At 64.0% G+C, this 55,998-nt stretch carries 50 protein-coding genes (1 of these 50 cut by a window edge); 24 read left to right on the plus strand and 26 right to left on the minus strand.

The genetic code is table 11. The annotated features are described in order from the left end of the window. On the plus strand, positions 1-500 hold the end of the coding sequence (locus CGZ66_RS33520) for an FAD-dependent monooxygenase (RefSeq protein WP_206073831.1). It extends 652 nt beyond the left edge of the window; the window shows 500 of its 1,152 coding nt (coding positions 653-1,152); the start codon falls outside the window, past its left edge; the stop codon is at positions 498-500. A 143-nt stretch (positions 501-643) separates the two neighbouring features. Beyond that, positions 644-1,987 (plus strand): ISNCY family transposase, encoded by a 1,344-nt coding sequence (locus CGZ66_RS33525; RefSeq protein ID WP_095088125.1) that lies wholly within the window; start codon positions 644-646, stop codon positions 1,985-1,987. Positions 1,988-2,179: 192 nt separating this feature from the next. Here the strand turns inward: CGZ66_RS33525 and carB are convergent, their stop codons facing one another. The 4 genes from carB to CGZ66_RS33555 form a co-directional block, all read right to left on the minus strand. Then, entirely contained in the window at positions 2,180-5,683 is a 3,504-nt protein-coding gene (gene carB / locus CGZ66_RS33530; protein ID WP_095090948.1) for a carbamoyl-phosphate synthase large subunit, read from the minus strand. A 439-nt stretch (positions 5,684-6,122) separates the two neighbouring features. Beyond that, positions 6,123-7,028, minus strand: a complete 906-nt coding sequence (locus tag CGZ66_RS33540) for an SH3 domain-containing protein (protein WP_342586893.1) — start codon at positions 7,026-7,028, stop codon at positions 6,123-6,125. Between the two features lie 288 nt (positions 7,029-7,316). Further along, entirely contained in the window at positions 7,317-8,075 is a 759-nt protein-coding gene (locus tag CGZ66_RS33545; RefSeq protein WP_095090950.1) for a metallophosphoesterase family protein, read from the minus strand. A 245-nt stretch (positions 8,076-8,320) separates the two neighbouring features. Further along, complete coding sequence (locus tag CGZ66_RS33555) at positions 8,321-8,677, minus strand: ArsR/SmtB family transcription factor (RefSeq protein ID WP_095090952.1); 357 nt, start codon at positions 8,675-8,677, stop codon at positions 8,321-8,323. A gap of 205 nt (positions 8,678-8,882) precedes the next feature. Between CGZ66_RS33555 and CGZ66_RS33560 the strand changes: the two genes are divergently transcribed. Beyond that, the gene (locus CGZ66_RS33560; RefSeq protein ID WP_095090953.1) at positions 8,883-10,058 is read left to right on the plus strand and encodes an MFS transporter; all 1,176 of its coding nucleotides are present in this window, start codon (positions 8,883-8,885) and stop codon (positions 10,056-10,058) included. A gap of 14 nt (positions 10,059-10,072) precedes the next feature. Here the strand turns inward: CGZ66_RS33560 and CGZ66_RS33565 are convergent, their stop codons facing one another. Next, complete coding sequence (locus CGZ66_RS33565) at positions 10,073-10,528, minus strand: MarR family winged helix-turn-helix transcriptional regulator (RefSeq protein WP_095090954.1); 456 nt, start codon at positions 10,526-10,528, stop codon at positions 10,073-10,075. A gap of 232 nt (positions 10,529-10,760) precedes the next feature. On the opposite strand from CGZ66_RS33565, the gene CGZ66_RS33570 reads away from it, so the two are divergent. After that, entirely contained in the window at positions 10,761-11,555 is a 795-nt protein-coding gene (locus CGZ66_RS33570) for an SDR family NAD(P)-dependent oxidoreductase (protein ID WP_095091712.1), read from the plus strand. 21 nt (positions 11,556-11,576) lie between these two features. Here the strand turns inward: CGZ66_RS33570 and CGZ66_RS33575 are convergent, their stop codons facing one another. Beyond that, positions 11,577-12,176, minus strand: a complete 600-nt coding sequence (locus CGZ66_RS33575) for a LysE family translocator (protein WP_095091713.1) — start codon at positions 12,174-12,176, stop codon at positions 11,577-11,579. A gap of 178 nt (positions 12,177-12,354) precedes the next feature. On the opposite strand from CGZ66_RS33575, the gene CGZ66_RS33580 reads away from it, so the two are divergent. Beyond that, the gene (locus CGZ66_RS33580; RefSeq protein WP_095090955.1) at positions 12,355-13,224 is read left to right on the plus strand and encodes a LysR family transcriptional regulator; all 870 of its coding nucleotides are present in this window, start codon (positions 12,355-12,357) and stop codon (positions 13,222-13,224) included. Between the two features lie 12 nt (positions 13,225-13,236). Here the strand turns inward: CGZ66_RS33580 and CGZ66_RS33585 are convergent, their stop codons facing one another. The 3 genes from CGZ66_RS33585 to CGZ66_RS33595 all read right to left on the minus strand — a co-directional run bounded on the left by CGZ66_RS33585 (position 13,237) and on the right by CGZ66_RS33595 (position 16,290). Further along, positions 13,237-13,890, minus strand: coding sequence for a dihydrofolate reductase family protein (locus CGZ66_RS33585; RefSeq protein ID WP_095090956.1), 654 nt, complete (start codon positions 13,888-13,890; stop codon positions 13,237-13,239). A gap of 118 nt (positions 13,891-14,008) precedes the next feature. Continuing rightward, complete coding sequence (locus tag CGZ66_RS33590) at positions 14,009-14,851, minus strand: protein-L-isoaspartate O-methyltransferase family protein (protein WP_167392352.1); 843 nt, start codon at positions 14,849-14,851, stop codon at positions 14,009-14,011. A 74-nt stretch (positions 14,852-14,925) separates the two neighbouring features. Then, positions 14,926-16,290 (minus strand): Nramp family divalent metal transporter, encoded by a 1,365-nt coding sequence (locus tag CGZ66_RS33595; RefSeq protein ID WP_095090958.1) that lies wholly within the window; start codon positions 16,288-16,290, stop codon positions 14,926-14,928. Between the two features lie 231 nt (positions 16,291-16,521). On the opposite strand from CGZ66_RS33595, the gene mntR reads away from it, so the two are divergent. Then, positions 16,522-16,977 (plus strand): manganese-binding transcriptional regulator MntR, encoded by a 456-nt coding sequence (gene mntR / locus CGZ66_RS33600; RefSeq protein WP_167392353.1) that lies wholly within the window; start codon positions 16,522-16,524, stop codon positions 16,975-16,977. A 111-nt stretch (positions 16,978-17,088) separates the two neighbouring features. Continuing rightward, the gene (locus tag CGZ66_RS33605; RefSeq protein ID WP_095090960.1) at positions 17,089-17,277 is read left to right on the plus strand and encodes a hypothetical protein; all 189 of its coding nucleotides are present in this window, start codon (positions 17,089-17,091) and stop codon (positions 17,275-17,277) included. Positions 17,278-17,447: 170 nt separating this feature from the next. Here the strand turns inward: CGZ66_RS33605 and CGZ66_RS33610 are convergent, their stop codons facing one another. Further along, the gene (locus CGZ66_RS33610) at positions 17,448-19,517 is read right to left on the minus strand and encodes a hypothetical protein (protein ID WP_095090961.1); all 2,070 of its coding nucleotides are present in this window, start codon (positions 19,515-19,517) and stop codon (positions 17,448-17,450) included. 193 nt (positions 19,518-19,710) lie between these two features. Here CGZ66_RS33610 and ypfJ point away from each other — a divergent pair, with 193 nt between their 5' ends. Together ypfJ and CGZ66_RS33620 are read left to right on the plus strand one after the other, a co-directional pair. Beyond that, complete coding sequence (gene ypfJ, locus CGZ66_RS33615; protein ID WP_095090962.1) at positions 19,711-20,637, plus strand: KPN_02809 family neutral zinc metallopeptidase; 927 nt, start codon at positions 19,711-19,713, stop codon at positions 20,635-20,637. A gap of 156 nt (positions 20,638-20,793) precedes the next feature. Further along, a complete protein-coding gene (locus CGZ66_RS33620) occupies positions 20,794-22,059 on the plus strand; it encodes a TCR/Tet family MFS transporter (RefSeq protein ID WP_095090963.1) in 1,266 nt (421 codons plus the stop codon). A 36-nt stretch (positions 22,060-22,095) separates the two neighbouring features. Here CGZ66_RS33620 and carA read toward each other — a convergent pair whose 3' ends face one another. Then, complete coding sequence (gene carA, locus CGZ66_RS33625; protein WP_095090964.1) at positions 22,096-23,301, minus strand: glutamine-hydrolyzing carbamoyl-phosphate synthase small subunit; 1,206 nt, start codon at positions 23,299-23,301, stop codon at positions 22,096-22,098. Between the two features lie 277 nt (positions 23,302-23,578). Between carA and CGZ66_RS33630 the strand changes: the two genes are divergently transcribed. Beyond that, positions 23,579-24,028, plus strand: coding sequence for a GatB/YqeY domain-containing protein (locus CGZ66_RS33630; RefSeq protein WP_095091714.1), 450 nt, complete (start codon positions 23,579-23,581; stop codon positions 24,026-24,028). A gap of 182 nt (positions 24,029-24,210) precedes the next feature. On the opposite strand, the gene CGZ66_RS33635 is transcribed toward CGZ66_RS33630, so the two are convergent. Beyond that, a complete protein-coding gene (locus CGZ66_RS33635) occupies positions 24,211-25,194 on the minus strand; it encodes a hypothetical protein (RefSeq protein ID WP_095091715.1) in 984 nt (327 codons plus the stop codon). A 179-nt stretch (positions 25,195-25,373) separates the two neighbouring features. Next, positions 25,374-26,324, minus strand: coding sequence for a LysR substrate-binding domain-containing protein (locus tag CGZ66_RS33640; RefSeq protein ID WP_095090965.1), 951 nt, complete (start codon positions 26,322-26,324; stop codon positions 25,374-25,376). A gap of 264 nt (positions 26,325-26,588) precedes the next feature. Here CGZ66_RS33640 and katG point away from each other — a divergent pair, with 264 nt between their 5' ends. Both katG and CGZ66_RS33650 read left to right on the plus strand, forming a co-directional pair. Beyond that, on the plus strand, positions 26,589-28,784 hold the full coding sequence (katG, locus tag CGZ66_RS33645; protein ID WP_095090966.1) for a catalase/peroxidase HPI: 2,196 nt from the start codon (positions 26,589-26,591) through the stop codon (positions 28,782-28,784). Between the two features lie 190 nt (positions 28,785-28,974). Then, positions 28,975-29,532 carry a GNAT family N-acetyltransferase gene (locus CGZ66_RS33650; protein ID WP_095090967.1) on the plus strand — a complete coding sequence of 186 codons (558 nt, stop codon included), beginning with the start codon at positions 28,975-28,977 and terminating at the stop codon, positions 29,530-29,532. Positions 29,533-29,550: 18 nt separating this feature from the next. Here CGZ66_RS33650 and CGZ66_RS33655 read toward each other — a convergent pair whose 3' ends face one another. After that, complete coding sequence (locus CGZ66_RS33655) at positions 29,551-29,967, minus strand: MerR family transcriptional regulator (RefSeq protein WP_095090968.1); 417 nt, start codon at positions 29,965-29,967, stop codon at positions 29,551-29,553. A 108-nt stretch (positions 29,968-30,075) separates the two neighbouring features. On the opposite strand from CGZ66_RS33655, the gene CGZ66_RS33660 reads away from it, so the two are divergent. Then, complete coding sequence (locus CGZ66_RS33660; RefSeq protein ID WP_095090969.1) at positions 30,076-32,307, plus strand: heavy metal translocating P-type ATPase; 2,232 nt, start codon at positions 30,076-30,078, stop codon at positions 32,305-32,307. Between the two features lie 63 nt (positions 32,308-32,370). On the opposite strand, the gene CGZ66_RS33665 is transcribed toward CGZ66_RS33660, so the two are convergent. The 3 genes from CGZ66_RS33665 to CGZ66_RS33675 form a co-directional block, all read right to left on the minus strand. After that, positions 32,371-33,555 carry an MFS transporter gene (locus CGZ66_RS33665; RefSeq protein ID WP_095090970.1) on the minus strand — a complete coding sequence of 395 codons (1,185 nt, stop codon included), beginning with the start codon at positions 33,553-33,555 and terminating at the stop codon, positions 32,371-32,373. Positions 33,556-33,710: 155 nt separating this feature from the next. After that, entirely contained in the window at positions 33,711-33,920 is a 210-nt protein-coding gene (locus tag CGZ66_RS33670) for a DUF2061 domain-containing protein (RefSeq protein ID WP_095090971.1), read from the minus strand. A gap of 107 nt (positions 33,921-34,027) precedes the next feature. Continuing rightward, on the minus strand, positions 34,028-35,692 hold the full coding sequence (locus CGZ66_RS33675) for a Na/Pi cotransporter family protein (protein ID WP_095090972.1): 1,665 nt from the start codon (positions 35,690-35,692) through the stop codon (positions 34,028-34,030). Between the two features lie 376 nt (positions 35,693-36,068). Between CGZ66_RS33675 and CGZ66_RS33680 the strand changes: the two genes are divergently transcribed. From CGZ66_RS33680 to rpoD, 3 genes are all read left to right on the plus strand, one after another. Further along, positions 36,069-36,437 (plus strand): RcnB family protein, encoded by a 369-nt coding sequence (locus tag CGZ66_RS33680; protein ID WP_095090973.1) that lies wholly within the window; start codon positions 36,069-36,071, stop codon positions 36,435-36,437. A 149-nt stretch (positions 36,438-36,586) separates the two neighbouring features. Then, complete coding sequence (gene dnaG / locus CGZ66_RS33685) at positions 36,587-38,521, plus strand: DNA primase (protein WP_095090974.1); 1,935 nt, start codon at positions 36,587-36,589, stop codon at positions 38,519-38,521. 485 nt (positions 38,522-39,006) lie between these two features. Continuing rightward, positions 39,007-41,028, plus strand: a complete 2,022-nt coding sequence (gene rpoD, locus CGZ66_RS33690; protein ID WP_095090975.1) for an RNA polymerase sigma factor RpoD — start codon at positions 39,007-39,009, stop codon at positions 41,026-41,028. A gap of 123 nt (positions 41,029-41,151) precedes the next feature. Here rpoD and CGZ66_RS33695 read toward each other — a convergent pair whose 3' ends face one another. Next, complete coding sequence (locus tag CGZ66_RS33695) at positions 41,152-42,210, minus strand: TauD/TfdA family dioxygenase (RefSeq protein WP_095091716.1); 1,059 nt, start codon at positions 42,208-42,210, stop codon at positions 41,152-41,154. Between the two features lie 317 nt (positions 42,211-42,527). On the opposite strand from CGZ66_RS33695, the gene CGZ66_RS33700 reads away from it, so the two are divergent. The 3 genes from CGZ66_RS33700 (at position 42,528) to CGZ66_RS33710 (ending at position 44,418) form a co-directional block, all read left to right on the plus strand. Further along, on the plus strand, positions 42,528-42,821 hold the full coding sequence (locus CGZ66_RS33700; RefSeq protein WP_095091717.1) for a GYD domain-containing protein: 294 nt from the start codon (positions 42,528-42,530) through the stop codon (positions 42,819-42,821). 104 nt (positions 42,822-42,925) lie between these two features. Next, on the plus strand, positions 42,926-43,984 hold the full coding sequence (locus tag CGZ66_RS33705; protein ID WP_095090976.1) for a DMT family transporter: 1,059 nt from the start codon (positions 42,926-42,928) through the stop codon (positions 43,982-43,984). A 41-nt stretch (positions 43,985-44,025) separates the two neighbouring features. After that, positions 44,026-44,418: a thiol-disulfide oxidoreductase DCC family protein gene (locus CGZ66_RS33710; RefSeq protein WP_245331344.1), complete on the plus strand. Its 393-nt coding sequence runs from the start codon at positions 44,026-44,028 to the stop codon at positions 44,416-44,418. Positions 44,419-44,485: 67 nt separating this feature from the next. On the opposite strand, the gene CGZ66_RS33715 is transcribed toward CGZ66_RS33710, so the two are convergent. Further along, a complete protein-coding gene (locus CGZ66_RS33715; RefSeq protein WP_095090977.1) occupies positions 44,486-44,743 on the minus strand; it encodes a DUF2798 domain-containing protein in 258 nt (85 codons plus the stop codon). Positions 44,744-45,014: 271 nt separating this feature from the next. On the opposite strand from CGZ66_RS33715, the gene CGZ66_RS33720 reads away from it, so the two are divergent. Beyond that, a complete protein-coding gene (locus CGZ66_RS33720; RefSeq protein ID WP_095090978.1) occupies positions 45,015-45,692 on the plus strand; it encodes a PadR family transcriptional regulator in 678 nt (225 codons plus the stop codon). A gap of 232 nt (positions 45,693-45,924) precedes the next feature. Further along, positions 45,925-46,221 (plus strand): HlyU family transcriptional regulator, encoded by a 297-nt coding sequence (locus CGZ66_RS33725; RefSeq protein WP_095090979.1) that lies wholly within the window; start codon positions 45,925-45,927, stop codon positions 46,219-46,221. Between the two features lie 61 nt (positions 46,222-46,282). Here CGZ66_RS33725 and CGZ66_RS33730 read toward each other — a convergent pair whose 3' ends face one another. The 5 genes from CGZ66_RS33730 to CGZ66_RS33750 all read right to left on the minus strand — a co-directional run bounded on the left by CGZ66_RS33730 (position 46,283) and on the right by CGZ66_RS33750 (position 51,357). Beyond that, positions 46,283-47,077, minus strand: a complete 795-nt coding sequence (locus CGZ66_RS33730; RefSeq protein WP_095090980.1) for an ATP-binding cassette domain-containing protein — start codon at positions 47,075-47,077, stop codon at positions 46,283-46,285. After that, a complete protein-coding gene (locus CGZ66_RS33735) occupies positions 47,077-48,174 on the minus strand; it encodes an ABC transporter permease (RefSeq protein WP_095090981.1) in 1,098 nt (365 codons plus the stop codon). The genes CGZ66_RS33730 and CGZ66_RS33735 overlap by 1 nt, the downstream gene beginning before the upstream one ends. A 55-nt stretch (positions 48,175-48,229) precedes the next feature. Continuing rightward, positions 48,230-49,186 carry a rhizopine catabolism ABC transporter substrate-binding protein gene (locus CGZ66_RS33740; RefSeq protein ID WP_095090982.1) on the minus strand — a complete coding sequence of 319 codons (957 nt, stop codon included), beginning with the start codon at positions 49,184-49,186 and terminating at the stop codon, positions 48,230-48,232. Positions 49,187-49,342: 156 nt separating this feature from the next. Next, a complete protein-coding gene (iolE, locus tag CGZ66_RS33745; RefSeq protein ID WP_095090983.1) occupies positions 49,343-50,242 on the minus strand; it encodes a myo-inosose-2 dehydratase in 900 nt (299 codons plus the stop codon). Further along, positions 50,239-51,357 (minus strand): Gfo/Idh/MocA family protein, encoded by a 1,119-nt coding sequence (locus CGZ66_RS33750; RefSeq protein ID WP_095090984.1) that lies wholly within the window; start codon positions 51,355-51,357, stop codon positions 50,239-50,241. The genes iolE and CGZ66_RS33750 overlap by 4 nt, the downstream gene beginning before the upstream one ends. 98 nt (positions 51,358-51,455) lie before the next feature. Here CGZ66_RS33750 and mocR point away from each other — a divergent pair, with 98 nt between their 5' ends. Continuing rightward, a complete protein-coding gene (gene mocR, locus CGZ66_RS33755) occupies positions 51,456-52,907 on the plus strand; it encodes a rhizopine catabolism transcriptional regulator MocR (RefSeq protein WP_095090985.1) in 1,452 nt (483 codons plus the stop codon). A gap of 9 nt (positions 52,908-52,916) precedes the next feature. Here the strand turns inward: mocR and CGZ66_RS33760 are convergent, their stop codons facing one another. Beyond that, positions 52,917-54,119, minus strand: a complete 1,203-nt coding sequence (locus tag CGZ66_RS33760; RefSeq protein WP_095090986.1) for an MFS transporter — start codon at positions 54,117-54,119, stop codon at positions 52,917-52,919. A gap of 192 nt (positions 54,120-54,311) precedes the next feature. Further along, the gene (locus CGZ66_RS33765; protein ID WP_095090987.1) at positions 54,312-54,770 is read right to left on the minus strand and encodes an Lrp/AsnC family transcriptional regulator; all 459 of its coding nucleotides are present in this window, start codon (positions 54,768-54,770) and stop codon (positions 54,312-54,314) included. Positions 54,771-54,941: 171 nt separating this feature from the next. Between CGZ66_RS33765 and CGZ66_RS33770 the strand changes: the two genes are divergently transcribed. After that, entirely contained in the window at positions 54,942-55,676 is a 735-nt protein-coding gene (locus CGZ66_RS33770; protein WP_095091719.1) for an AzlC family ABC transporter permease, read from the plus strand. Beyond that, a complete protein-coding gene (locus CGZ66_RS33775) occupies positions 55,673-55,972 on the plus strand; it encodes an AzlD family protein (protein ID WP_095090988.1) in 300 nt (99 codons plus the stop codon). Before CGZ66_RS33770 ends, CGZ66_RS33775 begins: the two co-directional genes overlap by 4 nt. Positions 55,973-55,998: the final 26 nt, after the last annotated feature.

Raw genomic sequence — 55,998 nt, forward strand, 5'->3', positions numbered from 1 at the left:
CTGACGAGCCGATGAAGGAGTCATGGTCGGCACGGGGCGATCCCTCCGCCCTTGCCCGGGAGTTCGCCGGCTGGGACCCCATGGTTGAGACGGTCATTGCCCAACTGAAAACGACGTTTCGGTGGGGCCTGTTCGATCGTGAGCCGCTCGCAACCTGGACTCGCGGACGCCTGACCCTGCTGGGCGACGCCGCCCACCCAATGCTGCCGCATTTGGGACAAGGCGCAAATCAGGCCATCGAAGACGCGGTTGCCTTGGCGACCGTGCTGAGCCACGCAGACCGCAAGTCAGCCCCACGGGCGCTGCTGATTTACGAGCAGCTGCGGCGCGAGCGGACTGCCGGCGTCCAGCGCATGGCGCGCGTGAGTGGTGCTCGCTATGACGCCAGCGGCAATTTGCATGCCCGCGACCGCAAGCTTGATGCTCAGCCGCAGGAACGAGCCTGGGTCTGGAATTACGACGCCGATGCCGAAGCCGAGGCCGTCGCCGCTTCGCTCTAGACTAGTTTCCGTCCACAAACGCCAATATATTGATATTATTACGTGAATCGGAGCTTTGCGTAAGCAAGGCCCGGCGGTTTCAGGTACACTTTGGTTTCATGCCACTGATTCCAAAGCACAATCTGCCACCGCCGGAGCCGACAATGCGCCAAGAACGCACCGTCCAAGCGAGCATATTCGATCTTTTCGCCACACACGAGATCGGCCATGAACTGAAGGCGATGTCGCAATGGCTGGATGAGCATCGCGACCTACTCGGGCTGGTGGCGCGGGACCTGTGTCGAGATGGCGTCAAGGCCACTGGACGGCAAGGGTTGCCCGCCGAAGCAGTGTTGCGTTGTGCGCTGCTCAAGCAATACCGCCAGCTGAGCTATCAGGAGCTGGCGTTCCATCTTGAGGACTCCGCCTCGTTTCGTGCCTTTGCGCGGATGCCATGGTCGTGGAGTCCGCAGAAGTCGGTGCTGCAAAAGACGATCAGCGCGATCAGGCCCGAGACCTGGGAACAGGTCAATCGGACACTCCTGTCGGGCGCTCGGCAGGCGAAGCTCGAAGACGGCACGGTCGTGCGATTGGACAGCACCGTGACCTCGGCACTCATGCACGAGCCGAGCGACAGTAGCCTGCTTTGGGATGCCGTGCGGGTCATGGTGCGCCTTCTGAAGCGGGCCGATAGCTTGGTCGGCGGCGCTGGCGCATCATGGCGCGATCATTGCCGCGCAGCCAAGAAGCGCGCCCGCAAGATCCAGTTCACGCGCGGCCGACCCAATCGCGTCCAACTCTACCGCGAACTGATCGTAATCACTCGCGCGACCTTGGCCTATCTGAAGGAGGCGACCGAGCGATTGGCCGAGGCGAGCACTCCGCCGCCCATCGCACTGTGGCAGGCCCAGGTTCGTCACTATCGGCCGCTGATCGAACGCATCATCAGACAGAGCGAGCGGCGCGTGCTGGCCGGCGAGCCGGTGCCGGCCCGCGAGAAGTTGGTCAGCCTGTTCGAACCGCATGCCGATATCATCGTCAAAGGCAGCCGCGACACCGAATACGGCCACAAGCTCAACCTGACCTCCGGCAGGAGCGGCATGATCCTCGATCTGGTCATCGAAGCAGGCAACCCGGCCGACAGCGACCGCTTGCTGCCGATGCTGGAACGCCACATCGACATCTATGGTCAAGCGCCGCGGCAAGCCGCCGCCGATGGCGGCTTCGCCACGCGCGACAACCTGGTTAAAGCGAAGGCGTGGGGCGTCTCCGACATGGCATTCCACAAGAAAGCCGGCCTCAGGATCGAGGACATGGTCAGAAGCAAGTGGGTCTATCGCAAGCTACGCAACTTCCGCGCCGGCATCGAAGCTGGCATCTCTTGCCTCAAACGTGCTTACGGCCTGGCTTGCTGCACCTGGCGCGGCCTCGACCACTTCAAGACCTACGTCTGGTCCTCGGTCGTGGCCTACAACCTCGTCCTCTTCATTCGCCTCAAAGCGACCTGACGCCGACCAGGCATCGCAGTCGCACCCGCACCGGCCAATCCGGTCGCGGGGCGTGCGCCTAATCGCGCTCGTAGCACCGCTCTGACCAAACCAGCGCCGGTAGTTCCGTCGCATGCCTTCAAATGCTCTGCCAACCGAGGATAAGCGATTGTAAACGCTGTAAAAAACGCAGGTTTATGGACGGAAACTAGACTAGGCAAAATACTCCTGCAGCGGCCGTACCTCGAGGCTCCCCGCCTTCAGCGCGGCAATCGCCTCCGCCACCGCGGCAGCACCCGACAGCGTCGTATAATACGGCACCTTCTGCATCAGCGTCGCGCGGCGCAGCGACTTGGAGTCCGATACCGCCTTCTGGCCATCAGTCGTGTTGAAGACGATCTGCACCTGGCGGTTGCGGATGGCGTCCTCGATGTGCGGGCGTCCTTCCAGGACCTTGTTGATCTTCTCGGCGACGACGCCGTTTTCGGCGAGGAAGCGGGCCGTGCCGGATGTTGCCATCACCTTGAAGCCGAGGCCGGCGAGGCGCTTCACCGCCGGCAGGATGCCCTTCTTGTCCTCGTCGCGCACCGAGACGAACAGCGTGCCAGAGCGCGGCAGGTCGACGCCGGCGCCCAGCTGGCTCTTGGCGAAGGCCAGCGCAAAGTCGCGGTCGAGGCCCATGACCTCGCCGGTCGAGCGCATTTCCGGGCCGAGCAAGATGTCGACGCCGGGGAAGCGGGCGAAGGGGAACACCGCTTCCTTGACCGCGATGTGGCCGGGGTTCCTGGGGTCGGGCATGGCCCCGTAATGGGCGAAGGCATCTTCCAGCGTCTCGCCGGCCATGATGCGGGCGGCGATCTTGGCAATCGGCCGCCCGATGGTCTTGGCGACGAAGGGCACGGTGCGCGAGGCGCGCGGGTTGACCTCCAGCACATAGACCGTGCCGTCCTTGATCGCATACTGCACGTTCATCAGGCCGCCGACATTCAGCGCGCGGGCAAGGGCCGCCGTCTGGCGCTCCAGCTCATCCACGAGCTCCGAAGGCAGTGAGTGCACCGGCAGCGAGCAGGCGCTGTCGCCCGAATGAATGCCGGCCTCCTCGATGTGCTCCAATATGCCGGAGACGAAGGTCGCCTTGCCGTCGCAGAGGCAGTCGACATCGACCTCGATGGCACCTGAGAGATAGGTGTCGAACAGCAGTGGGTTCTTGCCCAGGAGCGTGTTGATCTGGCCGGTCTTGTCGTTGGGGTATTTCTGCTTGATGTCCTCCGGCACCAGGCCGGGCACGGTGTCGAGCAGGTAGGATTGCAGCATGCCCTCGTCATGGATGATCTGCATGGCGCGGCCGCCGAGCACATAGGACGGGCGCACGACCAGCGGGAAGCCGAGCTCGCCGGCGACGAGGCGTGCCTGCTCGACCGAATAGGCGATGCCGTTCTTCGGCTGGCTGAGGCCAAGCTTGTGCAGCAGCTTCTGGAAGCGGTCGCGGTCTTCGGCGAGATCGATCATGTCGGGCGAGGTGCCGAGGATCGGGATGCCGGCCTTCTCGAGCGCATCCGCCAGCTTCAGCGGCGTCTGGCCGCCGAACTGGACGATGACGCCGACCAGTTCGCCCGAGGCCTGTTCGGCGCGCAGGATCTCCAGCACGTCTTCCGCGGTCAGCGGCTCGAAATAGAGCCGGTCCGAGGTGTCGTAGTCGGTCGACACGGTCTCCGGGTTGCAGTTGATCATGATCGCTTCATAGCCGGCATCGCGCAGAGCAAAGGCGGCGTGGCAGCAGCAATAGTCGAACTCGATGCCCTGGCCGATGCGGTTCGGCCCGCCGCCGAGGATGACGACCTTGTTGCGCGACGAGACCTGCGCCTCGTTGGCGAGCGCGCCGGCGAACGGCACTTCATAGGTCGAATACATGTAGGCGGTGGGCGAGGCGAACTCGGCAGCGCAGGTGTCGATGCGCTTGTAGACCGGATGCACGTCGAGCTTTTCGCGGACCTTCGCGATCACGTCGATATCGGTCCTGGTCAGCGACGCCAGACGGGCGTCGGAAAAACCCATCGCCTTCAGCATGCGCAGATTGACGGCGTCGCCCGGGATGCCGTGCTCGCGGATGCGGGCTTCCATGGCGACGATGCCGGCGATCTGCTCGAGGAACCACGGGTCGATCTTGCACATGGCGTGCACGTCTTCCAGCGAGGTGCCCATGCGGATCGCCTGCGCCACCATGCGCAGCCGGTCGGGCGTCGGCGTGCCCAAGGCGGCGCGGATGGCGTTGCGGTCGTCGGCATGGTTGGCAATCGCGCTCCCGTGGCCGAGGCCGGGGATCTCGATCTCGTCGAGGCCGGTGAGACCGGTTTCGAGACCACGCAGCGCCTTCTGCAGCGATTCCTGGAAAGTGCGGCCGATGGCCATCACTTCGCCGACCGACTTCATGGCGGTGGTCAGCACCGGCTCGGCACCGGGGAATTTCTCGAAGGCAAAGCGCGGGATCTTGGTGACGACGTAATCGATCGACGGCTCGAACGAGGCCGGCGTGGCGCCGCCGGTGATGTCGTTCTCCAGTTCGTCCAGCGTGTAGCCGACGGCGAGCTTGGCCGCGATCTTGGCGATCGGGAAACCGGTCGCCTTGGAAGCCAAAGCGGAGCTGCGCGAGACGCGCGGGTTCATCTCGATGACGACCAGGCGACCATCGGCCGGGTTGACGGCGAACTGCACGTTGGAACCGCCGGTCTCGACGCCGATCTCGCGCAGCACCGCGATCGAGGCGTTGCGCATCATCTGGTATTCTTTGTCGGTGAGCGTGAGCGCTGGCGCGACGGTGATCGAATCGCCGGTGTGCACGCCCATCGGGTCGATGTTCTCGATCGAGCAGACGATGATGCAATTGTCCGCCTTGTCGCGGACGACCTCCATCTCATACTCCTTCCAGCCAAGCACGCTCTCCTCGATCAGCACTTCGGTGGTCGGCGAAGCGTCGAGGCCGGACTGGACGATCTCGTAGAATTCGGCGCGGTTGTAGGCGATGCCGCCGCCGGTGCCGCCCATGGTGAAGGACGGGCGGATGATGGCCGGCAGGCCGACATGGTCGAGCGCCTGGGCTGCAATCGCCATGCCGTGGCTGATGTAGCGCTGCTTGCGGTCGCCTTCGCCGAGGTTCCATCGGGTTTCCAGCGCGTCGAGCGCAGCGTCGAGATCGGCTGGGGCCTCGGCCTTGACGGCGGCGCGCTCGGCCTCGTGCGTCTTGCGGTCGGTGTTCTTGACGTCGGTGGCGTTGGCCAGCATCGACTTCGGCGTTTCCAGCCCGATCTTCTTCATCGCCTCACGAAACAGCGCGCGGTCCTCGGCCTTGTCGATGGCCGTGGCGTCGGCGCCGATCATCTCGACATTGTAGCGCTCGAGCACGCCCATGCGGCGAAGCGACAAAGCGGTGTTGAGCGCGGTCTGGCCGCCCATGGTCGGCAGCAGCGCGTCGGGCCGCTCCTTGGCGATGATCTTGGCGACGACTTCGGGCGTGATCGGCTCGATATAGGTGGCGTCGGCCAGTTCCGGGTCGGTCATGATGGTGGCCGGGTTGGAATTGACCAGGATGACGCGAAAACCCTCTTCCTTCAGCGCCTTGCAGGCCTGGGTGCCGGAATAATCGAACTCGCAGGCCTGGCCGATGACGATGGGGCCGGCCCCGATGATCAGGATCGACTTGATGTCAGTGCGTCTTGGCATGGGCGATAAGTTCCGTTCGGCGGGCGGCTTGCACAAAAAACCGGGACGGGAAGACCCGGCCGGTTGTGCTCGCGATTCTGGTATCAGGCTAAGAGGGCCTTATAGGGAAGAGTTTTGCCCGATGTAACCCCGAAAATGCGGCTTCGTGCGGGGCTTTACAGCCCGGGCAAACGGGCTGGGCTCGAAACTGCATCCTGCCAACCGTTTGCGCCGCCCCTCATTGCCCTACCGGGCATTTCTCCCCGTATAGTGACGGGGAGAAAGACGCAGCCACTTGCGGTTTCGCCAACCACGAACGTTGGAATAGGGGCGCCGGCGTTACGGGCATCTCCCCTTCTCCCCGTCACTATACGGGGAGAAGGTGCCGGCAGGCGGATGAGGGGCGGCGCCGAGGTCTACACTTGGGGCGCTCGCGGCCAAACAATATCGCCACAGAATGCTAATTCCCCAGCGCCAGCCGATCCGTTATCTCGAAGCGTTCGGAGACGCCGATGCGGATCATGTTGAGGGTGCCTTCGCGGGTGAAGCGGAAGTCGGTCTGCCTGTCGGAGCCGGCCGGCTTGCCGGCGACGAAGGAGATGACGCGGGTGCCGCCGTCGGGCCAGGTGACGGTGACGTCGGCCTTGTCCGTGCCGGCGCGCATGACGCTGACCGCGCAGCGGGTCATCGGCTCGCCGACATAGCGGGCGCAGGGAATTTCATTGGTGGCGTGGTCAGATGGGGTGGCATGCTCAGATGGCGGCTCCAGCCGCGCGACGGTTTGTGAGTCAGGCGGCGGGGCAATGGATGCCGCGGCCGGCGGCTCTTCGATCTCGCCGGTCGTCGGGTTTTCCTGCACCGCGAAGGCCAGGCCGTAGGCATCCCGCATGGCCGTTTGGCCGATTTCGACGGCTGATTTCTGCGTGCTTTCGGTGCCAGCCTCCGGACCCGCGCCACCCAGACGCGCCGCCAGGTCGGGCGGCGGTGCGATCGGCGGCTGTGGCTTGGCGGGGTCGCCGGTTTGTGGTTTGTCCGGCGCCGATGCCTGATCGGGCTCATTGCCAGTGGAGGCGACCATCGGTGCGTCGGCCGGTCTTGCCTGGCCTTCGACATAGGGTGCCGGATTGAGGGGGATGAGGTAGCGCGCCGGCGCCCATCCGCTCAGCTTGTCCTTGCCGGTGCTCTCGACCTTGCACCATTTGTTGCCGTTGATGTCGTTGCAGCCGAGATTGGTGACGCTGGCGCCTCCGGCCAGACGCGCTTCGACCTTGGCGACCGGCGACGCTGCGGTGCGGATATTGAGAAGGTCATCCGGCGCCAGGCCGGTGACGATGGAGATGACGAGATCCGGCGATTCTTCGGCCATGGCGGGGCCAACAGCGGGCCAGGCCGCCATCAGAAGCGGAGCGGCAATCAGCGCATGCAGGGTTGTTCGGAGCGTAACTGTGCGCCTCATCATTCGGCCGTGCGCTGATACTCAAAGACACCGTGCACGCTACGGATCAAGCCCGTCGCATGCCCGGCCGGTTTTATAAGCGACGGCGCGCCGCCATGTAAGCCCGAAAATTTGACCTTGGTGGCATGAACGCAAGGGCGTTCCAGCCTCGGCATGAACGCAAGCGCATTTAGCCTGGCGGCATAAACGCAGTTGCGTTTAGCCTGGCATGAACCCCGTCCTGAGCGCGTGGGCCCATTCCGGGCGTCCCGCCTGTTCGGCCTGTCTGGCCGCCGCCTCGTGGTCGTAGTCGACGGCGATGGCCTCGAAGCGGTCGAGCTTGCCGGCGCTGCCCAAGGTGACGATGCCGTAGCGCGCATGCGGCGAGCCCTGCTCCGAGACATGCGCCGGCGGCGTCGCATCGTCATAGGCGGGGCAGCCGATGCTGCCGGGATTGAAGACGACCGGACCATCGGGAATGCGGATCAGCTCGGCCCGATGGCTGTGGCCGCACAGCGCGATGCGGCAGGCCGGGTCAAGCGCCTTCAGCCGGCGCCGGATCGCCGCCAATGGCGCGCGCACCAGCTGGCCATCGGTGATCGCATCGAGCAGATATTTCTCGTCATGGTCGGGACGGGCGTGGAAGGCGATGATGCCAGGCGCGATCTCCAGCGCCAGCGGCTGCGCGAACAGCGCCTCGCGCTGCGCCTGCGTCAGCCGCTCCTGCGCAAAGGCGTCGGAAGGCCACATCTCGTCACTGGCCGGATCGGCGGCGACGCGGCGGTCGTGGTTTCCGCGCACCGTCGGCAGGTTGAGCGCCTCCAGCCGCGCAAATGTCTCGCGCGGCCATAGCGGGCCGGAAACGCTGTCGCCGAGATTAACGGTCAGGTCGGCGCCGCCGCGCTGCCTCAGATCGTCAAGCACGGCGTCCAGCGCCAGCACATTGCCATGAATATCGGCGAGGACAGCGATGCGCATCTTGGGTGGCTCCGATGGGTGGCGAATGACTGGCCGGCAAGGGCGGACCTGGCTGGACTTGGGTTCCTCGCCCCCACGGAAGTGGGGGAGAGGTGGCTCGGCGAAGCTGAGACGGAGAGGGGGCTCTTGGCGCTCCCCAATCGTTCAAAGAGGTGATTTTCCTTCAAACGTGCCGCCCACGAAAAGGCCCCCTCTCCGACCGCTTCGCGGCCACCTCTCCCCCGCTTTGGCGGGGGAGAGGAACCTCAGGCGGAAACTTCAAGATCGTGGCCGCCGACCGCGGGCAGTGCGGGATCGTCTCCGGCGGCGGCGATGACGCTGTCGAGCAGGCCGGGGAAACGGGCGTCGAGGTCGGCGCGGCGCAGCGTGATCATCCGGTTGGTGCCAACCACCTCGGCGCGGGTGACGCCGGCCTCGCGCAGTTTGGCGAGGTGATAGCTCAGATTGGTCTTGGAGCCGAGATCGAGGAACTGGCTGCAGTTCAGCGGCACGCCTTGCTTGCTGGCGAGATAGCGCACGATTGCGAGCCGCGTCGGGTCGCCGAGCACGCCGAGCACGATGGGCAGGCTGATCTGGTCGGTATTGGGGTGTGGCAAGGTCATGGCTGGAAACTAAGCACAGTTCGGGCCGATTTCAACGCATCCATCCTGCTCTGCGCATACACGCCGTTCTTCCGTTGCGATCCGTGCTGACCGACTGTGCTGACACAGGGCTGTCAGGAGGGTGCTGCTATTTTCCCTGGCTTCATTGACATCATGCCCTGCCATGTCCAATTGTTCAATAACTTTTGAACTAAGGACACGCCCCATGGACAAGCGCCTCTTCTGGCTTGCGCTCGGATCGTTCACGATCTCGACCGAAGGCTTCGTCATCTCCAGCCTTCTGCCCGACATCGCGGCGGACGCCGGCATCTCCATTCCGCTTGCCGGCACGCTGATCACCGCCTTCGCGCTCGCCTATGCGGTCGGCACACCGATCCTGGCGACGCTGACCGGCGAATGGGACCGGCGCCGTGTCATCCTGTGGACGCTGGTGTTCTTCGTCATCGGCAACATTGCCGCCGCGCTGAGCTCCTCCTTCGAACTTCTGCTGATCGCGCGCATCGTCATGGCGCTGTCGTCCGGCCTGTTCGCCGCGACCGCGCAGGGCACGGCGGTGGCGCTTGTCGACGACCATCACCGGGCCCGCGCCATTGCCGTCGTCGTCGGTGGTACCACGGTGGCCGTCGCGGTCGGCGCGCCGCTCGGTGCGCTGGTTGCGACGATCGCCGGCTGGCGCGGCACGTTCTATGCCATTGCCGGCCTAGGCGCGCTTGCCGGCGCGATCCTGTGGTACCGGCTGCCGCGCGGCATCGTCGGCACCAGGCTGCCCCTGAAGCGCAGGCTGGCGGCGGCCCTGCGTCCCGGCGTGATGCCGATCCTCCTGACGACGCTTCTGGCGCTGACCGGCGCCTTCACCGTCTTTGCCTATGTCGCGCCGCTCGCCATCGAGGGCGGCGGGCTCAGCCAGATCGCGCTGCCCGGCATGCTGCTCGCCTTCGGTGTCGGCGCCGTCATCGGCAACATCGCCGGCGGCCAGGCAGCCGACCGGTTCGGCGCGACGCGCACCGTCGGCTGGTCGCTGACGCTGAGTGCAGCCATGCTGGTCATGCTGTCGGTCATCCCGACCTTCCTGCCGTCCCATATTGCCGGGCCGGCGCTGATGGCGATGATGGTGCCGTGGGGCATCGTCGGCTGGGCTTTCCCGCCGGCGCAGGCCAGCCGCATCATCAAGCTGGCGCCGGACGCCGCGCCAATCGTGCTGTCGCTCAACGGCTCAGCACTCTATCTCGGCGTGGCGCTGGGCGCCGTGGTCGGTGGCGCCGTGCTGCGCTATGGCGCGCCGGCCGATCTCGGCCTGATCGCCGCGGCCTTCCCGCTGATCGGGCTCGGCATCGTACTGGCCGGTCGACTGGTGAAACCGGTGGCGGTCCCGGCAGAATAGAATCGCCCGCCAGCTTAGCTGGCCGGCGGCAGATCAAAGTCGTGCGCGGCGATGTCATCCAGCGCCGCGCGCAGCCTTTCCGCCTTGTCCCTGCCGACCACGTCCTCGAAACGCCGCTGGGCGACGTGCCACAGCTTCATCGCTTCATCGAGTTTGACCAGGCCCTGCGGCGTCAGCCGCACGCGCTTGATGCGGCGATCGTCCGGATCGGCGAAAGTCTCGACATAGCCGTCGCGGATCAGTGGCTTCAGCGTGTGGCCAAGCGCCGACAGGTCCATGATCATGGACGCGGCAATGGCGCCCATCGCCGGCTCGTTGCCGATATGGATCTGGTAAAGCAGGCCCTGCTGCGTGGCCTTGAGGCCCGAAGGCGCAAGCACATCATCATAATACTGGCCGAGCTTGCGTGCCGCGCGACGCAGCATGGCGTTGTTGCACAGCGTCAGGCCGGGCAGGGCATCTTTCGACATGTTTTTCTCTCGGCTCTTTCTCTCGGCGACGGCTGCATCACGCCCGACCGCTTACCCTTAAATAATCTCAGTCCCGATCATTGACAAGATAGTGGCATATGCCTATTTTCTGAATAGTGGTATATGCCACTAAATGAAATCAGATGGCTTTGGCGGCAAGGCAAGGGCAGTTGCCCACGGTGCCGGCGGCAAAAGCCGAAGCGAAGCAATCAGTCGAAGAAGGAACAGGACAATGAGTGGACAGAGCAACAAGGGCACGGCGGTGGTCACCGGAGCTTCGGCGGGCATCGGTGCGGTCTATGCGGACAGGCTGGCAGGGCAAGGCTATGACCTGCTGCTGGTGGCGCGGCGCGCCGACCGGCTCGAGGAACTGGCGGAGAAGCTGCGCTACGCCTACGGCCGCAAGGTCAGCGTGATCAGCGCCGATCTCGCCGACGACAATGATGTCCGCCGCGTCGAGCAGGCGATCGCCGCCGACGACAGCGTGACGCTGCTGGTCAACAATGCCGGCCTTGGCGGCCAGCAAGTGGTGGCTACCGCCGACGCCGACGCGGCCGAGCGCATGATCAAAGTCAATGTCATCGCCTTGACGCGGCTGACCCGTGCTGTGCTGCCAGGTCTGGTGGCGCGCAACCGTGGCGCCATCGTCAACATCGCCTCGGTGCTTGCCTTCGACACCTCGTTCGGCGGCATCTACAGCGGCACCAAGGCCTATGTCGTCAACTTCACCGAAGCCCTGCAGCGCGAAGTTGCGGGTACGCAGGTGAAGGCGCAGGTGGTGCTGCCAGGCGCGACCCGGACCGATTTCTGGGAGATCGCCGGCAGCGATATCGATACCCTTCCGCACGAAATCGTCATGACGGCCGATGATCTGGTCGATGCCGCACTTGTCGGCCTGGCCAAGGGCGAAACGGTTACGGTGCCGGGGCTTGCCGACGCCACCAAGGTGGACACTTTCCTCGGCGCGCGCCAAGCCTTCTACGGCAGCCTGCATGCCAACAAGCCGGCGGCACGCTACGCGGCTTGATCCCTGCGTGGCGGTTGGCGTTCAGGCCGACCGCCACATCGGAATGATCGAGGCGGCAAGCACCAGCGCCAGCACGATGTTGAGCGCGCGCCATTGCCATTCTGTCTTGAGCAGCCGGGCAAGCAGCATCCCGGCCACGCACCACAGCGACAGCGAGGCAGCCGCTGCCAGGCCGAAAGTGGCGCCGAGCAGCAGCGCAAGCTGGAGCGGGCCGCTGGCCAAAGCCGCGAACGAGGCCGCCGCGCCCAGCCCTATCGCCCAGCCCTTGGGGTTCATCCATTGAATGCCGGCGCCGCTGAGAAAGCTGTTCGGACTGGCCATGGTGACGTCCAGGTTGGGCGGTCCGCTGCGACCGATCTTGATCGCCAGCCAGACGAGATAGAGCGAGCCGACGACCTTCATCGCCAGTTGCAGCGAGGGTACCGCAAGCAGCAGGCCGGCGAGCCCGGCGGCCGCGGCGGCGGTCACCGTGGCGAGGCCGGCGGCACTTCCAACGAGCAAGGGAACGGAACGGCGAAAGCCGAACTGCACGCCGGACGCTGTCGACAGGGTCGTGGCGATGCCGGGCGTGGTGGTGGCGACGATCGCAAACAGGACGAGGGGGATGATCGGCTCGAGCATGCGGCTTCCTTTGAAGCGTGTCGACACGCTTCAAGTTTATGTTTCTGCATTTCGTTCTCCCAAAACCGCTGCGCACTTTTGGGCGACATGCATTGTCGGACATCGCAATCCTAGCCACGCATGAACTTCAGTAAATGCAATGTTTGCCATGCTTTCCATTAGCAGACATAATGCAAGTATGATCCGAAATCTCGACATGGCACTGATCCGCACCTTCGTCACCGTCGCCGACAAGGCCAGCATGACGGCGGCTGCCAATGCGCTGCACCTGACGCAAGGCGCCGTCAGCCAGCAGGTCAAGCGGCTGGAGGAGGCGCTCGGCGCCAGCCTGTTCGAGCGTGACCGGCGGGGTTTGCGGCTGACGCGCGCTGGTGAGCGGCTGTTCGGCAAGGGCAAGCGGCTGCTGGCCTTGAATGACGAGATATGGACCGACATGGCGGGTACCCCGGTGGCCGGCCAGGTGCGGCTCGGCGTGCCCTACGATCTTGTCGGCACCTTGCTGGCGCCGGTGCTGAAGCGCTATGCCGAGACCTATCCGCAGGTCGAGATATCGCTGATCTGTGCCTCGTCACCGGAGCTCGCCGCTGCCCTCGCGGCCGGCACCATCGACCTTGCGGTGATCGAGGAACGGGTCGGCCCGTCGGCCGGCGAGTGCCTGGCCATAGACCGGCTGGTCTGGGTCGGCGCCAAGGGCGGCGTTGCCCGTGCCAAGCGGCCGCTGCCGGTTTCGATCGTTGCCGACACCTGCGCCTTCCGGCCGGCGGTGCTGTCGGCGCTTGGTGAGCACGGGCTGGAATGGCGCACCGTGTTCGAGAACGGCAACATCGACGCGACGACAGCAACGGTGCGCTCGGATCTTGCGGTCACGACATGGCTGGCCTCCACCGTGCCGGCCGATCTCGACATATTGCCGTTCGATTCAGGCCTGCCGCCGCTGCCGAATTTTGCCATCAACCTGCATTTGCCGAGGCACGGTGTCGGACCCGCGGCACAGGAATTCGCGCGGCATATCCGCGAAGGGCTGGCGCGGCGGCTGGTGGCGGCTTGAAACCAGGTCCAGCTACTTCCAGTTCTTGCGCCGCTCGATCTCTGCCTCGGATGGCTTTTCCGGCGCGAACGATCCGGTCTTGATCTCGCCGCCACGCTCATACGTCGCCATGATGACGCCGGTGCTGGAGGCCTGCGAGCGGGTCAGCTTCAAGGCGGAAGGCATGGTGCCGTTGCCGAACAGCCGCTTGCCCTTGCCCAGCACCAGCGGGAAGATCAGCAGGCTGATCTCGTCGATCAGGTCATTGGCGAGCAAGGTCTGGACCAGGTCGCTCGAACCCTGGATGAGCAGGTCCGGGCCGTCTTGCTCCTTCAGCTTGCGCAGCGTTGCCACGACGTCCTCGCCCAGCGACTGGCTGTTGTTCCAAGTCAGTGTGTCGTGCCTGTGCGTCGCCACATATTTGGTGACGGCGTTGAAGCTTTCGGCGATCGGATCGTTGCCCTGGTACGGCCAGTGCGCGGCGAAGATGTCATAGGTCTTGCGGCCGAGCAGCAGGTCGAAGGGCTTGGTGAAGGTCTCGCCCATGAACGCGCCCATGGCGTCGTCCCAGTAATGGAACGTCCAGCCGCCGAATCTGAAACCGCCGGCCGGATCCTCTTCCGGACCGCCTGGAGCTTGCATGACGCCATCGAGGCTGACGAATGTCGCGGCGGTGATCTTTCTCATTCCGATGCTCCGGTTTCTTCAATCCACGCCGTCGCGGCTGGATTTCAGCCCAAGGACGGGTGACTCCCCGCCCGTCCGACACCGCTGGCAACATTTTGGCGGGCCCGCCGTCGATGCGTCACCTGCGAGGCCTGGCATCCAGGACGCGCGAGGAGAACCAGACCTCACCGAAGATCGCTGTGGCGGTGCGGTCCGGCAGCTTGTCCGACGTCAGCCAGATCGAGCGGCTGCGCGCGGCCTGGTCGCGCGTCGGGATCTTCGCCGCGGGGTCTGCAACCGAGGCGCCGACACATGGAATGAACCATGAGCGCATGAAGGGGTCGCAGGCGAAGCCTTTTTCTGTGCGGGTCACTATCACCGCCAACGGGACGCGCTCGGCCGGGCGCCAGGGAAAGATCATGCGGCCGCCTGGCCGCAGCGCCTTCAGCCATCCCGCCGGCGGCGCGGCGACGCCGGCATTTACATAGATGATGTCGGATGGCGGCAAGGGTGTCGTCACGGCATCGCCATGGACGACGGTCACATTGCCATAGGTTTCGAGATTTTGTCGTGCGAGCTCGGCCAGGTTGTTGTCGAGTTCGAAGGCAGTGACGGTGCCGCCGGGCGAAACCAGTTTGGCCAGCGCCGCGGTGTAATAACCGGTGCCGGCGCCGATGTGGCAAACGGCTTCGCCGGGTTTCGGCGCAAGCTTGCCGATCCACATGGCGTGCAGGAACGGCTCGCCATTGTTGATGCCCTTGTCGTTGTCGAGCGCCACCAGAACGTTCTGGTAGATGTGAGCCGGATCGGCGCTCGGCGTCGTGATCTTGCCGTTGCCGGCGATGATCGTCCACGGCCCAGGACCGAGGAAGGCTTCGCGCGGCACCTCGGCGAAGACCGCCTCCAGGCGCGGATCGGGCGAGCCGGCATTAGCGGCCATCAGCCTCGCGTAGAACTTCCTGACGTCTTCGATCCCGGTCATGACGCGGGAGAAGATAGCGCGGATTGCCGATTTGTCGCCGGACTATCTCTCAGCAGAGCAGCCGATTTCGGGTCTCAGCCGACCCCGAACATAGTGTCGTAGAGCAGCTTGAAGTTGAGCACCAGGATGATCGCGGCGACCACCCAGGCCAGTGCGGCGACGCCGCGCGGAATGGCGAGGTTGCCCATCTTCTTCCTGTCGGAGACGAACTGCACCAGCGGGACAACCGCGAAGGGCAGCTGCATCGACAGGATCACCTGGCTCAACACCAGCAACTGGCCGGTGCCTTTTTCGCCATAGAGCGCGGTGACGATCACCACCGGGATGATGGCGAGCCCGCGCGTCAGCAGGCGGCGTGCCCAGTTGGGGATGCGCAGGCGCAGGAAACCTTCCATGACGATCTGGCCGGCCAGCGTCGCCGTCACCGTCGAGTTCAGGCCGGAAGCCAGCAGCGCGACGGCGAACAGGATCGAGGCGATGCCGAGGCCCAGCAGCGGCGACAGCAGCTCGAAGGCCTGGCCGATCTCGGCGACATCCTGGTGGCCGGTGTCGTGGAAGGCGACCGCCGACACGATCAGGATCGAGGCATTGACGAACAAGGCAAGCATCAAGGCGATGGTCGAGTCCGTCGTTGCCCATTTGATGGCGTCGCGCTTGCCCTTGTCGGTGCGCTCATAGGCGCGGGTCTGCACGATCGAGGAGTGCAGATAGAGATTGTGCGGCATGACGGTGGCGCCGATGATGCCGATGGCGATGTAGAGCATTGCCGGATTGGTGACGATCTCGGACGACGGAATGAACATTGCATGCAGGATCGAGCCGGCCGGCGGGGCGGCGACAAAGATCTGGATGGCGAAGCAGCTGAAGATGATGATCAGGAGCGCGATGACGAAGGCTTCGAGATAGCGAAAACCCTTGTTCATCAACAGAAGCACGAGGAAGGCATCGAGTGCTGTCAGCATGGCGCCGCCGATCAGCGGGATGCCGAACAGAAGTTGCAGCGCGATCGCCGTGCCGATGACTTCGGCCAGGTCGCAAGCGATGATGGCCAGTTCGCAGGCGATCCACAGCATGAAGTTGACCGGTCGTGGATAGTAGGCGCGGCAGGCCTGAGCGAGGTCGCGCCCGGTGGCGATGCCGAGGCGGGCAGCCAGTGCCTGCAGCAGGATCGCCATCAGGTTGGAGAGCATAATGATGAACAGCAGCGTGTAGCCGAACTGCGCGCCACCGGCGAGGTCGGTCGCCCAGTTGCCCGGATCCATATAGCCGACCGAGACCATGTAGCCGGGGCCCATGAAGGCGAACAGCCGGCGGAACCAAACGCCCGAACTCGGAACCGCGATGGAAGAATTGACCTCGCGCAGGCTGGGCTGGTCGTCCTCCTCGGGTCTGGCGAACCGCCAAGTGGATTGGGAGGCTGTGGCTTCGACTTCAGACATGAGGGGCTTTCCGCGAGACGTGTCGATGTTATCCTAAGCTATGCCATGGCTCAACATTATGCAATATGCTATATTTCATTGTCGGTGCTTTTTGTTCGGGCCGTGACCTGGCGCGGGAACGGTCGCCGACAACGCAGGTTGCGCCTGTGGCGGAATGCAAATAAACGGCCTGAAGAATCAGAGCCCGTGCTATGAATGCATGGACGGCTAAACTCCCAGGAGGGGCGCGCATTGGCGCTGAAGAACAGACCGGTCCCGCGCGAAAAGCCGCTGCCTGACGCCGACGTCCATTCGGAGGGGTTCAGGCACACGCGCGAAGCGCGCCGCAGCGCGTTGGTCGAGGATTATGTCGAGCTGATCGCCGACCTGATCGAAGACGGTAACGAGGCGCGCCAGGTCGATATCGCCGCACGGCTCGGCGTCGCCCAGCCGACGGTGGCCAAGATGCTGACCAGGCTGTGCGCCGACGGCCTCGTGTCCAGAAAACCCTATCGCGGCGTGTTCTTGACCGATGCCGGCCGCAAGGTCGCGGTGGAGAGCCGCATCCGCCACCAGACGGTGGAAGCCTTCCTGCGCTCGCTCGGCGTCAGCGCCGAGACCGCGCGCATCGATGCCGAGGGCATCGAGCACCATGTCAGCGCCGAGACGCTCGAAGCGTTTCGCAAGGCGATGACGGCGGCGCGCTGAGCTGCGTCAGCACCGCGTTTCCCGAACGACGAAGCCGCGCGGGAACCACCTGATGTTACGCACGTTGCTCCTCACACCGCGCGATTGACGTGCGCGCCAAGGGAGGAAGCGATGGGCGTTGAACAGGCACCGACCGCAAAGGGCAAGCAGGCGGCCAAGGGACTGAAGCAGGCGGCGGCGAAGGACGAGCGCAAGACCGAGGCCGAGACCGGTCATCCCCTGAAGAAGGGTGCCGCGCGTTTCGAGGAGCGCTCGAAGAGCTCCGATGGCAAGAGCGCCGGCGCCAAGCAGAGGGATTAGGCGCCTGTCGGGCAGACATCGGCAATTGTCGGCGAAAGCCGTTTGCTGAGATGTAGCAACCGCACCCTTTGTTGTGGCAGCACCGCTTGTCCCTAGGCTATGGCCCGGGCGTTCGAGCCCTTTGAACGGACCACTGGGCCTATCAATTTGCCTGCGGCAAAACCGGTCTCTCACTCCCTGACATCTTGCACCCAGCTTCTGGGGTGGCCGTCGACGCGGAACTGGAAGATGAAATAGGGCGGGATGCAGGTGCCTTCACCAGGCTTGGCCTGAGGCAGGTCATCATAGCCGGCAGTGCAGATATAGTCCTCGCGGCAGGGATGCGCCTTGTCGCAGGCACGCAGGCCGGCGGTCTTGGTGAAATCCTTGGTGCAGAATTTGTGGTCCTTGCCGGACGCAATGCAGTCGTTGAAACCGGTTTTGGCCAACCGGCCGCACGTCGCCTCGTCGGGAAGCTTGTCACAGCTTGCCTTGCGCAGCATGCCGCCGGGAAAGCCGCCGGTCTTCTGCTGCGGATTGTCGTAGCGCTGGCGTGCGGCGCCATAGCCGGCGAGCTTGACCGGCGGCTTCTTGTCCCGCGCCGGATCGATGGCGCATGCCTTGGCGGTGGCCGGGGACAGCCGGCAATACTGGTCGTTGCCCCATGTCGACATTTTTATCTCGCCGAACTCGACGGGGTCACCGACCGCTGTGCCGGCCTCGCTGACGCAGGTGCCGAAGCCCGGATGGATGGCGCTCTCGTGGACGCCGGCGCAGCGCAAGCCTTCGCCGCAGCTCCAGTCCTTGAAGCTCAAATCCTCGCCCCGATAGCAGATCGAGCCCCAGCCATCGTAGAGGTCGGTGCCCTTCAGCGCCTCGGCGTATTTCTGGTCCGGACGGGCGGCGAAGCCACGCGTGAAATCCGGATGGCCGCCGGCGGCCAACTGCTCGACGATGGCGCGGCGGCGGGGCAGGTCGGCAAAGAACACGGCCGAGCCCGGCACGAAGACGGCATTACGGCGCGGTTCGCTGGCCGGGTCGGCGCCGGTGTAGTGGAAGCCGGCAATGCCATGCGTCTGGTGGCAGCCGGTGCAGGTCATCTCATTGAGCCGCAGTTCGAAGCCGGCCACCGACTTGACGGAGGAGAGCGTGTTGCCCCTGGCAACGTAGTCCTTCAGCGCCTTGTCGATATCGGCGTCGTCGACCAGCCCATAAGCGATGTTGTTCTGCGACCGGCTCAGGCCGCCGGGTGCTACGGAGACGGCGCTCTTGGCCAGGAACTTTTCGTCGATGACCAGCCGCCCATGATCGAGGTCGTAGATGTTGCGGTCGGTGAGCAGCCACTTGGCGAAGGACGGCTTGTCGGCCAGCACGATCGCCCGGTCGATCTGGTTCTCCATTTTCGATTCGTAGAAGCTCGATGTGGCCGGATCCCATTTGAAGATCTTCAGCAGATATTCGGCGTGGCCGCCGAAATCGCGACGCGTCGAGGCCGATAGCCTGAGCACCTGCATGTTGAGTTCAAGGCGCATGATCTGCGACGAATTCAGCATGGCGCCGGAGAGCGGCCCTTCGTCGGAGCGCAGCCAGGCCGCGAGCTGGTCGGGCGGCAGATCCTTCTGCCCGGCGGCAAGCCAGCGCTTGGCGATTTCGGCGCAGGAAACGTCGGTAGCGCTCGGCAAATCCCTTGAAGCGCGGGCCTGGGCCCGCGTGGGCTTGGCGTTGAACACCAGGCTCATGGTCAGCGGCAGGCGCGAAGAAATGCGCTGGCCCGCCTTTCCCTTTACCGGCTTTTCCGCGACCGAATAGTGGAAGCGGTAGATCAGCCGGATCTCGCCGCATTCGGTGTGGCCAAGATAGCCCCGGTCCATGCGGTTGACGACGCCGGTCAGGTCGAGCGTCGACCCGTCGTCGTCGATGTATTTCGGATTGAATTTCTGGCTGGTGTCGTTCGACTTGGCCATGGCCGCGACATAGGGGTCAGGACTGGTCTTCGGTTCGTCGGCGATCTCAAGCTTGACGGTGTCGCGGACGGTGGCCAGCGCCGGCACCGAAAACAGGCCGCGATTGTCGACCTCGCGGGTGAGGCCGAGCGCTGGACCCAGCAGGCGGCTGATCGACAGGCCGCCGCGCTCAAGCGCCTGCAAGGTTGCGGGATCGGTGACGGCAACGCTGGAATCAAGCGTCACCGCGCCGGCACTTGCGAGACCAAGGCAGAGCAGGGCCGCGAGCAGCGACACGAATTCACCGATCGTCTTCAAACCGCGCGCACCCCTCCGTTTGCGGCGATGCTACAGGCCTTCCGTGGTCTCGGCCAGAGCGGCGAGGCCGCCATTCGGCAGGGATGCAGTCTCGAAAAATGCTGTGACTTGGTGCAACCATTGGGATAATTGTTTGTTGGGTTGAGCCGGCCATGCCGGAACAATGGGGAAGTTCGCAGCGCGAGGAGTTGCCATGCTCTGGAGAGGCCGTCGTCAGAGTGACAATATCGAGGACGACCGCAGCGACAACGGCGGCGGGCTCGGCGGCGGCAGCCCCGGTCAGTTCCGCATCCCCATCGGTGGTCGCGCCGGGGGCGGCGGCAGCATCTTCCTCGTCATCCTGGTGGTGCTGGCCGGATGGTATTTTGGCTTTGATCCGTCGACGATCCTGGGTGGCGGCGACGGCGGCCTGCTGCCGGGCGGTGGCGGCCAGATCACCGACGACAGCGGCGGCCAGGACAGCGGCGCGGGTGCGCCCGCCAATGACGAGATGAAGCAGTTCGTCGCCACGGTGCTGGCCGAGACCGAAGACACCTGGACCGGCATCTTCAAATCGCAGGGCCTGACCTACGAAGACCCGAAGCTGGTGCTGTTCAGCGGCCAGGTACGCTCGGCCTGCGGCTTTGCCTCCGCAGCGGCCGGTCCCTTCTATTGCCCCGGCGACCACAAGGTCTATCTCGACATGACCTTCTTCCAGCAGCTCGACCAGCAATTCGGCGCCTCGGGGGAGTTCGCCCGGGCTTATGTGGTCGCGCATGAGGTCGGCCACCATGTGCAGAACCTGACCGGCATCATGGGCAAGTTCAACCAGATGCGGCAAGGCATGAGCGAAGCCGATGCCAACCAACTGTCGGTGCGCATAGAGCTTCAGGCCGACTGCTTTGCCGGCGTGTGGGCGCATTACACGGCGCAGAAAGGCATATTGGAGCAGGGCGACATAGAAAGCGCGCTGAACGCCGCCAAGCAGATCGGCGACGACACGCTGCAGAAGAAGACGCAAGGCTATGTCGTGCCGGAAAGCTTCAACCACGGCACCTCGCAGCAGCGGCAAACCTGGCTGGCGCGCGGCTACAAGAGCGGCAAGCTTTCGGATTGCAACACGCTGAGCGGCCCGATCTGAGGGACCGTTTTCCGAGACCGACCCGACGGCGAAGCCGCCGTCAGGGGATGTTAGGATGAAAATATCAAGCCTGTTCCCTTATTGTTCCGGGCGACAAGCTCACCTATAAGGTGCGTCCGCCTGCGCCCCAGGGCGAGCAGAGGAGCTTGACCCTTTATGATCGACCCCAAAACCGCCAGACGGGGCCTTGCGCTCGTCTTCACCACGCTGCTGCTCGATATCATCGGCTTCGGCATGATCATGCCGGTGTTGCCGGCCTATCTCAGGGAGTTGACCGGCGTCAGCATCAGCGGAGCGGCGATCGAGGGCGGTTGGCTGTTCTTCGTCTATGCGGCGATGCAGTTCTTCTTTGGGCCCATCATGGGCGGCTTGAGCGACCGTTTCGGACGGCGGCCGATCCTGCTCGCCTCCGTGCTGACCTTTTCCATCGACAACCTGATCTGCGCCGTCGCCTGGTCCTTCCCCATGCTGTTCATCGGGCGCGTGCTGGCCGGCATTTCCGGCGCCAGCTATTCGACGACATCCGCCTTCATCGCCGACATCTCCAACGATGAGAACCGGGCGAAGAATTTCGGCCTGCTCGGCATCGCTTTTGGCGTCGGCTTCGTCATCGGGCCGGTTCTGGGCGGCCTGCTCGGTACGTTCGGGCCGCGCGTACCGTTCTATTTCGCCGCCGGGCTGGCTTTCGTGAACTTCCTGATTGCGCTGTTCCTGTTGCCGGAAACGCTAGACGACAAGCATCGCCGCCGCTTCGAGTGGAAACGCGCGAACCCGGTTGGGACGCTCCTGCAGATGCGCCAGTACAAAGGCATCGGCTGGATCGGGCTTGTCTTCTTCCTGATGACGCTTGGGCACATGATGTATCCGGCGGTGTGGTCGTTCGTCTCCAATTACCGCTATGGCTGGAGCGAGCAGCAGATCGGCTTTTCGCTCGGCGCCTTCGGCCTGTGCGGGGCGATCGTCATGGCGACGGTGCTGCCGCGCGTGATCCCCAGGCTTGGCGAGTGGAAGACGGCGGCCATCGGCCTTGCCTTCACGGCGCTCAGCGCCTTCGGATACGCCTTCGCGTCGCAAGGCTGGATGATCTATGCGGTGATCGTCGTCGGCTGTTTGGAAGCGCTGGCCGATCCGCCGCTAAGGAGCCTCGCTGCCGCCAAGGTGCCGCCTTCGGCGCAAGGCGAACTGCAAGGCGCGATGACCTCGATCTTTTCGATCACCTCGATCATCACACCGCTGCTCTATACGGCGATCTTCTCCTGGTTCACCGGGCCGAGCGCGCCCGTGACCTTCGGCGGCGCGCCCTATCTGGTTGGCGCGTTTTTCCTGACGCTGGCGCTCATCGTCTTCGTCACCAAGGTGGCAAAGCCGGTGGCGGTCAGAAACGTCACCACCAGCGTGGCGGAAGATGGAGCGCAGATATGAGCGATGACGGGCGCGTGAGCCGCGCGCCGCTTCCGGTTAAGCCCGCTCCGCCAGCAATTCCTCGCCGCGCTTTTCGCGGATCAGATTGACGAAGCGGCGGAACAGATAGTGCGAATCCTGCGGGCCGGGCGAGGCCTCGGGATGATGCTGGACCGAGAACACCGGACGGCCGGTCAGCGTGATGCCGCAATTCGAGCCGTCGAACAGCGAGACATGGGTTTCCTCGACGCCTGATGGCAGCGAGTCCGCATCGACGGCAAAGCCGTGGTTCATGGAGACGATCTCGACCTTGCCAGTGGTGTGGTCTTTGACCGGATGGTTGGCGCCGTGATGGCCCTGATGCATCTTGGCGGTCTTGCCGCCCAGCGCCAGCGCCAGCATCTGGTGGCCAAGGCAGATGCCGAACACCGGGATGTCGGTCTTCAGCAGGTCCTGGATGACTGGCACGGCATAGTCGCCGGTGGCTTCGGGATCGCCGGGGCCGTTGGAGAGGAAGATGCCGTCCGGCTGCATGGCAAGGATTTCTTCAGCGCCGGTCTTGGCCGGCACCACGGTGACCTTGGCGCCGAGGCCGGCGAGCAGGCGCAAGATGTTGCGCTTGACGCCGTAGTCGATGGCAACGACATGCATCGAAGGCTCGGCCTGTTCGCCAAAGCCTTCGTTCCAGACCCATGGCGTCTCGCGCCAGACCGAGGACTGACCTGACGTGACTTCCTTGGCGAGATCGAGCCCGATCAGGCCCGACCATGCGGCGGCGCGCTGCTTCAGGTCGTCGAGGTCGAAGACGCCGTCGGGCGCATGCGCAATGACTGCGTTGGGCATCCCCTTTTCACGGATCAGCGCGGTGAGCGCGCGGGTGTCGATGCCCGACAGGGCGACGATGCCGCGCTTCTTCAGCCATTGGTCGAGACCGGTACCGGCGCGGTAGTTGGACGGGTTGGTGACATCGGCCTTGAACACGGCACCGACAGCGCCGGCGCGTGCAACCGGATTGAGATCCTCGATGTCCTCTTCATTGGTGCCGATGTTGCCGATATGCGGGAAGGTGAAGGTGACGATCTGGCCGGCATAGGACGGGTCGGTGAGGATTTCCTGGTAGCCGGTGAGCGCCGTGTTGAAGCAGACTTCGGCGACGGCGGAGCCGGTGGCGCCCAGGCCGCGACCCTCGATGACGGTGCCGTCGGCCAGCACCAGAAGGGCGGTCGGCCTTTCGGTTGCCCAAGCGGGGGTCATCTCGGCCATGGCGGCGCTCCTATCAGTCTGCGCGCTGCAATCGGCCCGGCGGGTCATCTGCGCGGCAAATAGCGCGAAGCGGCGATTTCGCGGCTTCCACGCAGTCAAGCTTCAGTTCATGCAAGGCCCAGTACATAGGGGAAGGGCGCAAAGCGGTCAATGATCATGCGCAATCCGGCTCCGATTTATTTCATCTAGCAATATCAGTGACTTGCCTGGCAATATCAGGGTTTGCGTTGGCCTGTCCCCGGCGCTATTGTCCGCGCCGATCGAAGGAGAAAGCACCATGCGTGGCAAAATCGCCGAATCCCTGAAGAGCGCGATGAAGGCGCAGGACAAGCACCGGCTGCCGACATTGCGGTTGATACAGGCGGCCATCCACGACCGCGACATCGTCAATCGTGGTTCGGCCAAGGACCCTGCCAGTGATGAGGAAATCCTGCAGATCCTGGCCAAGATGGTGAAGCAGCGCGAGGAGTCGGCCAAGGCCTTTGACGACGGCAAGCGACCGGAACTGGCAGCGCAGGAGCGTGGCGAGATGGAGATCATCCGCGCCTTCCTGCCGACGCAGCTGGACGAGGCCGCGGTGGCCGTGGCCGCGCGCGAGGCGATCGCGGCGACGGGCGCGACCAGCCAGAAGGACATGGGCAAAGTGATCGCCGCGCTGAAGCAGAAATATGCCGGCCAGATGGACTTCGGCAAGGCGAGCGGCATCGTCAAGGGCCTGCTGCAGTAGGCTTGCCGCCCATCGCTGACCGGGGCTTGCGACCGTCAGCGGTTGCCAATTCGGCCTGACCGTTCATCAATGCCTTCGACAACGATGCGGATCAGGTGCCTGATCTCGTCTTGCCTGAAAGGCTCTCCCGAGAGCGCCGAAAGCATCGCCTGGCTGGGCGGCAGCCTATCCGGGTGCGGAATTCAAGACCCCTTGCAGATCGGCAGTGGCTGGGGCGGTGGTGCCGGATGATCCGTCTTGTATTGGGCGATGATCGGCTCGAGGGTTTTTCTCGGCCAGAATTTCGGCGCGCCGATTTCCTTCAGGCAGGATGCGTTCCAGTACGGCACACCGCCCGACTGCGAACGGTGTGCCACTACCGCGGCAATGTCGCGTGATTCCGGATAGATGTAGAGCGTCGTCGGGTTGTCCTTCACCATCGAGATGATCTGCCGCGCATCCGCCGGCGACCAGCTGGTGCATCCGTTGCTGCGGCCGCCAGGATAGTCCACCAGCTTGCCGAACGGCACCAAACCGTCATGGTCGGCATATGAGCTGTTCGGATTTTTGCGCATGCACTGGGCGCGCAGCACCTGCGCCGCATGGCCGCCGATCACCCGCTGCCTGGCATTGGCGGCTTCGCCTTCGCCGTCGAACTGTATGAAGGTGCGCAGGAAAGCCGCGTCCTGCTTCGCACCGGTGCGATAAAAGCCTTTGAACGAAGTTTTCGCCTCGCGGGTCATATAGGCGCCGCCTGCGGTCAGTTCCGAATCCATGGCATTGCCGAAGTTCTTCGAGCATCGCCTGCCATTTGAAAAATCGACCGTGCCTTTCAGATTCCGGCCGCCGCCGTGACCCGACGGAATTGCGCGAAACGACTGGCTGGCTTCGCAGATGACATAATACCGGCGCCCGAGCACGCCATTGCCGAGATCGCCGGGTCGTGTGGCGTCCATGGCGAAATAGCAGGGGTTCCTGACCGCACCTTGCGCCACCTTTTTCAGGTAAAGCGCGCGCGCCCGCTCCAGGACCACTTGCGAGATCTGACCATCGCTGTCGCCGACATGGGCCTGCAACCAGGCGGGAACATCGGGAAGCGCGGCAAACGACCGCGCCGACACCGTCAAAGCGATGACAGCGAGGAGGAGGCTGGCGACGATACCCAGAGGGACAGATCTCAACCGCACCGGATCACTTCTCCCGCCGTTCGCAATTCCCCGCGGTGTTGCCGCCGCGAATCGATTATAAATCGCCTCGCGCCAATCGGCGAAACACATCTTGTTTAGCAGCCGCCCAAGCGGTGTTTTCAAAATGGTCAGGCAATCCGCAAGCTAACCACGCGAAGCCGGAAACCAAGGCGTGTTTGTCAGGCGGTTGCCGTCAGGTTCAGCAGGTGCGCAATCGGTGTCGGATTGTGCTGTGCGCGCAGTGCGTCGGCCGACTGCCGAACGACTTCCGAAATCCGCAGCAGCTGCTTGGCGATCGGGCTTGTCTTGCGCCAGACCATGCCGATCGTCCGCGATGGCTGGGGGCTCCTGAAGCGGGCGATGGAGACCGACGCCGAGCGCGTCTCCACCGGCACGGCCATTTCCGGGATCAAGGTGACGCCGATGCCGGCGCTGACCATCTGGACCAGGGTCGACAGCGAACTGCCGTCCAGCAACTCGCGTGGCCGTGCCGAATGCATGTTGCAGAAGGAGAGTGCCTGGTCGCGGAAACAATGGCCTTCTTCCAACAGAAGCAGCCGCATTTCACGCAGCGTTTCGCGATTGGGCACCGGCTTTCCCTCGTCTTCGCCGGGCCGGACCAGGACGAAGGCCTCGGCAAACAGCACGATTTCCGTCAGCGACGGTTCGGACACCGGCAAGGCAACGATGGCCGCATCGAGCCGACCGTCCGCCAGTTCCTGGATCAGCTTCTGCGTCTGCGTCTCGCGCACATGGATATCGAGGCCATCATGCATGCTCGAGAGGTTGCCGATGATCGTCGGCAGGAGGTAGGGCGCGATCGTCGGGATGACGCCGATGCGCAGCCGACCGACCAGCCTGTCGCGCGAAGAGCGAGCGAGGTCGGCGAGCTCGTCCACCGAACGCAGGATGTCGCGGACGCGCAAGGCGAATTCTTCGCCGAAATTGGTCAGTCGGACCTGTCTAGCGCCTCTTTCGAAAAGCTCCGTGCCCAGTGTTTCCTCCAGTTCCCTGATTTGCACCGAAATGGCAGGCTGAGAGATCGCGCAGGCGTCGGCCGCGCGCCCGAAGTGGTTGTGCCGCGCCAACGCCTCGAAATAGCGCAGCTGCTTCAGCGTCAGGTTTGTCATAATGTCACCTTATCGCTGTAATCAGGAAATCCAACTTAAATTAATCGCGCAGCTTTGCTATAGGAGCTGCAAGGGAGATGAGGAGCAGCCGGGACGGCTTCGTCCGGGGCGTGCCCGCAGCGACAGGAACATCCAAGATATTCGGTCGCGTATCTGGCATACGGTCATGCGCCAGCCATGAAACGGACCGCTTCCAGGGACATCCTTTGTCCTTGTTCACGCAGCAGTTGAAACAGCTCAACACAGCCACGATCGGAGAAAAACATGGACGCACAAACTGACGACCCAAGCACGGGCAAATGCCCGGTCGTGCACACAGCCGTCGGCAGGGTCAACCGCGACTGGTGGCCGAATCAGCTCAATGTCCAGATTCTCCACCAGCAGTCGCCGCTGTCCGATCCGATGGGTGAGGCGTTCGACTATGCCGAGGAATTCAAGAGCCTCGACCTCGACGCCGTGATCAAGGACCTGCATGCGCTGATGACGGACTCGCAGGAGTGGTGGCCGGCCGATTTCGGCCATTACGGGCCGCTGTTCATCCGCATGGCGTGGCATAGCGCCGGCACCTACCGCATCGCCGACGGTCGCGGCGGCGCCGGAGCCGGCCAGCAGCGTTTCGCGCCGCTGAACAGCTGGCCGGACAACGTCAACCTCGACAAGGCGCGCCGGCTGTTGTGGCCGATCAAGCAGAAGTACGGCCGCAAGATCTCCTGGGCCGACCTTCTGATCCTGACCGGCAACGTCGCGCTGGAATCGATGGGCTTCAAGACCTTCGGTTTCGCCGGCGGCCGCGCCGACGTGTGGGAGCCCGAGGAGGACATCTACTGGGGTCCGGAAGGCAAGTGGCTGGCCGACGAGCGCTACAGCGGCGACCGCGATCTCCAGGATCCGCTCGGTGCCGTGCAGATGGGCCTGATCTACGTCAACCCGGAAGGACCGAACGGCAAGCCTGATCCGCTGGCCTCGGCGCGCGATATCAGAGACACCTTCGCGCGCATGGCCATGAACGACGAGGAGACCGTCGCGCTGATCGCCGGCGGCCACACCTTCGGCAAGACCCATGGTGCCGGCGATGCGACGCTGGTCGGCGTGGAGCCGGAAGGCGCCGACATCGAGCAGCAGGGCCTTGGCTGGGCGAGCACGTTCGGCACCGGCAAGGGCGGCGACGCCATCGGCAGCGGCCTGGAAGTCACCTGGACGACGACGCCGACGAAGTGGAGCAACAACTTCTTCGACAATCTGTTCGGCTTCGAATGGGAGCTGACCAAGAGCCCGGCCGGGGCGCACCAGTGGACGCCGAAGGGCGGCGCGGGTGCGGGCAGCGTGCCGGATGCGCACAACGCCGGAAAGCGCCACGCGCCCTCCATGCTGACCACCGACCTCGCCTTGCGATTCGACCCTTCCTACGAGACGATCTCGCGGCGCTTCCATGAGAACCCGGCTCAGTTCGCCGACGCATTTGCGCGCGCCTGGTACAAGCTGACCCACCGCGACATGGGCCCGCTGGTTCGCTATCTCGGCCCGTTGGTTCCAAAAGAGGAACTGCCCTGGCAGGACGTCATTCCGGCGGTTGATCATGTGCTGATCGACGAAGAGGACGCTGCAGCACTGAAGGCCGAGATCCTGGCGTCCGGCCTGTCGGTGTCGCAGTTGGTGTCGGCGGCGTGGGCGTCGGCCTCGACCTTCCGTGGCTCCGACAAGCGCGGCGGCGCCAATGGCGCGCGCATCCGCCTTGCGCCGCAAAAGGACTGGGCCGTCAACCAGCCGGCGGAACTCGCCAAGGTGCTCGACAAGCTCGAAGCGATCCGCAAGGCGTTCAACGCTTCGCAGACCGGCAACAAGAAGGTCTCGCTTGCCGACCTGATCGTTCTCGGCGGCGGCGCCGCCGTCGAGAAGGCCGCGAAGGACGGTGGCCACAGCGTCGACGTTCCCTTCTGGCCGGGCCGCATGGATGCCTCGCAGGAGCAGACGGACATCCACTCCTTCGCACCGCTGGAACCGACCGTTGACGGTTTCCGCAACTATGTCAGCGGCAAGCAGCGGCTGACCGTCGAGGAGGCGCTGGTCGACCGCGCGCAACTGCTGACGCTGACGGCGCCGGAGATGACGGTTCTCGTCGGTGGCCTGCGCGTTCTCGGCGCCAATGCCGGGCAGTCGAAGCACGGTGTCTTCACCAAGCTGCCGGAAACGCTGAGCAACGACTTCTTCGTCAACCTGCTCGACATGGGCACGGAGTGGAAGGCGACCTCGGACGCCAAGGACGTGTTCGAAGGCCGCGACCGCAAGACCGGCGAAGTCAAGTGGACCGGCACCCGTGCCGACCTCATCTTCGGCTCGCATTCGCAGCTGCGCGCGCTGGCCGAAGTTTATGCGACAGCAGACGCCAAGGCGAAATTCGCCAGGGATTTCGTGGTGGCATGGACCAAGGTGATGAACGCCGACCGTTTTGATATCGCCTGAGCTCGGCAAAAGGCACTGGCGCGGCCTGGGAATGGTTGCGCCAGAGCGTCGGTTCCTCCCAAGGGATAAGACCAGGGCCGCGTTTCCAGCGATGGGAATGCGGCCTTGTCGCAAGAGGCCGCACCCGGTGGACCGTGCCTTCCCAGGCAATGCTGCTATCTTACCGGCGCAGCTCTTCCGCCGGTGCACCATGATCGAACTCGTCAAACCCGCGCTTGAACATTTGCCGTCCTACAAGGCGGCGCTCGAGCGCGGCTGGTCGCCGGACAATGTGCGGCTCGAGCAAGCGACGCGCGAGCAGCTTGCGGCCATCGAAATGGATCCGGTGGCCTTTCTCGCCGACCTCGATGACCCCCTGGCCAAGGGCGGCCCTATAACCTTGCCCGACGGCAGAAAGGTGCCGCGCCTGCCGGGCTTTCGGCGCTGGATCTGGGACGGCGAGGCTTCAGGTTCGATCGGCTTTCGCTGGCAGACAGGTACGGCTGCGCTGCCTCGGCATGTGCTCGGCCATATCGGCTATGCGGTGGTGCCGTGGAAGCGACGGCGTGGCTACGCCACCGAGGCGCTGCGGCTGATGCTGGACGAGGCGAGGGCGGTCGGCTTGCCTTATGTCGAGATCACCGCCAAGCCGGACAATCCGGCATCGCACAAGGTGATCCTGACCAATGGCGGCAAGCTCGTCGAGCGTTTCTTCGAGGATGCCGCCTATGGCGGAGCGGAAAGCCTGCGGTTCCGGATTGAGTTGTAGCGGGCGCGCGAGCCCTCCTCACCCGTGCTCGTTGGCGCACAGCGCGTGATCGGACAGGGCGCGGATGACGTAACAGTCGCCGACCGTCTTGCCGTTGCAGCAAGAGGCGATGCGTTCGAGTTCGGCCTCCAGGCGCTGCCGCTGGGCAATCTTTTCCCGCACCGAAATCAGTTGCTCCCCGGCGATCCGGTCGGCATGGCCGCAGGGCTGCTCGGGGTGGCCGCTCAATTCGATGAGCGAGCGGATATCCTCGACGGCGAAGCCGAGGTCGCGGGCGTGACGGATGAAGGCCAGCCGCTCGAGCTCCTGCCGGCCATAGCGGCGCTGGTTGCCTTCCGAACGCTCGGGTGCTGCAACCAGGCCCATCTGCTCGTAGTAGCGGATCGTCGGCACCTTGACCCCGGTGCGGCGGGAGAGATCGCCGATCGAAAACATGATTTTGCCTCTTGAAGCTCTAGTGACTAGAGCAATTACAGTGTCCGACATCAGGGTTTAAGACCCACGTGGCGGCACGCCGCGCGGGCAAGCCAGACAGGTGATGTGATGACGGCTCCCCTCAGGCAGCCAAGTATCAGGCAGACACGGTTCAAGATCGACGGCATGAACTGCGCCTCCTGCGCGGCCAAGATCGAGACGGCGGTGCGCCGTCTCGATGGCGTCGCCGACGTCTCGGTTTCGGTGACCGGCGCCAGCATGACGGTCAGCCACGGCGATGCACTGCCCGAAGACAAGGTGCTGCAGCAGGTGGCGCGGCTTGGCTATGGCATCGCCAGGGCGGAAGCCAAGATCCACGGGCGTGCTTCAGTGGCCAAGGCACATGATCATGCTGATCACGATCATGAAGGCCACGACCATGGCGGCGAGCCGGTCGGCGAGCGGACCATCGGTTCCGCCCATCTCCTCGGCGATGCCGAGTCGAGGCAGGCGTGGTGGCGCAGCCGCCGCGCGGCGCTGACGCTGGCCTGTGCTGCAGCGCTTCTTGCCGCCTACGGCATCGGTCATCTGTTTCCGGCGGCCGAGCGCTGGGTCTTCCTGGCCGCACTGCTGGTTGGCCTGGTGCCGATCGCCCGGCGCGCGCTGATGGCGGCACTGGCCGGCACGCCGTTCTCGATCGAGATACTGATGACCATCGCCGCCGGCGGTGCGGTGATGATCGGCGCCACCGAGGAAGCCGCCGCCGTGGTTGTGCTGTTCCTGATCGGCGAAATGCTGGAAGGCGTCGCTGCCGGCCGGGCCAGCATCCAAGGCCTTGCCGACCTGGTGCCGAAGACGGCACTTGTCGAGCGGGCAGGCGGCACGATCGAAGTCCCAGCCGAAGACCTTGCCGTTGGCGATGTGATCGTGGTGCGGCCAGGTGATCGTATCCCGGCCGATGGCAAGATCGTCGAGGGAGCGAGCGCTATCGACGAAGCGCCGGTGACCGGCGAGAGCACGCCCAAGCGCAAGGGTGTCACGGACGGTGTCTTCGCCGGCACGATCAGCACCGACGGCGTGCTCAAGGTTCGGGTGACGGCAGCAGCGTCGGACAACACAATCGCCCGCGTCGTGCGGCTGGTGGAGGAAGCGCAGGAGGCCAAGGCGCCGACCGAGCGCTTCATCGATCGCTTCTCACGGTATTATACGCCTGCTGTGCTGGTGGTTGGGACGCTGGTGACGCTGCTGCCGCCGCTCGTCGCCGGCGGCGACTGGAACGAATGGATCTACAAAGGCCTGGCGATCCTGTTGATCGGCTGCCCCTGCGCGTTGGTCATCTCGACGCCGGCGGCGCTCGCCGCCGGTCTGGCGACCGGCGCGCGGCATGGCCTGTTGATGAAGGGCGGTGCCGTGCTGGAAGGCTTTCGCCGGATCACCGCCGTCGCCTTCGACAAGACCGGCACGCTGACAGCCGGCAAACCGGTGGTTACCGACATTGTGGCCTATGGGCGCGACGAACGCACCGTGCTGGCGCTGGCGGCAGCACTTGAGCAGGGCTCCAGCCATCCCCTGGCGGTGGCGATACTGGACAAGGCCAAGGCCGCCAAGGCGCCGGTGCCGCCTGCCCTGGCCGCGAAGGCGATTCCAGGCAAAGGCGTCGAGGGCAGCTTCGGCGGCGTCGCGGTCTTCCTCGGCTCCGGTCAGGCGGCGGGCGAACGTGCTGCGATGACCGAGGCGCAGCGCCTTGCCATCGACAGCCTCAACGGCCAGGGCAAGACAGTCTCGGCGCTGGTGGCCGATGGCGTGGTGGCCGGGCTGATCGCCATGCGCGACGAGCCGCGGCCGGATGCGGCGGCCGGCATTGCGGCGCTGAAGGCCGAAGGCATCCGCGCTGTGATGCTGACCGGCGACAACCGACGCACGGCCGAAGCCATTGCCGCTTCGCTCGGTATCGAGGCGCGGGCTGAGCTCTTGCCTCAGGACAAGCTGCGCATCGTCGGCGAATTGCAGCGCGGGGGGCTGAGGGTGGCCAAGGTCGGCGACGGCATCAACGACGCACCGGCGTTCGCCGCCGCCGACATCCGCATTGCCATGGGCGGCGGCACCGATGTGGCGTTGGAGACGGCCGATGCTGCGATCCTGCATGGCCGGGTCATGGATGTCGCGCGCATGGTGCGGCTGTCGCGGGCGGTGATGGCCAATATCGGCCAGAACATTGCCGTTGCTCTGGGGCTGAAGGCGGTGTTCCTGGTTACCACCATCGCTGGCATCACCGGCCTGTGGCCGGCGATCCTGGCCGACACCGGCGCCACCGTGCTGGTCACCGCCAACGCCATGCGACTGCTGCGCTGGCGCGGATAAATTTCCTGTTTCTGTGCCCGGTCAGTTGCCGGCCTACGGCGCATGACCTCTCCGGATCGTGCTCTACTCGGCTGGGGCCGTCAGTGGCGGCGTGGCGTTGCTGCGCCCCTCCCAGACATAAGAGGCGAGCGCCACCGCGACGGCGACCAGCATGGCGATGGCGCCAAGCAGCGGCAGGCTGCGGTAGCCATAGCCGGCATTCAGCATCGCTGCGCCCAGCGATGCGGCAAGAGCGATGCCCACATTGAAGCCGGATGGAATGAGCGAGGAAGCGAGATTGGACGCATCAGCCGTCCAGGCCAAGATGCGGGTCTGGATCGGTGTACCGATGGCGAAGTTCAGACCGCCCCAGATGACGATCGCCACGATCATCGGCAAGGGGTAAGGGCTTACGGCATAGATGACGCCAAGCGTCACCGCCTGCAGGGCCAGCATGGTGATCAGCGACGGCATCAGCTTCCAGTCGGAAAGCTTGCCGCCAAGGAAGACGCCGAGCGTGGCGCCGACGCCGTTGAGCAGCAGCACCCACGGGACCAGGCTTTCATCAAGGCCGGTGATTTCGAGCAATGTCGGCGTGATGTAGGTGAACAGGCCGAACTGGCCGATCATCAGCATCAGCATCAGGATCAGCGAGGTCCAGACCTGCTGGCGTGCCAGCACGCGAACCTCGCGCGCCAGGCCGGCGGGCTTGGCCTGATATCCGGTGGTGCGCGGCAAAAGGGCTGCCATGGCAAGCGTTGCCACCACGCCCAGCGCGCACATCACCCAGAAGGTCGCGCGCCAGCCCCAGATGTTGCCGATCGCGGTGCCGGCTGGCACGCCGATGACGTTGGAGACGGTGAGCCCGGACAGGATGACGGCGACCGCCATGCCGCGCTGGTCCTCGCGCACGAGACCGACCGCCACCACCATGGCGACGCCGAAATAGGCGCCATGCGCTACCGCCACGGCAATGCGCAGCAGCAGCATCGAGGTGAAGTCTGGCGCCAGCGCGCAGGCAGCCTGGCCGATAGTGAAGGCGACGGCAAGGCCGAGCAGCAAGCTCTTGCGCGACAACGACTTGGTGGCGAGCGCCAGCAGCGGACCGCCGATGGCGATGCCGCAGGCATAGCCGGAGACGAGATAGCCGGCTGATGGAACCGAGACGCCGAGCCCCTCCGCCACTTGCGGCAACACGCCGGCGATGACGAACTCGGTGGTGCCGAAAGCGAAGGCGGCTATGAACAGGGCGATGAGCGGAAGCGACATGGGGAAGGCCCTAGCAGGAACCGGCCTCAAACCACGGATGGGCGTCGCGGGCAATCCAGAAATTGTTGGCGCCGCTTTAGCTTTTCTTGATTCGACTTCTCGTGTCACCCAGTCGCATGGCGACTGGCGAGGGGGCGCCCAGTCGCGCCGGGTCGCTACGCCGGGGTCTTGCGTCCGTACGGAATCTTGAGCCACGCCCGCTCGTGGAAATAATAGAGCAGCGACTTGGTGACGACCTCGGTCAGGCCGATGGTTGCAGCGAGCTTGATGCTTCCGGTCACCACCAGCGAAATGATCATCGTGTCGATGGTGCCGGTCACACGCCAGGAAAGCGCCTTGGCGAAACTGCGCGAATGGGTGTCCATCGATTTCCTCCGAAAGGCTGGGCCAGCCGACCCTTATCCCGACTGGTGGAAACAGAGCAAAGATATTTTGCCGCCGAAATGAGGACGATGCGTGATCGCGTCGTGAATCAGCTCGCTTTCAACCGCGACCCGGTGAGCAGGCCGCGCTCTTCCAGCACCGGATAGGCCATCGACGCCAAAAGCGAATTGATCTGCTTCAGGTCGCGGATGGTGTCGAGATGGATCGAGCTGGTCTCGACGCTCTTGGCGGTGCCGTCGCGCAGCCGCACGAAATGGCTGGCGCTGGTTTCCTTCTCGCGGTCGCGCAGCTGGTCCTTTTCCAGCACCAGCTGGCGGGCGGTCTCGGGATCGCGTGATACCAGCACGTTGAAGGCGAGCCGAGCATTGGCCAGCACCGAAGCGTGGAAAGCGCATAGCTCGCGCCAGCCCTCGGGCGTGAACTCAAGCCCGCGCTCGAGCTTCTTCTTCACATGCACCAGCATGTTGCGCACGACGATGTCGCCGACCTGCTCCAGCTTGACGCAGGCGCCGATCAGCTCCTGGCAGCGCAGCGCCTCGTCCTCGGTCAGCGGGTTCCTGGTAAGCTTGGCCAGATAGAGCTTGATCGCCGCGTGCTTGCGGTCGACGCGGTCGTCGAGTGCTGCCAGTGCCTTGATCTTGTCGGCATCGGCGCTCTCGTACAGCTCGATGATGCGCTTGAGCATGATCTCGACGGTCTCGCAGACCCGCACCACCTCGCGCGTGGCATTGGCCAATGCCTGGCTTGGAACGTCCAGCGCGCTCTCGTTGAGCGCGGAAAGCTCGACGACATCGAGTGTGGCAGCCGGCGCCGGTTTGGTGCCGAGTGCCACGATCTTCTCCGAGGCGCGGTAGACGAACCCGGCCAGCGGCAGGCCGGCGAGCAGGATCAGCACATTGAACAGGATGTGAGCGTTGACGATCTGGTCCGCCGCCGTCGCGCCGAGGAAGGCGACGTGCGGCCTGAAGGTCATGAACAGGATCAGCACGACCAGCGAGCCAAGCCCGCGCATCAGGAGATTGCCGATCGGCACGACGCGCACGGCAGGCCCGGCCGAACGGGTCAGCATCGGAGCGATGATCGAGGATCCGAGGTTGACGCCGAGGATGAGGACGACGCCGAGTTCCGGCGTGATCAGGCCACGGCCGGCCAGCGTCGCCATCAACAGAACCGCCGCGATACTCGACTGGAACAGCCAGGTGATCAGCGCCGCCAACAGATATGCGGTAATGGAATCGCTGGAGAAGTAATTGATGATGACCGGCATGAGCTGGCTGTTGCGCAGCGGCTCCGATGCCTGGCCGATCATTTCCAGCGACAGGATCAGCAGACCGATACCGACCAGGATGCGGCCGGACTGGCGCCAGTCGCGCCGCTCGGTGGCCATGAACATCACCGTGCCGGTGATCAGGCAGAGCGGCACCAGCAGGGTGAGATCGAAGGTCAGCAGCTTGACCACCAGCGCCGAGCCGATTTCGGCACCGCGCACGGCAAGCTGCCCGGCGGCGCCCGAGACGATGCCGGAGCCGGCGAAGGAGCCGACCAGTAGTGTGACGGCGGTGGAGCTTTGCAGGGCGATGGCGAGGCCGGTGCCGGCCAGCACCGCCATGATCGGATTGCGCATGGTGGCGCGCAGACGATGGCGCAGCACGTCGCCATAGGCGCGCTCTACGCCGGTTTTCACCATGCGGGTGGCAAACAGCATCAGCGCCACGGCGCCGGCCAGATGCAGAAGGACGACGGAACCGCTCATGTCGCCGCCTGCATGCGGACCGGGTGCGCGATGCGAACAGCGCGGCGATCAGTGGGGAAAACGAGCGTGCGAATCATGTTCATGGCAGTGACCGATAATGACTGTAATACATTAGCCGGGTAATAAAATCTTGTCGATTTCAAGGGCCGTTGCGCCGCGACAGTCGGTGTCGGAAAATGGACGGACGCGCAAATGGTTGCATAGCGAGGCTGCTGTGGCGAGGTGGATCGCGCGCGTTTGGCTGCGATCTTTGCGAGGATGTTCAACTCTCCTAAATAAGCGAAGGAATTCATTACACAATTGTAATGCGGGCGTTCAGTTTCGGTTCATCGGTGGGTCACTATCCCTTGGGCATCGACAACCAAGGAGACTTCCAATGAAACGCATTGTCCTTTCCGCTCTCGCTTTCTCGATACTGGCCGCCACGTCGCTCGCCGGCCAGGCCGCGCCGATGAATGCGCCGAACGCCCCGCAGTCGACCTACAGCCAGGTCGACTGGCAGAAGCCCGGCAAGCACGTCGACGTCAGGAAGCGTGTCGTGAAGAAGGAGATCGTCGTGAAGCGCAGCCATTGGCGCAATGGCCAGAAGTATTCCGGTTGGAGGCAGCACCGGCCGATCCGCGACTATGGCCGCTATGGCCTGCATCGCCCAGGCCGCGGCCAGGAGTGGATACGCGTCGGCAACGACTATGTGCTGGTCGGCGTTCTCTCCGGCGTCATTTTCGGCGCGCTTGCCGGGCAGTAAATCTCGTCTGGGCCAGCACCCTGTTGGAGGTGAAAGAAAGGCGGCCCGCAACGGCCGCCTTTTTTGCCCTGTGGAAACCGGGCATCGTCCGCATTAGGGGTCGTCGGATTCCGCGGGCATGATTATATGGTGGGGAAACGAGTTTCCCGATGCGCTTTCCGCCCGCCTTCCTCGACGAGATCCGCGACCGCGTGCCGATTTCATCGGTGATCGGCCAGCGCGTGGCGTGGGACAGGAAGAAGACCAACGCGCCGCGCGGCGATTATTGGGCCTGCTGCCCGTTCCATGGCGAGAAGAGCCCATCCTTCCACTGCGAGGACAAGAAGGGCCGCTACCATTGTTTCGGCTGCTCGGTTTCGGGCGATCATTTCAAGTTCCTCACCGAACTCGACGGCATGAGCTTTCCCGAAGCGGTCGAGAAGGTCGCCGACATGGCCGGCGTGCCGATGCCTGTCCGCGATGCGCAGGAGGAGCGGCGCGAAAAGGAGCGCGCCAGCCTGACGAACGTCATGGAGATGGCGACCGCCTTCTTCCAGGAGCGCCTGCAGGGGCCGGAGGGTGCGAAAGCCCGCGCTTATCTGCGCGATCGTGAGCTGACACCGGCCACGCAGCAATCGTTCAGGCTCGGCTTCGCGCCCGACAGCCGCAATGCGCTGAAGGAGCATCTCGCCGCCAGGGGTGTTCCCAAAGCCGATATCGAGGCCTGCGGGCTGGTGCGGCATGGCGACGACATTCCGGTCTCCTATGACTGGTTCCGCGACCGCATCATGTTCCCGATCCCGGATTCGCGTGGCAAGATCATTGCTTTCGGGGGCCGCGCGCTGGCGCCCGATGCGCTAGCCAAATACATGAACTCGCCCGACACCGAGCTCTTCCACAAGGGCAACGTGCTCTACAATTACGCCCGCGCCCGCAAGGCGCTTGCCAAGGGCGGCACGGTCATTGCCGTCGAAGGCTATATGGACGTGATCGCGCTGGCGCAGGCCGGCTTCGAGAATGTCGTGGCGCCGCTCGGCACGGCGCTCACCGAAAACCAGCTCGAGCTGTTGTGGCGCATGGCCGGCGAGCCGGTGCTGTGCTTCGACGGCGACAAGGCCGGCCTGAAGGCTGCCTGGCGGGCCGCCGACATGGCCCTGCCGGCGGTGCAGGCAGGGCGCTCGGCGCGCTTCGCGTTGCTGCCGGAAGGCAAGGATCCCGACGACCTGGTCAAGGCCGAAGGGCCGGACGCTTTCCGTTCCGTGCTGGCCGATGCGCGGCCGCTGGCCGACCTTCTGTGGATGCGCGAAACGGCCGGCGGCGTCTTCGACACGCCGGAGCGGCGGGCCGAGCTCGAAAAGACGTTGCGCGAACTGACCAGCCGCATCCGCGACGAAAGCCTTCGCTATCACTATCAACAGGAAATGCGCGAGCGCGTGCTGAGCTTCTTCGGCGCGCAGCGCGGTACAAGGCAAGGCCGCCAGGATGGGCGCCCGGGCCAAGGCAAGGCGCCGCCGCCGGGCGGACAATTCGCCAAGGCCGGCGGCGGACGCACGCCGATCACCGAGAGCCTTGGCCGCTCGGCGCTGGTCAAGCGCGGCAGCGAGGGGATGTCGATGCGCGAGGCGACGATCATCGTCGCGCTGGTCAACCATCCGGTGCTGATCGACGAGAATTTCGCACATATCGAGTTTCTCGATCTCGCCAACTCCGATCTGAGGCGGCTGCACGCCGCCATCCTCGACGCGATGGCGCATGACATGGCCAATGACCGTCAGGCCGTGGTGGCAATGATCGAGCGCGCCGGCTGCGCCGAGATCTGGGAGCGGGCGGTCGGGCTGATCCGGCGAATGCGGCATTGGCCGGCGCTGGAGACCGCAGCCCTCGAGGATGCCCGCGACGCTTTCAGCCAGGCCCTGCACTTGCAGCGCAGCGCGCGCACCTTACATAAGGAGCTGAAACAGGCGGAAGCGGCGCTCGCCACCGATCCCACAGACGAGAACTATCGGCACCTGATCGAAATTCAGGCGCAATTTCAGGATGTACAAGCGACGGAAGCGCTGATCGAAGGATTCGGCGTCTCCTCGGGCAGGGCCGGGCGGGCTTAAAGCATGATCCCGAAAGTGGGAACGGTTTTTCGGACAAACGGAAACCGTTTGTCCAGAGATCGTGCTTCCACCAAAAGAAAGACAGAGCCTTTGCCGGCCGATAGGGCAGGGACGGGCTCGGCAAGAGAGTGAAATGTGAAAGCGCTGTTGCGCGTCCAAATGGCGCGTGGCGGGGCTAAGTCGGGTAATTGATTCGCTTTTTTCATGCGAATCATGCGAGAGGCGCTTGACCTTCCGGCAGAATGGCGGAATCAGGACGATTCGAAACGTTAACCCGCACCCGCGTCGACGGGAAATAAACGATGTGAGGTACTGGTCACTGGACAGGCAAGCTGCCTGCCACAGATATCAGGGTTAATCTGGACTTAACGAGAGATGCAGTTACTGGCCCGGTGAAGCGCGACTCATAAGCGAGTGCATCCGATTTGACTGGTCCGACAGCTTACGCGGCTTTGATGTTCGGCCGCTAGGAGAAGATAAAGACTATGGCGACAAAGGAAAAGGAAGAGGTCGAAACCGAACGCGAAGGCGCCACCGATGGCCCTCTGCTCGACCTTTCCGACGATGCTGTCAAGAAGATGATCAAGGCCGCCAAGAAGCGCGGCTATGTCACCATGGACGAGCTGAATTCGGTGCTGCCCTCCGAGGAAGTGACCTCAGAGCAGATCGAGGACACCATGGCGATGCTGTCCGACATGGGCATCAACGTGGTCGAGGACGACGAGCAGGGCGAAGAGCCCGAGGCCGCAGACACTGCGGCTGATGCCGAGGAAGACGCGAACGAGCTGGCCGAGCAGACCGGCACCGCCGTTGCTGCCACCACCACCAAGAAAGAGCCGACCGACCGCACCGACGATCCGGTGCGCATGTATCTGCGCGAGATGGGCTCGGTCGAGCTTCTGTCGCGCGAGGGCGAAATCGCCATCGCCAAGCGCATCGAGGCCGGCCGCGAGACGATGATCGCGGGCCTGTGCGAAAGCCCGCTGACCTTCCAGGCCATCATCATCTGGCGCGATGAGCTCAACGAATCCAAGATCCTGCTGCGCGAGATCATCGATCTCGAAGCCACCTATGCCGGCCCCGAGGCCAAGCAGGCGCCGGTGGTGGAGCGCATCGAGGAAGCCAAGGTCGAGGACAAGCCGCGCCGTTCGCGCGACGAGGAAGACGACGTCACCAATGTCGGCGCCGACACGCGCGGACTGGTCGATGACGACGAGGAAGACGAGGACGAGGCCAGCCTGTCGCTGGCGGCGATGGAAGCGGAACTCCGCCCCCAGGTGATGGAGACGCTCGACGTCATCGCCGACACCTACAAGAAGCTGCGCAAGCTGCAGGACCAGCAGGTCGAGAACCGGCTGGCTGCGGCCGGCACGCTGTCGCCCAGCCAGGACCGCCGGCTGAAGGAGCTGAAGGACCAGTTGATCAAGGCGGTGAAGTCGCTGTCGCTCAACACGGCGCGCATCGAGGCGCTGGTCGAACAGCTCTACGACATCAACAAGCGCCTGGTGCAGAACGAGGGTAAGCTCCTGCGGCTCGCCGAAAGCTACGGCGTGCGCCGCGAGGAATTCCTGAAGGAATATCAGGGCTCGGAGCTCGACCCGAACTGGACGCGCGCGATCGGCAACCTGACCTCGCGCGGCTGGAAGGAATTCACCAAGAACGAGAAGGACGCCATCCGCGACCTGCGCGCCGAAATCCAGCATCTGGCCACCGAAACGGCGATCTCGATCCTGGAATTCCGCAAGATCGTCAACCAGGTGCAGAAGGGCGAGCGCGAAGCCGCGATCGCCAAGAAGGAAATGGTCGAGGCCAATCTGCGTCTCGTCATCTCCATCGCCAAGAAATACACCAATCGCGGCCTGCAGTTCCTCGACCTGATCCAGGAAGGCAATATCGGCCTGATGAAGGCGGTCGACAAATTCGAATACCGCCGCGGCTACAAGTTCTCGACCTACGCGACATGGTGGATCCGGCAGGCGATCACGCGTTCGATCGCCGACCAGGCGCGCACCATCCGTATTCCGGTGCACATGATCGAGACGATCAACAAAATCGTGCGCACCTCGCGCCAGATGCTGCACGAGATCGGCCGTGAGCCGACGCCGGAAGAGCTGGCCGAAAAACTCGCCATGCCGCTCGAAAAAGTGCGCAAGGTGCTGAAGATCGCCAAGGAGCCGATCTCGCTCGAAACGCCAGTCGGCGACGAGGAGGATTCGCATCTGGGCGATTTCATCGAGGACAAGATGGCGATCCTGCCGATCGACGCGGCGATCCAGGCCAATCTGCGCGAGACCACCACGCGCGTGCTGGCCTCGCTGACGCCGCGCGAGGAGCGCGTGCTGCGCATGCGCTTCGGCATTGGCATGAACACCGACCATACGCTGGAAGAGGTCGGCCAGCAGTTCTCGGTCACCCGCGAGCGCATCCGCCAGATCGAAGCCAAGGCGCTCAGGAAACTGAAGCACCCGAGCCGCAGCCGTAAGCTCAGGAGCTTTTTGGACAGTTGAGCTCTGGACGGGTCGTCGCCGTCAGCTCAATTGGCTCCGGTATCGATGCCCTGCTGCGGTGTGCTCTTCGATGGGCGGTCCCAAGCAACGTGGCGGAGACTTGGGGCGCCCGCCGTTCCGGAACTACCACAACGGCACGTCCAGCCGCGTCCCCTTGACGATGATGCCGCCCCGGTCGCCGATCTCTATCGAGCCATAACGCTGCCTGAAGCACTCGGGCAGCGGTCGGTCGCCCGGCACTGACAACCACAAACGCAGCATATGGCGCCGCTTGTCCGGGTCTGGCCAATCCCGAAAGCCGATGCGGTCGTGAAGCAGCGAATGATTGTAGACGAACTGCATGTCGCCGGGCCGCAGGCGCATCGACAGGTTTAGTCTGGGATCATTAGCAAGGCTGTCGAAGAGATCCAGCGCTTCGACATGCGCGGCGCTGAGCCGCATGGCATCCGGAAAGCGTTGCGCGCTGTCGATGTACTGGCGCTGATAGATGCCGGTCAGCAATCCCGCATGCCAGTTGAGGACCGGGATTTCGAAGTAGGGTTTTTCCCCTTCCGGTATCTCGCCGCGCCGGTCGGTGGCGATCGGATCAAACAGCAGGCGGGTGAGGTCGGGCCGTTTCTTGCGCATCTCGTTGTAGATCGTCACTGTGCTCACCAGCAGGGACTCGCCGCCTTGCATGGCATCGCGCAGGCAGAGCAGACCGACAACATCGGCGGAGTCGGTGTGAAACGTCTGGCGCTCAGAGGTCTGGTAGATGCGCGTCGTGGCGTCCCTGGCGTCGGCGCCTGTGTCGCGGACGTGGCCGAGGATATGGCCCTGGGCATTCTGGGATCGTGCGCTTCCCAGATGCGCGCCAATCCCGCAGAAAATCGTTGCCGCCATTTGCGCCGAATATCTCTCGACCGGGAGACCGCGAAGCACCTCGAAGCCAATGCCGGCGATCAGTTTTTTGCGAAGGGCGGCAAGATGGCCGGCAAGCCGGGGCAAGGGGAAGTCAGCCTTGGTCAGGTTGCCGATGTCCTGCGAGCGGGCGAGAAAGCCGGTTGCCGCCAACTCCAGTTCCGCGACGTCGCGCGCGTCCAGTTCGACCAGCCAACGCTCAGGATGTTTCGCCATATCCTCGCCGGTCCATGCGGCAGGACTCTCGATCGATTCCGGCGGCAGGTCGATGGTTTCGCGCATGAAGCTCTCCGGCGGCTGGATCGGTCTCGGTTGCCGGCCGGGGATTTCCGCCAGATCGACGGCCACGACCGAGATTGCCGCAATCGGGCGGGTTTTAAAACCGGCTTTCTCTGGTCGGCGCCGACCGTCTTACGGCCGTCGCTTTGCCGCCGCCTCGCGAGGCTCGCCTTTACCCAGCGACGGGCGTCGGCGCGGTAGTCCTTGCAGGATGTTCAATGCGGGTGGATAATTTCGCGTCGGATGCATTTTCTGGGCGACAAACCCGGATGCCCGCCCCGGCGAAGCCGCCGTGCTCCGTGGCCCGGAGGGAGGTGTGCATGACAAGCTATATCGTGCTGATGAACTGGACGGAACAGGGCGCCAGAAATGTGCGCGATTCACCGAAGCGACTCGACGCCGCCAGGAAGCAGCTGGGAGACATGGGCGGATCGTTCAAGGCGTTCTACCTGACCATGGGTGAATACGACATGGTGGCCGTGGTCGAAGCGCCCGACGACGCGGTCCTGGCTCGCTTCTCGCTGATGCTGGCGGCGGCCGGCAACATCAGAACGCGGACGCTGAAAGCCTTCCCCGAATTTGCCTACCGCGAGATCATCACCTCGCTCGGGTAGAGCCCTGAGAACAGCGCGGAGGCTGAAGCGCTTTCAGGTCCTTGTCTAATACATGTCGCCCAAATCCGCTGCGCAGTTTGGGCGACATGCACTAGGATGCGGCCATGTCCGAACCGAATTCACATGCGCATCTGTGGCCCGGCGTGCCGCTCGCTCTGGGCTCCGCCATCCTGTTCGGCGCTGCGCCGCCGCTGTGCAAGCTGCTGCTCGACAGCGTCAATCCCTTCATGCTGGCCGGTCTGCTCTATCTCGGCGCCGGCGCCGGGCTGGCCCTCTATCGCTCGGCTCGCGGCGGCGGCGCCGGCGAGGCGCAGCTGACCGCCAGGGACATACCATGGCTGCTGCTGGCGATCGGCGCCGGCGGCATCGTCGCGCCGGTGCTGCTGATGTTCGGCCTCGGCCTCAATACCGCATCCAGTTCCGCGCTGCTGCTTAATCTCGAAGGGTTGGCGACGATGGCGATCGCCTGGCTCGTCTACCGCGAGAATGTCGACCGCCGGCTGCTCCTGGGCGCCTTCGCCATCGTGGCCGGCGCCGTTCTGCTGTCGTGGCAAGGTGAGGGCGTTGCCTTCAACCTTGGTGCCGTGCTCGTCGCCGCGGCGTGCCTGGCGTGGGGGCTGGACAACAATTTCACTCGTAAGATCTCGGCCACCGACCCGGTGGTGATCGCCATGCTCAAAGGGCTGGTGGCTGGTGTCGTCAATGTCGGGTTGGCGCTCGCCGGCGGGGCTTCGTTTCCGCCAGCGTCGATCGTCGCAGTCACCGCGGCCGTCGGCTTCTTTGTCATCGGGGTCAGCCTGGTGATGTTCATCGTAGCGTTGCGTCATCTCGGCACGGCACGGACAGGGGCGTATTACTCGCTCGCCCCCTTTATCGGTGCGCTGCTGGCAATCGTCATCCTGGGTGACGCCGTCACGCTCAAGCTGGCGGTCACCGGGCTTCTGATGGCCTTCGGCCTCTGGCTGCATCTGTCGGAACGCCATGAGCACGAGCACGACCACGAGGAACTGGAACACGAGCACAGCCATGTGCACGACGAGCACCACCAGCACCATCATGACGGACCGGTGAGCGAGCCGCATTCGCACTGGCACCGGCATGCGCCCATGCGCCACCGGCATCCGCATTATCCCGACCTGCACCACAGGCATGGCCACGGCTGAGCATGATCCCGGAAAGCAGGTGCCGGTTTTTGGAAGGATCCATGCCCGAGCAACGGACCAAGCCCTTGCTGACCGTCTGGTACAACACACGCTGCCCGGTTTGCGATGCCGGCATCAGCCGGCAAAAGCGGCGGCTGATCGAAGCGGTCAAGGCCGGACGGATCGTGTTTCGCGACATCAACCTTGAACCGGCGGCACTTGCCGGATTTGGCGCTTCGCTTGAGGATATCCGTCGCCGGCTGCACGCGACCGACGCCGACGGCCGACTGCTGGTGGGCGCCGATGTCGCCATTGCCGTGTGGCAGATAACGCCAGGCGAGGGCTGGCTGGCGACGGTGTTCGGCAATCCGGTTGCCTTGCCGCTGACGCGTTTTGCCTATGATCGGATCGCCGACCTGCTCTACGCCTGGAACCGGCGCAACGGCCGCTGGTAGCGGTTCCTCGTCGGCGACCGGGCGAATGGAGGTCCCGAACCATTTGCGGACCTCCCTTTGCCAGGCCCTATCGACCGGCCCGCTCGCAGAGTGCGCCGACGATGCGGCGCACCATCGGCAGCACCAGCAGCAGCGTTGGAAACGCCACCAGCCAGGACAGACCCCAGGCGGTCATCCAGATCGTCGGCAGGCCGGGGTGGAAACCGAGGCTTTTCAGCGTCGAGATGAATGAGACAATGAAGGTCATCAACAGCGACAGCACCAGCGGGCTGAGGATGGCAGCATAGCGCGCGGGCAGCTTCCTGCGCCGATTTCTTGTAGTCATTTTGGGAGTTTCCCTGAAGTGTCCGGTCCGTCGCATTTGGCATCCATTCGCCGGTTTTCGGCGCAATTGCCCGGAAAGACCGGGTTGGATGCGTTGCTTGACGTCAGACGCTTACGGAGCAGCCGTGGCGCTCGCGGGCCTTCTAGCGGCACGCTCCGGCAAAAGCAAGCCTCTGGCGCGGCATTCAGATACATCGTAAGATATATCTTGACTCCGACGATTGATGCGCCTAATTAAGATATATCGTAAGATAGAACTCAAGGAGCAATCAATGCACAAGCAATTCGGGCACAATCATTTCGGCGAGCGGATATTCATGCACATGGCCGGCAAGTTCGGTGGCCGTGGCGGTGGTTTCGGCCCGTTCGGCCATGGCGGTCGTGGCGGCGGACGCGGCGGCCCGGGCGACATGTTCCGCGCCGGGCGCATGCTGGCCGACGGCGATCTCAAGCTGATCACGCTGTCGCTGCTGGCCGAGGCACCGCGCCACGGCTACGACATCATCAAGGCGCTTGAAGAGCGCACCAGCGGCATCTACAGCCCGAGCCCGGGCGTGGTCTACCCAACGCTGACCTTCCTGGAAGAAGCCGGCTATGCCGCTTCCGCGGCCGACGGCAACAAGAAGGTGTTTTCGATCACCGAAGCCGGGCAGGCCCATCTCAACGACAACCGCGAGATGATCGACGGCGTGCTCGACCACCTAGAGCGCTTCGGCCGCAAGATGGCCAAGGCGCGCGACTGGTTTGGCTGGAACGACGAGAGCGAAGAGGGCGGGCGTCGTGGCGGTCGTGGTGGCCGCTCGGAGGCGCGTGACGAATTCCGCGCTGTGCGTCACCGGCTGCGAGCTGCTCTCGGCGACTTCGTCGATGCCCCGGCCGACAAGCAGGCTGAGGCGATCGCCATTCTCGAAGGCGCCGCCGAGGCGCTGGAAGCGCTGTCGCGCGGCTGAGGCCGCCCGTCCAGTACAGCCAAAAGCCAGAACAGACAAAAGCTCGGGAACCCCCGGGCTTTTTGTCATTTCGATTGACCGGCCGCGGCAGGCTGACGAGATCGATCTGCTAGCCGACGTCTTTATCAGGGGGCTGGAATGCGGCGGCACATTCGCGCATGCTGGAACGACAGCGTCGTGAATCGCGAACAGGGCAGGCCGCGATTGCAAGGCGAACAGGGAGATTTGAGCGATGTCTTTTCTAAAGCGTCTTTTCGGCGGTGGTGGCGGAGCCGAGGCAGGTGAGCCGAAGACCGCAGCGCCAGCCAAGCAGGTCGAACACAAGGGGTTCCTGATCAGCGCCACGCCCTACAAGGCCGAGGGCCAGTACCAGACCTGCGGCGTCGTCTCTAAGGAGATCGATGGCGTCATCAAGGAGCACAAATTCATCCGCGCCGACCGCTTCGCCGGGCTCGACGACGCCGTCGACATCTCGATCAAAAAGGGCATCCAACTGGTCGACGAGCAGGGCGAGCGGATCTTCGGGTAGGGCAGGACCGGTCGAGGCGACGACCGTCGGCTTTGCGCCACCCGATTGACCTTTGCTCCCTTTAAGCGGGGCTGCCTTTGACCGCTCTATTCAGTTCCTGTTCCAGGTCTACCAGTTCCTTGCCGCCGGCCATCAGATTGAGCAACTGATCGCGATCAATTTCGCTTTTCGCGTAGGTGCCGGTGCATCTGCCGCGCTTCAACAAGGTAAAGCGATCGCCGACCACATAGGCGTGATGAACGTTGTGGGAAATGAAGATGACGCCGATGCCGCGCGCCTTGGACTGGACGATGAGCTTCAGGACCACGGATGCCTGATGGACCCCCAGCGCCGATGTCGGCTCATCCAGGATCAGCACCTTGGCGCCGAAATAAACGGCGCGGGCGATGGCTAGGCACTGCCGTTCCCCGCCCGAAAGCGTGCCGACAGGCTGTTCCGGATCGCGCAGCTGGATGCCCATCGCCGACAGTTCGTCATACGCGGTGCGGTTGGCGAACTCGGCGTCAAACTGGCTGATCGGGCCGAACTTGCGCATCGGCTCGCGCCCGAGAAAAAAGTTTCGCGCCACGCTCATGAGCGGCACCAAAGCCAGGTCCTGATAGACCGCTGCGATGCCGCTGTTGCGCGTATCGGCCGGTGACGCAAACCTCGTCGGCTTGCCCTGGACGCGGATTTCACCCTCGTCTGGCGCGTAGACGCCGGACAGCGTCTTGATCAGCGTCGACTTGCCCGCGCCATTGTCGCCAAGCAGGCAATGGACCTCGCCGGGACATACGTCGAACGACACATCCTTCAGCGCAACGACCGACCCGAAATACTTGCTGACCGACTTCAGTTCGACATAGGGCTCGGCCATCACCGGCTCCTCATGGCGCGGTTGCGCACATAGCTGTTGAACAGCACCGCGATGACCATCATGGCGCCCATGAACAGCTTGAACCAGTCCGTGTCGATGCCGGTGTAGAAGATGCCCATCTGCACCACGCCGAAGATCAATGCGCCGAACATGGCGCCGACGGCCGACCCGTAGCCGCCGGTAAGCAACGTGCCGCCGATGACGACGGCAATGATGGCCTCGAATTCCTTTTGGGTGCCGCGCAGCGTGTCGGCCGAGCCGGTGACCAGGACCTGGATCGCCGCAAAGAGCGCGGCCGCCATGGCCGTCATGACGAACAGCGTGATCTTGGTGCGGGCCACCGGTACACCGAGATTGCGCGCTGCGTTGGCTTCACCGCCGGCGGCGAAGATCCAGTTGCCGAAGCGGCTGCGCGTCAGCAACCAGGTGCAGATCAAGGTCAATGCGATCCACCAGACGATCGACACCGGAATGCCGGAAATTGACGGCAGTCCGTCCGCCCGCTTGCCGACCAGGCCCATGTCCGAAAGCCAGGCGATCAGGCCGGAAAACACCTGCCCCGAAAACAGGCTGTTGAGAGGATCGTTCAACGCCAGTTCATGCACGCCCGAAACCTGGGTCCGCCCGGATATGCCGCGCGTGAGACCGAGTGTCAGGCCGCGCAGCATGAACAGGCTTCCGAGCGTCACGATGAAGGAGGGCAGCCCGGTCTTGACGACGGCGAGCCCGTTGAGCGCACCGATACCGCCGCAAACAGCGAAGGAAAACAGCAGCGAAAGCCAGATGGGCCAGCCCCAGAATACGGAAGGGATCGCGATCAGGATCCCGGCAAAGCCAATCATCGAGCCTACCGACAGGTCGAACTCGCCCGCGATCATCAACAGGGCCACGGGTGCGGCGAGAATGCCAAGCTGGGCCGAGACCTCGAGGAAATTGATGATCCCCTTGGCACTGAAAAGTCCCGTATTTCCCGCCGTGATGGCGAAGAACACAAAGACCAGAACGGTCCCGGCCGCCGCGCCAAGTTCCGGCCTGCTCAACAGGCGGCTCAGGCGGGAGACGGACCGGATCCGCTCGTCGCGAACCTCTGCAGCCATGGATGCGTTACCTTCATCGGTGAAAGCGGCCGGGCCGGAGCCCGGCCGCCAGCGGTTAACGCTTGCCCTGTTTTGCCAGATCGATGACCGAGGCGGCAGTATCCTTGGTGACGAAACCGGGGCCTGTCGGATAGTCGGCGATCGGCATGATCTTGTACTTCTTCCAAAGGTCGAACATCGCGACCGGGATATAACCCATGGCATATTGCTGGGCGTCAATGCCCCACTCCATCTTGCCGGCAACAACGGCCTGCAGGATGGTGGGAGACAGATCGAACGTGCCGGTTTTCACCTTGCCCGCGAGGCCCATTTCATCGAGCGCGGCCAGCGTTGGTTCGGCACCGCTGGCGCCGACAGCGAGAATGAACTGCGTATCGGCATGGGCGGTCATGTAGGCGATCATGCGGTTCTTCATTTCAGTCGGGTCGATGACGCCGTTCATCACCGGAACATCGACGCCCAGCCCCTTGGCAAAGCCCGCGCAGCGATCGTCAAGGCTGGAATTGCCCACCTCGTGATTGGCGCAGACCGCCTTGGTGAGGCCGAGCGCCTTGATGCGCTCGCCGGCCATGACGCCCGCCTGAAATTCGTCCTGTCCCATGAACAGCAGGCCGCCAAGATCATGAGTCAGCTTCGAGCCGCCGGAGTCGATGACGATGACCGGGATGCCGGCGGCAACGGCATTCTTGACCGGACCTGAAAGGGCCGCGGCGTCGGGGATCGAAACCACCATCCCATCGGGCTTCGAGGCTGTAATGGCGTCGATCATTTGCGCCATCTTGGCCATGTCGAATGTTTCGGGCGCCAGATATTCGGCCTTGACGCCCAGGGTCTTGGCCGCATCGTCCATGCCGTTCTTCACGACCGACCAGTAGGGGTCGCCGCTCTGGCCATGGGTTACAAACACCACGTGCGTTTCATCGGCGGCCGCAAGACTGGTGGCCGCCGCCATCATCGTAACGCCGGCCAGCAGGCCGAGCGCAGGCTTTATTAATTTCGCAAGCGAAAACATAACAACCTCCTGTTTGTTTTCCGCCGCCGCAGTTACGGTCGGCAGTCCAGTTGCCCCTTCAAGGTGTGTTGTTATTCCATGACCTGCATCTTCGCACACCTCTGTCCAGTTTCATTCATCAGCACTGGTTCCCTGGAGGCCGAATAGTGGCCTCGATCATTCCCTGACAGTAAATCCGGCTTCCCCAGCCATGCGCGACAAATTCCGGAATCCCATCGTCGCATAGGTCAGCGGGTTGGCCTTGCTGGGATCCTGCTCGGCCTCGACGACCAGCCAGCCGCTGTAGCCGTTGTCGGCAAGCACGCGTAAAATCGAGGGATAATCGATGAACCCGTCGCCGGGAACGGTGAATATCCCGTCCATGACCGCCCCCATGAAACTCATGTCTTGCGCGCGGGCCCGATCAAGCACGGCCTTGCGCGCGTCCTTGCAATGCACGTGCACGACGCGCTTGACGTGCGCCCTGATCAAAGCCAGCGGATCGCCGCCTGAAAATATCGAATGGCCGGTGTCGTAGAGCAAGCCGACCGCCTCGCCGGTGTGGCGCATCAGCAGGGCCACCTCGGCATCGGTCTCGACGATGGTCCCCATATGGTGGTGAAAGGCCATGCGCACGCCGAAATCCGCCATCCGCTCGGCCAGCGCGGTCAGTTTGCGGCCGTAGGCCGGCCATTCCTGCGGGCTCAGTGCCGGGCGTTGGGAGATCGGTCCCCAGATGGCGTCATGGCGTCCGCGCGAGGTGTCGGCATAAACGACATGCGCCGCGCCCATATCCTTCAACAGCTGGAGATGCGGCATGATCGCATCCATTTCCGCGCTGACTTCCTTCTCGTCGCAGCGGCCATCATACCAGCCCGAAATCACGGCAAGGCCATAGCGCTCCATGATCGGCTTCAGCTCGGCCGACCGGCGCGGGAACTTGCCGCCAAGTTCAGTGCCGGAATAGCCGGCCTGTTTGGTCTCGCCGAGACAGACCTCAAGTGGCGTATCGCCGCCGAGTTCCGGCACGTCATCATTGCTCCAGGTGATCGGGTTTATGCCGATGCGAACCGTCACGGGCGAGCTCCTGATTGCTTGAGCTGGGCAAGGTGGCGCCGGGTGAGCCCGGCCAGCAACGTCATGTCGCGACGCGCCTGCTCGGCGGTGTTACGCACCGGCGTGCCTTCGACAATCGCCGACCAGAAACCCTTCAACTCCTCGACAAACGCCTCTTCGTATCCGCTGCGGATGTCGCGGCTGGAAAGCGTGTGGCCGTCGCTGGTGCGCAGGGTCAGCCGTGTCGGTTGGTGGTTGAGATAGGGCGAGGGGAATTCCAGTTCGAGCGAGGCTTGGTCGAAGTAGAGCGTTATGCGCTCTCGGTAGTCGGCGAGCCCAGGTACGGCCAGATGCACCATGTTCCACAGCGCCTGGCCACCGAGCAGGCGCACGGCACCCTGGCCGCCTTCACCCCTGGCAAAAAGCGAGGCGCCGACAATGTCGCCATCTGTGACGCCGAGGGCATCGAGCAGCCCGTGGACGGCGTTCACGTCGTGCACGATCGCTGAACAATAGGCGCCGACAAAACCACGAAAGGCGTCGGGATCATCCAGTCCAGGCACCGCTCGATCCACCTGCTCGCGCTGCCTGGCTTCGGTCGCGGCAACCAGATCCACCGTGACGTCGTCACCCTGGCATGTGGAATGGTGCCGCACGAACGGCCAGGCGTCGGGATCGTTGACCTCGACCGAAATGTAGCGAAGCGTCCGCGCCGTGCCCGGCAGCATCTTCAGCGCCGCCTCGTAGCTCGGATCGAAACGCTTCATGTAGCCGACCTGAAGCACCTTGCCGGCGCGATCCCTGGCGGCGATCAGGTCGTCGATGTCCCCGGCGCTGTAGCAAAGCGGCTTTTCGCAGAAGACGTGCAGCCCCCGGGCGAAGGCGGCGAGAGCCTGTTCCCAGTGCAAGGCATCGGGGGAGGCTATGACCACGGCGTCAAGCGGCATCGCAAGAAGTCCGTCGAGATCGGCGAATGTAGCGAGGCCGAATTCCTCGCCGACAAAGGCGCGGGTTTTGCGCGAAGGATCATAGACGCCGAGGATCTTGAACTGCCGGTGCAATTTGAGCAGATTCGGGATGTGCTCGACCTGGGCGACGCCTCCCGCACCGATCACTCCCACCCTTATGCACTGCATCGGTCAGCCCCACCTGAACCTGAACGCATTTTTCTTGAGCCTAGGACTGCTTTGGTTCCATTGTTAGAACCAGTTTGCATTGATTTTTCGGAACCACGATGAAAACGAGTTTTCCAATCGACGGCATTGCGCTGGATCGCGGCAGTTCCGCCAACCTGCACAGGCAGCTCTACGTCCAGTTGCGCGGTCTGATCGAACGGCGTGTGCTGCCGAGCGGCCACGCGCTGCCCTCGACGCGGGTCATGGCGCGTGATCTGCAGGTGGGCCGCAACACGGTGATTGCCGCTTGCGACCAACTGGCGCTGGAGGGTTATCTGGCGATATGGCCACGCCGGCCCTCGGTGGTCATGGATCTGTCGGCCCGTTCGACCGCGGCGGAGCAAGTATCGGTCGAGGGTGAGAATCCGATATCATTGCGCGGGCAGGCCATGCTCGCTCAACCCTATCATCACGGCCGACCCGGCATGCTCGCATTTCATCCCGGCATGCCGGACCCGGATAATTTTCCGTTCAACACCTGGTCGAAGCTGCTCAGCCGACGCGCAAAATTTGCGCATATCGACCTTTTCGGGACCTATCACGTCAAAGGCTATCCACCACTTTGCGAGGCTATCGCTCGCTATCTCACCGCGTCGCGGGGCGTTCAGTGCACCGCCGAGCAGATCGTCGTGACCAATGGCGCGCAGTCGGCGTTCGATCTTCTGGCCCGGCTGCTGATCGATGAAGGCGACACGGTGTGGATGGAGGAGCCGGGATACTATGGGGCGGGTTCGGCTTTCGTCTCGGCTGGGGCGAAACTGGCGCCACTGCGCGTGGGCAATGCAGGCTGGAACCTCGATCCACCGCCTGTCATTCCGCGCATGATTTTCGTAACGCCCTCCTGCCATCATCCGCTCGGCATAACCATGCCGATGGAACAGCGGCTCAATCTCCTGCACATGGCCGAGACCTGGCGGTCATGGATCATCGAGGACGACTACGATGGCGAATACCGTTTTCAGGGGCAACCTATACCGGCGCTGCAGGGCATCGGCGCGTCAAATCGCGTGGTCTATGTCGGTACCTTCGCTAAAATCCTGTTTCCGGCCATGCGCCTCGGCTTTCTGGTGGCGCCCAAGGCGATAGACCACACAATCGTCTCGGCGCTGAGCGTGACCGGCCAGTTCGCCCCATTGCTTGCCCAGGCAGCACTGGCGGACTTCATGAACGAGGGGCACTTTACCCGTCATCTCAGGCGCATGCGACGCCTCTATGCGGACAGGCGGCAGTTCTTCCTGGAGAGCGCTCAAAGGCATCTCGGAGAATGGCTGGATTTTCATTCAACCGAATCCGGCATCCAGGTTGTCGGCATTTTCCGCGCTAGATGTAACGACGCGGCGATTGCCGAGGCGTTGCTCCAACAGGGGATCAACGTCTCGGCCCTATCGATCCAGTACCGTCACGGCTCGGAACAAAACGGCCTTGTCATGGGCTTTGCGGCTGCGGATGCGCAGACAACCGAAAAGACGTTGCAAAAATTTCGAGCCGTGCTGAAAGCCCATTTCGGGTAGACTCCCAGATCACGCCGTCTGCAACTCCCGGCGCGGCAGCGGCGGGAAGGCGATCGCGATGCCGACCGCGCCAAGGCCGATGATGGCCGAGCCGATGAACAGCCAAGAATAGTTGGCGTAGGCATCGAACACCATGCCGCCGGCCAGCGGACCAAGCGCCATGCCGAGGCTGGACAGCATGGTTGCGGCCCCGAACACGGTGCCCAGGATGCGCTGGCCAAAATACTCGCGCGCCAGCACCGCATAAAGCGGCATCACGCCGCCATAGGTGGCGCCGAAGATGACGGCCAGCATGTAGAACTGCTCGAGCTGGCTGATGCTGAGATAGGCTGCAATGACGATCGCCTGGATGGCCAGGCCCGCGATCAGCACCGGCTTGACGCCGAGCCGATCGGCAAGCACCCCGTAGAGAAGCCGCCCGCCAAGCCCAGCGAGGCCCTCGACGCTGTAGATCGAGACCGCCGCCATGGGCGCCACGCCGCACAGCATGGCATAGCTGACCATATGGAAGATCGGCCCGGAATGGGCAGCACAGCAGGCAAAGAAGGTCAGCCCGAGCACGATGAATTGCGGTGAGCGCAGGGCCTGGCCGGCCGTCAGGCCGGCGCCTTCCGCAACCGGTGCGGAACCGATAGCGGCCACGGCTAGCTTCGGCGGCTGGCGGACCAGCAGCACGGCCGGCAACAGCAGCACCCATGCGGTAATGCCGATGTCGAACATGGCGGTGCGCCATTCATAGGCCGAGATCAGCCAGCGAGCGAAGGGCGAGATCGTCATCGGTGCCACGCCCATGCCGGCCGAGACCAGCGAGACCGCAAGGCTGCGGTTGGTGTCGAACCAGCCTGATGTCAGCGCGATCATCGGCGCGAAGAAGGCGCTGGCCGCGAGGCCGACAAGCACGCCATAGGTGATCTGGAAGGTCAGCAGCGAGCCGGCGCGGCTGGCCAGCACCAGCGCCAGCCCGAGCAGCACCGCGCCGATCGTCACGACGATGCGGGCGCCAAAACGGTCGGACAGGGCGCCCCAGGCGAAGCCGCCAAGGCCCATCACCAGGAAGTTGAGCGTCATGGCGCTCGAGATGCCGGCGCGCGACCAGCCGGTGTCGATCGCCATCGGCTCGAGGAAAATCGCCAGCGAAAACATCGTGCCGATGGCGACACAGGACATCAACGCGCCAGCCGCGACGATGACCCAACGATAGGAAAGGCTCATGTTTTTCTCCCATGCCAGAGGGCAACGCAACGCGCTGCTTGCGTCCGAAGGACGCTGGCACGGACATCGATCCTACAATCCGGTTGCATTTTTTATCCAGTCTAACTGGCGCCTTTTCCGGTCGCCCCGGCCGCTTTCTACAGGCGGCGTGTCACGCTCCCAGAACCGCTTCACACTCTTGGGTGACATGCGTCATAGCGGCAGTTCGGATGTGTATTTGATCGTCTGGCTGGGGACGTCGGTCTTGACGTTCTGCACACCCTTGATGCGGCTCAGATGCTCCGACTGGAAGCGGCGGTAGTCGTCGATGCCGGCCGCCACCACGCGCACCAGGGCATCGCAATCGCCGAGCATCAGATAGCATTCCATCACCTGCGGCAGCTTGGCCACTTCGGTGGCGAAATGCTCGATCGTGTCCTCGTCCTGCTGCTTCAGCCAGATGCGGGTGAAGAAGGTCAGCCCCTTGCCGATGCTGGCTGGGTTGAGCACGGCGACATAGCGGTCGATGACGCCGGCCTCCTCCAGCAGCTTCACGCGCCGCAGGCAAGGCGATGGCGACAGCCCGACCTCGTTGGCCAGATCATTGTTGGCCATGCGGCCGTCGCGTTGCAGTGCCCGCAGGATGCGTTTGTCGATCTCATCGAGCTTCATGGCTACAGATTCCATTTTCTTGGCAATTTGTGACACTCAATGCCAAAATTTGACGAAATACAACAACCTTCGCAACCAAATTGCTGGGCGGTATCGGTATATTTGCCGCCGACATCACTGATTTCTAACGCAACCGGAAGCGGTGGCCGCGAGGCCGACCGATGGCAGAGCATGAGCATTTCACAGGCAGTCGAGGTGGCAGGCGATGGTTCGAGGTCCGAGTTCCGCCGTGGCGTGGCGTCATGCGCGCCGGTGCTGTTCGGCACCATCCCCTATGCGCTGGTGCTCGGCGCCCAAGCCACCCAGAAAGGCTTGAGCGTCGTCGAACTCTCGGCAATGACAGGGCTGAATTTTGCCGGCGGCTCGGAATTCGCGGCGATCCAGCTGTGGACGTCGCCGCCGCACATCGTGCTCATCGTCGCCATCACCTTCCTGGTCAATAGCCGGCACCTGCTGATGGGGGCTGCATTGGCCCCGTTCCTGCGTCACCTGCCGCGGCGCAAGATGTTTCCGGCGCTGTTCTTCCTATGCGACGAGAGCTGGGCGCTCGGGCTTGCCGACGCCAGGCAGCGCGCCGCGGCTGGTATCACGCCAGCCTTCAGCCCGCGCTACTATATGGGTGCGGCGCTGGCGATGTATCTCACCTGGGTGGCGTTCACCACGCTGGGTGCCTTGCTCGGCCCGATGCTGGGCCATGTTGAGACCTATGGTTTCGACATGGCGTTTCCGGCCGTCTTCCTGGTGTTGATGCGTGGCATGTGGAAGGGCGTGGCCGCCGCGCGGCCCTGGCTGGTCAGCCTTGTCGTCGCGGCGCTGACCTATCTCATGGTTCCCGGCGCCTGGTATGTCGCGGCGGGCGCCGTGTCGGGGCTGGTCTCGGCCTGGTTCTTCTGGAGAGAAACATGATCGACGCGACGACTCTTTTCACCATCGTGCTGATGGCCGGCGTCACCTATCTGACCCGGATCGGCGGCTATCTTGTGCTGCGCAACCGCACGCTCAGCGTCCGTGCCACGGCGGTGATGGAGGCGGCACCCGGCTGCGTCCTGATCTCGGTGATCGCACCGGCCTTCGTGTCGAGGAACCCGGCTGACCTTCTGGCGCTGGCCATCACTTTTGTCGCCGCAACACGGTTCTCCATGCTGCCGACCGTGCTGATCGGAGTCGCCTCGGCGGGCATTCTGAGGCATCTGATCGGCTAGGACAAAAAGGGCGGGCGCCCGCGCCT

This window comes from Mesorhizobium sophorae (genome assembly GCF_002270415.1).
Classification (GTDB): domain Bacteria; phylum Pseudomonadota; class Alphaproteobacteria; order Rhizobiales; family Rhizobiaceae; genus Mesorhizobium; species Mesorhizobium sophorae.

What these genes read in the sequence shown, in the direction of transcription:
- ypfJ (WP_095090962.1), top strand. Translation starts at nt 19,711, where the DNA reads ATGCTCTGGAGAGGCCGTCGTCAGAGTGACAATATCGAGGACGACCGC.
- CGZ66_RS33580 (WP_095090955.1), top strand. Translation starts at nt 12,355, where the DNA reads ATGATCCGAAATCTCGACATGGCACTGATCCGCACCTTCGTCACCGTC.
- CGZ66_RS33720 (WP_095090978.1), top strand. Translation starts at nt 45,015, where the DNA reads ATGCACAAGCAATTCGGGCACAATCATTTCGGCGAGCGGATATTCATG.
- CGZ66_RS33675 (WP_095090972.1), bottom strand. Translation starts at nt 35,692, where the DNA reads ATGAGCGGTTCCGTCGTCCTTCTGCATCTGGCCGGCGCCGTGGCGCTG.
- CGZ66_RS33655 (WP_095090968.1), bottom strand. Translation starts at nt 29,967, where the DNA reads ATGTTTTCGATCGGCGATCTCTCCCGCCGCACCGGGGTCAAGGTGCCG.
- CGZ66_RS33540 (WP_342586893.1), bottom strand. Translation starts at nt 7,028, where the DNA reads ATGGCCGAAGAATCGCCGGATCTCGTCATCTCCATCGTCACCGGCCTG.
- CGZ66_RS33735 (WP_095090981.1), bottom strand. Translation starts at nt 48,174, where the DNA reads ATGGCTGCAGAGGTTCGCGACGAGCGGATCCGGTCCGTCTCCCGCCTG.
- CGZ66_RS33740 (WP_095090982.1), bottom strand. Translation starts at nt 49,186, where the DNA reads ATGTTTTCGCTTGCGAAATTAATAAAGCCTGCGCTCGGCCTGCTGGCC.
- CGZ66_RS33605 (WP_095090960.1), top strand. Translation starts at nt 17,089, where the DNA reads ATGGGCGTTGAACAGGCACCGACCGCAAAGGGCAAGCAGGCGGCCAAG.
- CGZ66_RS33695 (WP_095091716.1), bottom strand. Translation starts at nt 42,210, where the DNA reads ATGCGCGAAACCATCGACCTGCCGCCGGAATCGATCGAGAGTCCTGCC.
- CGZ66_RS33665 (WP_095090970.1), bottom strand. Translation starts at nt 33,555, where the DNA reads ATGTCGCTTCCGCTCATCGCCCTGTTCATAGCCGCCTTCGCTTTCGGC.
- CGZ66_RS33545 (WP_095090950.1), bottom strand. Translation starts at nt 8,075, where the DNA reads ATGCGCATCGCTGTCCTCGCCGATATTCATGGCAATGTGCTGGCGCTG.
- CGZ66_RS33555 (WP_095090952.1), bottom strand. Translation starts at nt 8,677, where the DNA reads ATGACCTTGCCACACCCCAATACCGACCAGATCAGCCTGCCCATCGTG.
- CGZ66_RS33570 (WP_095091712.1), top strand. Translation starts at nt 10,761, where the DNA reads ATGAGTGGACAGAGCAACAAGGGCACGGCGGTGGTCACCGGAGCTTCG.
- CGZ66_RS33670 (WP_095090971.1), bottom strand. Translation starts at nt 33,920, where the DNA reads ATGGACACCCATTCGCGCAGTTTCGCCAAGGCGCTTTCCTGGCGTGTG.
- CGZ66_RS33680 (WP_095090973.1), top strand. Translation starts at nt 36,069, where the DNA reads ATGAAACGCATTGTCCTTTCCGCTCTCGCTTTCTCGATACTGGCCGCC.
- carA (WP_095090964.1), bottom strand. Translation starts at nt 23,301, where the DNA reads ATGGCCGAGATGACCCCCGCTTGGGCAACCGAAAGGCCGACCGCCCTT.
- CGZ66_RS33565 (WP_095090954.1), bottom strand. Translation starts at nt 10,528, where the DNA reads ATGTCGAAAGATGCCCTGCCCGGCCTGACGCTGTGCAACAACGCCATG.
- CGZ66_RS33590 (WP_167392352.1), bottom strand. Translation starts at nt 14,851, where the DNA reads ATGACCGGGATCGAAGACGTCAGGAAGTTCTACGCGAGGCTGATGGCC.
- carB (WP_095090948.1), bottom strand. Translation starts at nt 5,683, where the DNA reads ATGCCAAGACGCACTGACATCAAGTCGATCCTGATCATCGGGGCCGGC.
- CGZ66_RS33715 (WP_095090977.1), bottom strand. Translation starts at nt 44,743, where the DNA reads ATGACTACAAGAAATCGGCGCAGGAAGCTGCCCGCGCGCTATGCTGCC.
- CGZ66_RS33575 (WP_095091713.1), bottom strand. Translation starts at nt 12,176, where the DNA reads ATGCTCGAGCCGATCATCCCCCTCGTCCTGTTTGCGATCGTCGCCACC.
- CGZ66_RS33525 (WP_095088125.1), top strand. Translation starts at nt 644, where the DNA reads ATGCGCCAAGAACGCACCGTCCAAGCGAGCATATTCGATCTTTTCGCC.
- CGZ66_RS33560 (WP_095090953.1), top strand. Translation starts at nt 8,883, where the DNA reads ATGGACAAGCGCCTCTTCTGGCTTGCGCTCGGATCGTTCACGATCTCG.
- CGZ66_RS33710 (WP_245331344.1), top strand. Translation starts at nt 44,026, where the DNA reads ATGCCCGAGCAACGGACCAAGCCCTTGCTGACCGTCTGGTACAACACA.
- CGZ66_RS33775 (WP_095090988.1), top strand. Translation starts at nt 55,673, where the DNA reads ATGATCGACGCGACGACTCTTTTCACCATCGTGCTGATGGCCGGCGTC.
- CGZ66_RS33640 (WP_095090965.1), bottom strand. Translation starts at nt 26,324, where the DNA reads ATGACAAACCTGACGCTGAAGCAGCTGCGCTATTTCGAGGCGTTGGCG.
- CGZ66_RS33760 (WP_095090986.1), bottom strand. Translation starts at nt 54,119, where the DNA reads ATGAGCCTTTCCTATCGTTGGGTCATCGTCGCGGCTGGCGCGTTGATG.
- CGZ66_RS33750 (WP_095090984.1), bottom strand. Translation starts at nt 51,357, where the DNA reads ATGCAGTGCATAAGGGTGGGAGTGATCGGTGCGGGAGGCGTCGCCCAG.
- CGZ66_RS33770 (WP_095091719.1), top strand. Translation starts at nt 54,942, where the DNA reads ATGAGCATTTCACAGGCAGTCGAGGTGGCAGGCGATGGTTCGAGGTCC.
- dnaG (WP_095090974.1), top strand. Translation starts at nt 36,587, where the DNA reads ATGCGCTTTCCGCCCGCCTTCCTCGACGAGATCCGCGACCGCGTGCCG.
- CGZ66_RS33585 (WP_095090956.1), bottom strand. Translation starts at nt 13,890, where the DNA reads ATGAGAAAGATCACCGCCGCGACATTCGTCAGCCTCGATGGCGTCATG.
- katG (WP_095090966.1), top strand. Translation starts at nt 26,589, where the DNA reads ATGGACGCACAAACTGACGACCCAAGCACGGGCAAATGCCCGGTCGTG.
- CGZ66_RS33595 (WP_095090958.1), bottom strand. Translation starts at nt 16,290, where the DNA reads ATGTCTGAAGTCGAAGCCACAGCCTCCCAATCCACTTGGCGGTTCGCC.
- CGZ66_RS33705 (WP_095090976.1), top strand. Translation starts at nt 42,926, where the DNA reads ATGTCCGAACCGAATTCACATGCGCATCTGTGGCCCGGCGTGCCGCTC.
- CGZ66_RS33660 (WP_095090969.1), top strand. Translation starts at nt 30,076, where the DNA reads ATGACGGCTCCCCTCAGGCAGCCAAGTATCAGGCAGACACGGTTCAAG.
- CGZ66_RS33725 (WP_095090979.1), top strand. Translation starts at nt 45,925, where the DNA reads ATGTCTTTTCTAAAGCGTCTTTTCGGCGGTGGTGGCGGAGCCGAGGCA.
- CGZ66_RS33765 (WP_095090987.1), bottom strand. Translation starts at nt 54,770, where the DNA reads ATGAAGCTCGATGAGATCGACAAACGCATCCTGCGGGCACTGCAACGC.
- CGZ66_RS33730 (WP_095090980.1), bottom strand. Translation starts at nt 47,077, where the DNA reads ATGGCCGAGCCCTATGTCGAACTGAAGTCGGTCAGCAAGTATTTCGGG.
- CGZ66_RS33650 (WP_095090967.1), top strand. Translation starts at nt 28,975, where the DNA reads ATGATCGAACTCGTCAAACCCGCGCTTGAACATTTGCCGTCCTACAAG.
- CGZ66_RS33630 (WP_095091714.1), top strand. Translation starts at nt 23,579, where the DNA reads ATGCGTGGCAAAATCGCCGAATCCCTGAAGAGCGCGATGAAGGCGCAG.
- mocR (WP_095090985.1), top strand. Translation starts at nt 51,456, where the DNA reads ATGAAAACGAGTTTTCCAATCGACGGCATTGCGCTGGATCGCGGCAGT.
- CGZ66_RS33620 (WP_095090963.1), top strand. Translation starts at nt 20,794, where the DNA reads ATGATCGACCCCAAAACCGCCAGACGGGGCCTTGCGCTCGTCTTCACC.
- CGZ66_RS33700 (WP_095091717.1), top strand. Translation starts at nt 42,528, where the DNA reads ATGACAAGCTATATCGTGCTGATGAACTGGACGGAACAGGGCGCCAGA.
- rpoD (WP_095090975.1), top strand. Translation starts at nt 39,007, where the DNA reads ATGGCGACAAAGGAAAAGGAAGAGGTCGAAACCGAACGCGAAGGCGCC.